This window comes from Streptomyces sp. NPDC029296, assembly GCF_055569255.1.
Genome location: NZ_JBVHXT010000027.1, coordinates 1 through 40,667, shown reverse-complemented (window position 1 = coordinate 40,667; position 40,667 = coordinate 1). Strand labels below are relative to the sequence as shown.

At 74.5% G+C, this 40,667-nt stretch carries 39 protein-coding genes; 18 read left to right on the top strand and 21 right to left on the bottom strand.

The window, feature by feature from the left end; all coding sequences use genetic code 11:
- Nucleotides 1–110: 110 nt before the first annotated feature.
- Complete coding sequence (locus tag ACZ4W9_RS23455) at nucleotides 111–2,285, bottom strand: MMPL family transporter (protein ID WP_467938874.1); 2,175 nt, start codon at nucleotides 2,283–2,285, stop codon at nucleotides 111–113.
- Nucleotides 2,286–2,578: 293 nt separating this feature from the next.
- Here ACZ4W9_RS23455 and ACZ4W9_RS23450 point away from each other — a divergent pair, with 293 nt between their 5' ends.
- Nucleotides 2,579–3,400 (top strand): DUF1684 domain-containing protein, encoded by an 822-nt coding sequence (locus ACZ4W9_RS23450; RefSeq protein ID WP_467938872.1) that lies wholly within the window; start codon nucleotides 2,579–2,581, stop codon nucleotides 3,398–3,400.
- A gap of 74 nt (nucleotides 3,401–3,474) precedes the next feature.
- Nucleotides 3,475–4,290, top strand: coding sequence for an alpha/beta fold hydrolase (locus ACZ4W9_RS23445; protein ID WP_467938870.1), 816 nt, complete (start codon nucleotides 3,475–3,477; stop codon nucleotides 4,288–4,290).
- A 39-nt stretch (nucleotides 4,291–4,329) separates the two neighbouring features.
- Here ACZ4W9_RS23445 and ACZ4W9_RS23440 read toward each other — a convergent pair whose 3' ends face one another.
- Nucleotides 4,330–5,238, bottom strand: coding sequence for an aminoglycoside phosphotransferase family protein (locus ACZ4W9_RS23440; RefSeq protein ID WP_467938868.1), 909 nt, complete (start codon nucleotides 5,236–5,238; stop codon nucleotides 4,330–4,332).
- Nucleotides 5,239–5,367: 129 nt separating this feature from the next.
- Here ACZ4W9_RS23440 and ACZ4W9_RS23435 point away from each other — a divergent pair, with 129 nt between their 5' ends.
- Complete coding sequence (locus tag ACZ4W9_RS23435) at nucleotides 5,368–6,618, top strand: MFS transporter (RefSeq protein ID WP_467938866.1); 1,251 nt, start codon at nucleotides 5,368–5,370, stop codon at nucleotides 6,616–6,618.
- A 97-nt stretch (nucleotides 6,619–6,715) separates the two neighbouring features.
- Complete coding sequence (locus tag ACZ4W9_RS23430) at nucleotides 6,716–7,519, top strand: DUF1206 domain-containing protein (protein WP_467938864.1); 804 nt, start codon at nucleotides 6,716–6,718, stop codon at nucleotides 7,517–7,519.
- A gap of 133 nt (nucleotides 7,520–7,652) precedes the next feature.
- Here the strand turns inward: ACZ4W9_RS23430 and ACZ4W9_RS23425 are convergent, their stop codons facing one another.
- On the bottom strand, nucleotides 7,653–8,663 hold the full coding sequence (locus ACZ4W9_RS23425) for an urea transporter (RefSeq protein WP_467938862.1): 1,011 nt from the start codon (nucleotides 8,661–8,663) through the stop codon (nucleotides 7,653–7,655).
- A 142-nt stretch (nucleotides 8,664–8,805) separates the two neighbouring features.
- On the opposite strand from ACZ4W9_RS23425, the gene ACZ4W9_RS23420 reads away from it, so the two are divergent.
- Entirely contained in the window at nucleotides 8,806–9,219 is a 414-nt protein-coding gene (locus ACZ4W9_RS23420; protein ID WP_467938860.1) for an STAS domain-containing protein, read from the top strand.
- A gap of 49 nt (nucleotides 9,220–9,268) precedes the next feature.
- On the opposite strand, the gene ACZ4W9_RS23415 is transcribed toward ACZ4W9_RS23420, so the two are convergent.
- Nucleotides 9,269–9,346, bottom strand: coding sequence for a 50S ribosomal protein bL37 (locus ACZ4W9_RS23415; RefSeq protein ID WP_467939010.1), 78 nt, complete (start codon nucleotides 9,344–9,346; stop codon nucleotides 9,269–9,271).
- 170 nt (nucleotides 9,347–9,516) lie between these two features.
- On the opposite strand from ACZ4W9_RS23415, the gene ACZ4W9_RS23410 reads away from it, so the two are divergent.
- Nucleotides 9,517–9,993, top strand: coding sequence for a GreA/GreB family elongation factor (locus ACZ4W9_RS23410; RefSeq protein ID WP_467938858.1), 477 nt, complete (start codon nucleotides 9,517–9,519; stop codon nucleotides 9,991–9,993).
- A gap of 31 nt (nucleotides 9,994–10,024) precedes the next feature.
- Here ACZ4W9_RS23410 and ACZ4W9_RS23405 read toward each other — a convergent pair whose 3' ends face one another.
- From ACZ4W9_RS23405 to ACZ4W9_RS23390, 4 genes are all read right to left on the bottom strand, one after another.
- Entirely contained in the window at nucleotides 10,025–12,535 is a 2,511-nt protein-coding gene (locus ACZ4W9_RS23405) for an ATP-dependent Clp protease ATP-binding subunit (RefSeq protein WP_467938856.1), read from the bottom strand.
- A gap of 632 nt (nucleotides 12,536–13,167) precedes the next feature.
- Nucleotides 13,168–13,566: an NUDIX hydrolase gene (locus ACZ4W9_RS23400; protein WP_467938854.1), complete on the bottom strand. Its 399-nt coding sequence runs from the start codon at nucleotides 13,564–13,566 to the stop codon at nucleotides 13,168–13,170.
- Nucleotides 13,567–13,674: 108 nt separating this feature from the next.
- Nucleotides 13,675–14,556, bottom strand: a complete 882-nt coding sequence (locus ACZ4W9_RS23395) for a diacylglycerol kinase family protein (RefSeq protein ID WP_467938852.1) — start codon at nucleotides 14,554–14,556, stop codon at nucleotides 13,675–13,677.
- 38 nt (nucleotides 14,557–14,594) lie between these two features.
- Entirely contained in the window at nucleotides 14,595–16,187 is a 1,593-nt protein-coding gene (locus ACZ4W9_RS23390) for an FAD-binding oxidoreductase (protein ID WP_467938850.1), read from the bottom strand.
- A 259-nt stretch (nucleotides 16,188–16,446) separates the two neighbouring features.
- Between ACZ4W9_RS23390 and ACZ4W9_RS23385 the strand changes: the two genes are divergently transcribed.
- Both ACZ4W9_RS23385 and ACZ4W9_RS23380 read left to right on the top strand, forming a co-directional pair.
- Nucleotides 16,447–17,046, top strand: a complete 600-nt coding sequence (locus ACZ4W9_RS23385) for a TetR/AcrR family transcriptional regulator (protein WP_467938848.1) — start codon at nucleotides 16,447–16,449, stop codon at nucleotides 17,044–17,046.
- A complete protein-coding gene (locus ACZ4W9_RS23380) occupies nucleotides 17,043–18,617 on the top strand; it encodes a glycerol-3-phosphate dehydrogenase/oxidase (RefSeq protein ID WP_467938847.1) in 1,575 nt (524 codons plus the stop codon). The genes ACZ4W9_RS23385 and ACZ4W9_RS23380 overlap by 4 nt, the downstream gene beginning before the upstream one ends.
- 33 nt (nucleotides 18,618–18,650) lie before the next feature.
- On the opposite strand, the gene ACZ4W9_RS23375 is transcribed toward ACZ4W9_RS23380, so the two are convergent.
- Complete coding sequence (locus tag ACZ4W9_RS23375; RefSeq protein ID WP_467938845.1) at nucleotides 18,651–20,102, bottom strand: WGR domain-containing protein; 1,452 nt, start codon at nucleotides 20,100–20,102, stop codon at nucleotides 18,651–18,653.
- A 127-nt stretch (nucleotides 20,103–20,229) separates the two neighbouring features.
- Nucleotides 20,230–20,874 (bottom strand): TetR family transcriptional regulator, encoded by a 645-nt coding sequence (locus tag ACZ4W9_RS23370; RefSeq protein ID WP_467938843.1) that lies wholly within the window; start codon nucleotides 20,872–20,874, stop codon nucleotides 20,230–20,232.
- Nucleotides 20,875–21,034: 160 nt separating this feature from the next.
- On the opposite strand from ACZ4W9_RS23370, the gene ACZ4W9_RS23365 reads away from it, so the two are divergent.
- From ACZ4W9_RS23365 to ACZ4W9_RS23355, 3 genes are all read left to right on the top strand, one after another.
- The gene (locus ACZ4W9_RS23365) at nucleotides 21,035–21,820 is read left to right on the top strand and encodes an SDR family NAD(P)-dependent oxidoreductase (protein WP_467938841.1); all 786 of its coding nucleotides are present in this window, start codon (nucleotides 21,035–21,037) and stop codon (nucleotides 21,818–21,820) included.
- Between the two features lie 574 nt (nucleotides 21,821–22,394).
- On the top strand, nucleotides 22,395–23,192 hold the full coding sequence (locus ACZ4W9_RS23360) for an SAM-dependent methyltransferase (protein WP_467938839.1): 798 nt from the start codon (nucleotides 22,395–22,397) through the stop codon (nucleotides 23,190–23,192).
- Between the two features lie 124 nt (nucleotides 23,193–23,316).
- Nucleotides 23,317–24,795 (top strand): glutamate-cysteine ligase family protein, encoded by a 1,479-nt coding sequence (locus tag ACZ4W9_RS23355; RefSeq protein ID WP_467938837.1) that lies wholly within the window; start codon nucleotides 23,317–23,319, stop codon nucleotides 24,793–24,795.
- A 42-nt stretch (nucleotides 24,796–24,837) separates the two neighbouring features.
- Here the strand turns inward: ACZ4W9_RS23355 and ACZ4W9_RS23350 are convergent, their stop codons facing one another.
- The gene (locus ACZ4W9_RS23350; protein WP_467938835.1) at nucleotides 24,838–25,224 is read right to left on the bottom strand and encodes a winged helix-turn-helix transcriptional regulator; all 387 of its coding nucleotides are present in this window, start codon (nucleotides 25,222–25,224) and stop codon (nucleotides 24,838–24,840) included.
- A 128-nt stretch (nucleotides 25,225–25,352) separates the two neighbouring features.
- Here ACZ4W9_RS23350 and ACZ4W9_RS23345 point away from each other — a divergent pair, with 128 nt between their 5' ends.
- From ACZ4W9_RS23345 to ACZ4W9_RS23335, 3 genes are all read left to right on the top strand, one after another.
- On the top strand, nucleotides 25,353–26,003 hold the full coding sequence (locus ACZ4W9_RS23345; protein WP_467938833.1) for an FMN-dependent NADH-azoreductase: 651 nt from the start codon (nucleotides 25,353–25,355) through the stop codon (nucleotides 26,001–26,003).
- 162 nt (nucleotides 26,004–26,165) lie between these two features.
- Nucleotides 26,166–26,846, top strand: a complete 681-nt coding sequence (locus tag ACZ4W9_RS23340) for a maleylpyruvate isomerase N-terminal domain-containing protein (protein WP_467938831.1) — start codon at nucleotides 26,166–26,168, stop codon at nucleotides 26,844–26,846.
- Nucleotides 26,847–27,043: 197 nt separating this feature from the next.
- Nucleotides 27,044–27,925, top strand: coding sequence for a DMT family transporter (locus ACZ4W9_RS23335; RefSeq protein ID WP_467938829.1), 882 nt, complete (start codon nucleotides 27,044–27,046; stop codon nucleotides 27,923–27,925).
- Nucleotides 27,926–27,929: 4 nt separating this feature from the next.
- On the opposite strand, the gene ACZ4W9_RS23330 is transcribed toward ACZ4W9_RS23335, so the two are convergent.
- The 5 genes from ACZ4W9_RS23330 to ACZ4W9_RS23310 all read right to left on the bottom strand — a co-directional run bounded on the left by ACZ4W9_RS23330 (nucleotide 27,930) and on the right by ACZ4W9_RS23310 (nucleotide 31,501).
- Entirely contained in the window at nucleotides 27,930–28,373 is a 444-nt protein-coding gene (locus ACZ4W9_RS23330; RefSeq protein ID WP_467938827.1) for a MarR family winged helix-turn-helix transcriptional regulator, read from the bottom strand.
- Complete coding sequence (locus tag ACZ4W9_RS23325) at nucleotides 28,370–29,437, bottom strand: alpha/beta fold hydrolase (protein ID WP_467938825.1); 1,068 nt, start codon at nucleotides 29,435–29,437, stop codon at nucleotides 28,370–28,372. Before ACZ4W9_RS23325 ends, ACZ4W9_RS23330 begins: the two co-directional genes overlap by 4 nt.
- A 155-nt stretch (nucleotides 29,438–29,592) precedes the next feature.
- Complete coding sequence (locus ACZ4W9_RS23320) at nucleotides 29,593–30,153, bottom strand: quercetin 2,3-dioxygenase (RefSeq protein WP_467938823.1); 561 nt, start codon at nucleotides 30,151–30,153, stop codon at nucleotides 29,593–29,595.
- A gap of 95 nt (nucleotides 30,154–30,248) precedes the next feature.
- The gene (locus tag ACZ4W9_RS23315) at nucleotides 30,249–31,295 is read right to left on the bottom strand and encodes a cytochrome P450 (protein ID WP_467938821.1); all 1,047 of its coding nucleotides are present in this window, start codon (nucleotides 31,293–31,295) and stop codon (nucleotides 30,249–30,251) included.
- A gap of 125 nt (nucleotides 31,296–31,420) precedes the next feature.
- Entirely contained in the window at nucleotides 31,421–31,501 is an 81-nt protein-coding gene (locus ACZ4W9_RS23310) for a tryptorubin family RiPP precursor (protein WP_234470579.1), read from the bottom strand.
- Nucleotides 31,502–31,939: 438 nt separating this feature from the next.
- Here ACZ4W9_RS23310 and ACZ4W9_RS23305 point away from each other — a divergent pair, with 438 nt between their 5' ends.
- A complete protein-coding gene (locus ACZ4W9_RS23305; protein WP_467938819.1) occupies nucleotides 31,940–32,506 on the top strand; it encodes a universal stress protein in 567 nt (188 codons plus the stop codon).
- Nucleotides 32,507–32,527: 21 nt separating this feature from the next.
- Here the strand turns inward: ACZ4W9_RS23305 and ACZ4W9_RS23300 are convergent, their stop codons facing one another.
- From ACZ4W9_RS23300 to ACZ4W9_RS23290, 3 genes are read right to left on the bottom strand one after another with little or no spacing between them, the layout of a single operon-like run.
- Nucleotides 32,528–32,923, bottom strand: coding sequence for a RidA family protein (locus tag ACZ4W9_RS23300; protein ID WP_467938817.1), 396 nt, complete (start codon nucleotides 32,921–32,923; stop codon nucleotides 32,528–32,530).
- Between the two features lie 10 nt (nucleotides 32,924–32,933).
- The gene (locus ACZ4W9_RS23295) at nucleotides 32,934–34,550 is read right to left on the bottom strand and encodes an alpha/beta hydrolase (protein ID WP_467938815.1); all 1,617 of its coding nucleotides are present in this window, start codon (nucleotides 34,548–34,550) and stop codon (nucleotides 32,934–32,936) included.
- Nucleotides 34,547–35,752, bottom strand: coding sequence for a serine hydrolase domain-containing protein (locus tag ACZ4W9_RS23290; RefSeq protein ID WP_467938813.1), 1,206 nt, complete (start codon nucleotides 35,750–35,752; stop codon nucleotides 34,547–34,549). Before ACZ4W9_RS23290 ends, ACZ4W9_RS23295 begins: the two co-directional genes overlap by 4 nt.
- Before the next feature lie 377 nt (nucleotides 35,753–36,129).
- On the opposite strand from ACZ4W9_RS23290, the gene uppS reads away from it, so the two are divergent.
- Both uppS and ACZ4W9_RS23280 read left to right on the top strand, forming a co-directional pair.
- A complete protein-coding gene (uppS, locus tag ACZ4W9_RS23285; protein ID WP_467939008.1) occupies nucleotides 36,130–36,819 on the top strand; it encodes a polyprenyl diphosphate synthase in 690 nt (229 codons plus the stop codon).
- The gene (locus tag ACZ4W9_RS23280) at nucleotides 36,816–38,276 is read left to right on the top strand and encodes an oxygenase MpaB family protein (protein ID WP_467938811.1); all 1,461 of its coding nucleotides are present in this window, start codon (nucleotides 36,816–36,818) and stop codon (nucleotides 38,274–38,276) included. The genes uppS and ACZ4W9_RS23280 overlap by 4 nt, the downstream gene beginning before the upstream one ends.
- Nucleotides 38,277–38,336: 60 nt before the next feature.
- Here the strand turns inward: ACZ4W9_RS23280 and ACZ4W9_RS23275 are convergent, their stop codons facing one another.
- On the bottom strand, nucleotides 38,337–39,209 hold the full coding sequence (locus ACZ4W9_RS23275) for an SGNH/GDSL hydrolase family protein (RefSeq protein ID WP_467938809.1): 873 nt from the start codon (nucleotides 39,207–39,209) through the stop codon (nucleotides 38,337–38,339).
- A gap of 292 nt (nucleotides 39,210–39,501) precedes the next feature.
- Here ACZ4W9_RS23275 and ACZ4W9_RS23270 point away from each other — a divergent pair, with 292 nt between their 5' ends.
- On the top strand, nucleotides 39,502–39,657 hold the full coding sequence (locus tag ACZ4W9_RS23270) for a DUF6131 family protein (protein ID WP_467939006.1): 156 nt from the start codon (nucleotides 39,502–39,504) through the stop codon (nucleotides 39,655–39,657).
- On the opposite strand, the gene ACZ4W9_RS23265 is transcribed toward ACZ4W9_RS23270, so the two are convergent.
- Nucleotides 39,608–40,465 (bottom strand): hypothetical protein, encoded by an 858-nt coding sequence (locus ACZ4W9_RS23265; RefSeq protein ID WP_467938807.1) that lies wholly within the window; start codon nucleotides 40,463–40,465, stop codon nucleotides 39,608–39,610. The genes ACZ4W9_RS23270 and ACZ4W9_RS23265 overlap by 50 nt on opposite strands.
- Nucleotides 40,466–40,667 lie beyond the last annotated feature (202 nt).

The window sequence follows — 40,667 nt, the reverse complement described above, 5'->3', positions numbered from 1 at the left end:
TCAGAAGGGGGGGTGAACACCGCAGGGAACACCCCCCCCCCCCCCCAACAAACCCCCCCCCCCCCCCCCCCCCCCCCCCCCCCAGGACTCGTCGGTGGATCCGGCTGCCGCTAGCCGCGGCGCCCGGCCGGATCGTGGGCGATGGGGTCCCGGTCCTCGTCGCGCCGGACCGCACCGGAACCGGTGCCCGGCGTCCTGGCCCGGTCACCGTGGCCCGGCCACCAGGCGGCGTGGCCGATCAGGGCCGTCAGGCTCGGGGTGAAGAACATCGCCATGACGAACGCGGCCACCACGATGCCGAAGGAGACCGCGAAGCCCATCTCCGACAGCAGCGAGTTGCCCGCCAGCATCATCGTGGCGAAGGTCGCCGCCAGGATGAAGCCCGCCGCGGCCACGGTCGGCCCGGCGTGCCGGAGCGCCATGCCGGCCGCCTCGCGCGGCTCGCGGCCCTCGCGGGCCTCCTCACGCAGCCGGGCGATCATGAGGATGTTGTAGTCGGTGCCGATCGCGACCACGAAGAGGTACATGATCACCGGCAGCATGAACATCAGACCCGAGTGGCCCTGCCAGTCCTGGAAGATCCACACGGTGGCGCCGAGGGTGGCACCGAAGCCGAGGCCGACCGAGGCGATCAGGTACCACGGGGCGACCACGCTGCGCAGCAGCAGCCCCAGAATGATCATGATGAGGAGGGCGGCTACCGGGAAGACCGTGCGGTAGTCGTGGTTGACCGCCGCGTCGATGTCCTTGTAGATCGAGGACATGCCGCCGACGTACGCCTCGGTGCCGTCGGGCGCCGCCGAGTGCGCGACGTCGCGGACCCGGCCCACGGCGTCGATCGCCTTGTCCGTCGACGCCTCGTACTTCAGCGTGACGGTGAAGTCGGCGGTGGTGCCCTCCTTGTTGAGCTGGGTCATGCGAGCGCTGGCGACGCCGTCCACCTCGCCCAGCTTCCGGGCGTACTCCTTGAAGCGGGACCCGTCCAGCTGCTTGCCGTCGGTGCTGGACAGGTAGACGTCGGTGGGCGCCGCCGCGCCCGCCGAGTACGCCTGCTGCATCCGGTCCTGGACGACCATGGACTCCTTGGTCTCGGGCATGGAGCCCGACGCCAGGTCGAAGGTGGCCTTGAAGCCGAAGGTGCCGGCCGACAGGACGAGCAGGATGAGCCCGGAGACGACGGCGGTCAGCGCCGGGCGGCGCTGGACGCCCCGGCCGAGGGCGGCGAAGCGGGCGTTCTGCGGCTCCTTCTGCCAGGACTTCGACGGCCAGAAGACCTTCGGCCCGATCAGCGAGACCACGGCCGGGATCAGGGTCAGGCCCGCGATCAGGGTGGCGCCGACCGCGATGGCGAGCGCCGGGCCCATCTGCTTGAGGAAGCCCAGCGTGGACAGCACCAGGGCGAGGAAGGCGATGATGACCGCTCCGGCCGCCGAGGCGATGGCCTCGCCGACCCGGTCCACCGCGTTGATCATGGCCTGTTTGGGTTCGTCCCCGGCGCGCAGGCTCTCGCGGTAACGGAAGATCAGGAAGAGGAAGTAGTCGGTGCCGACGCCGAAGAGGACGACGATGAGGATCGACGAGATCGAGCTGTTGGCCTGGAGACCGAACAGCTTGGTGGCGTAGGCGATCAGGCCGTTGGCGACGGCGGACACCAGGCCGATCAGCACCAGGGGCAGTACCGCGAGGATCGGCGCCCGGAAGATGATCAGCAGGGTCACCAGGATGATGACGAAGGTGCCGATACCGATGAGTGCCTCGCCTCGCTTGGACGAGTCCTGCTGGTCGAGCGCCTGTGCCGCGGAGCCGCCGAGCTTGACGTCGAGGTGCGTGCCCTTGGCCAGTTTCCTGGCCTCCTCACGCAACTCCTTCGCCGCGTCCGCCTGTTTGGGCTGACCGGCGTTCTTGCTGTCCATCTGTACCAGGGTCAGGGTGTACTTGCCGTCCTTCGACGGCTGGCCGGGGACGACCTTCTGGACCTGGTCGATGTGCTTCTCGCCCAGCTCGGTGGTGATCCGGGCGACGTCCTTCTGGTCGGCGGCGGTGAGCTTGCCGCCGTCGGTGCGCTGGTAGAGCGCGATCGCGGACGGCGTGAAGGCGCTGGGGAACGCCTTCTGCTGGAGGTCCGCCGCTTTGATGGACTCGTAACTCTTGGGTAGGAAACTGCTCTCGTCACTGTTCGAGGGCAGGCTCGGGGCGGTGGCCACTATCGCCACCGCGGCGATCAGCCACGCCACGATCGTCCAAATGGGATGACGGACGACGGCGTTGCCTATTCGTCGGAACATGCGGAGGGTCCTCCTGGGAAGGAAGATCACCGCAGCCCGGGGAGCGGTCCCTGGCATCGGCGACCCCGACCGGCACGCGTGGAACGGGCCGGTCGCATGGTTGTCTTGACGTCACATCCTAGTGACCACGCCCCCACGCTCCCGCACCGGACGCTCCGGGCCCGGCGGGGCGGTCGGATCCCCGGGTTTGTGTCGCCGACGTTTCCATATCGGCGGCCGGGATGATCGGCCGGGGCGCGGTCGTTGACGCGGGCGCCGGACTCGACCGGCGGCACCGGACTGAGGGAGTGGGCATGACCGTCCAGGACATCGACCGGCCGGCCTTCGTCAGGGAGTGGGAGGAATGGCACCGGGTCAAGGAGGAGACGCTGGCGGGACCGCACGGCTTCCTCGCCATCACCGGCCTGCACTGGCTGGGCCCCGAACCGGCCCGCTTCGCCGACGCTCCCGGGGCCTGGTCGGCCACCGGGGACGGTGTGGTGGTCGAACTCGGCGAGGGCGAGGAGCTGGTGGTGGACGGCGCGGTGGTGCGCGGCCGGCACTCCTTCGGGCTCGTCCCCGAGCGGGAGAGCCGGTACGCCGACTGGGGCGAGGCCCGGCTCGAGGTCGCCCGGCGCGGCGGCCACGACATCCTGCGGCCCCGCCACCCGGACAACGCGCTGCGCACGTCCTTCCGTCACACACCCGCCTACGCCCCGGATCCGCGCTGGGTCGTCCCCGGCCGTTTCCTGCCCTACGACCAGCCCCGGCCGGTCACCGTGGGCGCCGCCGTGGAGGGGCTGGAGCACGTCTACGGCTCCCCCGGCCAGGTCGAGTTCGAGCTGGCCGGCGCGCGGCACCGGCTCACCGCGTTCGACGGCCGCGGTCCCGGCGGGCTCATGGTGCTGTTCACGGACGCCACCTCGGGCGTGACGACGTACGCGGCGAACCGCTCGCTGTACATCGACGCGCCCGGCCCCGACGGCACGGTCACGCTCGACTTCAACCGCGCCGGGAACCTGCCGTGCGCCTACACCGACCTGGCCACCTGCCCGTTGCCGCCCGCCGGGAACCGGCTGTCGGTGGCGGTGGAGGCCGGCGAGCGGATCCCGCTGGAGCGCGGCGGACGCCCGTGAGCCGGGTGCACGCCCGTGGACGGGCCGTGCGCCGCGCCCGGGAGTGACGAACGACGGTACACGGGAGGCCGGTTGTGGAGTGGTCGCGGCGGGTGGTCGTCCGGGACGGAGTCCGGCTGGTCTGCCGTGACGGGGGCGGGGGCCCGGGTCCGGCGGTCGTGCTGCTGCACGGCCTGGCGGGCCACGTCGGTGAATGGGACGCCCTGGCAAAGAGGCTGTCGGGGCGTCACCGGGTGGTCGCGATCGACCAGCGCGGGCACGGCGCGAGCGAGCGGCGCCCCGGCGACGTCTCGCGCGCGGCCTTCGTCGCGGACGTGGTGGCGGTCGCCGAGCGGCTGGGGCTGGACCGGCCCGTGCTGGTCGGGCAGTCGCTCGGCGGTCACACGGCGCTGCTGACCGCCGCCGCCCACCCCGCGCTGGTCCGCGGGCTCGTCCTCGTGGAGGCCGCGCCCCGCGATCCCGATCCCCGGGCTCCTCGGGCGATCGGCGCGTGGCTGGACTCGTGGCCGGTGCCCTTCCCCTCCCGGGCGGCGGCGGCCTCCTTTTTCGGCGGCGGCCCGGCGGGCGAGGGCTGGGCGGCCGGCCTGGAGCGCCACGAGGACGGCTGGCGCCCCCGCTTCGACCGTGACGTGATGCTCGCCGTGCTGACGGAGACCGCCCGGTGTTCCTCCCTGCCCGCGTGGCGGCGGGTCGGCTGCCCCGCCCTGGCCGTCTTCGCCCGGTCGGGTCTGGTCCCGGCACCGGTCGTCGACGCGATGCTGGCACAGCGCCCGGCGACCCTGGCCGTGAGCGTCCCCGGCACCGGCCACGACCTCCACATGGAACGCCCGGAGGTCCTGCACGGCCTGCTGGAGGCATTCCTCGCGGATCTCGGCGCCCCGTCCCCTTAGGCGGTGAGCCCGTACGTCGTTTTGCCGGACCGGGGAGGCTCAGCGCGCGGCGGCGTCGGCGAGGATCGCTCGCAGTCGTGCCCGGCATTCGGCCACGAAGGCGGGGAAGGTGTGCCAGTAGAAGGAGATCCCGCTCGCGCCCACCGCGATCGCCCACGCCCGGGCGCGGGTCCAAGTCGCGTCGTCGAGGTTCATGGCGTCCCAGTAGGCCCGTCGTGCCTGGGGCGGCAGGTCCCAGAGCGTGGCGTGCTCCGCGTCGGGCCGGCCGACCGAGAGCGCCCCGAAGTCGATCACCGCGTGGAGCCTGCCCTCCCGGGCCAGGAGGTTGGTCGGTTTGAGGTCGCCGTGGAGCCACACATGAGGTGCGGAGGACTCGGGCAGTGCGAGCGCGGCTCGCCACAGCTCTGCCAGGGCGTCGATGTCGAGTTCGGATCCCACGGTGGCCCGGCAGTCGTCGAGACATCTGCCGACCCACTGGTCGCACGGCTCCAGACCGCCTCCGCGGTACCAGCTGAGGTCGCCCGTGCGGGTCGCTCCCATGAGGTCGACGCGGTGGAGCTCCCTCACGAACGCCGCCAGGTCGGCTCCGAAGGCGGCCCAGTCCCGCACGCTGTCCGGGCCGGCCTCGTCACCGTCGATCCAGCGGTGGACCGACCAGACCTGCGGGAAGGCGCCGGTGGGCGTCCCGGCGTGGACGGGTTCGGGGATCGGACGGGGAAGGAGGGGCGCCAGGCGGGGAAGCCATCGCTGTTCCTTCCGCAGGGCCCGTCCGTTGCCGGCGGTTCGCGGGAGGCGCACCAGCAGGTCGTCGCCCAGCCGGTACATGGTGTTGTCCGTGCCCGCGCCCGCCGGCGACAAGGGCAGGGCGGCCCACTCCGGGCGCTGTTCCGCCAGCAGCGATCGCACCAGTGCCTCGTCGACCGGGATCTCGTTCTCGTGAAGCGTCACGGCGGGAGTCTCATCGGTCGAGGAATGGGAAGCCAGCGATTATCCGGTGGCCCGGCACGGCGTCGGGGCCGTCCCGGCGGCGGATGAATTCGGTTGCGGCGGGGCCGGTGGGCCGGGTGGGGTGGCGCCATGGACGGTGCCACGCGACTCGCGCGACGGGCCGGGACGGCGGGGGCACGCGGGGTCACGGCCCGGACGGCGCTGTGGCGCAGGGCGGCCGTGCTCGCGGCCCTGATGCTGGCCGCCTTCACCCTCAACACCGTGGAGAGCCTGCCGGTCGGCCTGCTGGAGCCGGTCGCCCGGAGCCTGCGGGTGTCCCTGCCGGCGGCCGGCCTGCTCGTCACCGGTTACGGCCTGACGGTGGCCGTGGCTTCCGTGCCGCTCGCCCGTGTCCTGCGGGCGGTGCCCCGGCGCCATGTGCTCGCCGGGCTGCTGGCCGCGCTGGTCGTCTCCGGCATCGTCTCGGCGCTGGCCCCCTCCTATGGGGTCCTCCTCGCGGCGCGGCTGCCGGCCGCCCTCGCCCAGGCACTGTTCTGGGCCGTGGCGGGACCGGTCGCGGCGGGTCTGTTCGCGCCCGGGGTGCGCGGTCGGGTGGTCGGGGCGCTGTCCGTGGCCGGTTCTCTCGCCCTGGTGCTCGGCGTGCCGGCCGCGACCTGGCTGGGCCGGCACAGCGGCTGGCGGCTGCCGTTCGCCCTGCCGGCCGCGCTGGGCCTGGTCTGTCTCATGACGGTCGCCGCCCTGTTGCCGGAATCGCGCCCGGAGGAGGAGCCCGCCGCCTACGCGGCCGGTCCCGACGCCCGCCGGTTCGCCACCGTGCTCGCGGCGGGGGCCCTCTCCGCCACCGGCGCGTTCGCGGGATACACCTATCTCGTGGTGTTCCTGGAGCGCGTGAGCGGGTTCACGCCGGGCGCGGTCGGCACGCTGCTCTCGGTCTTCGGTGCCGCGTGCCTGGCCGGGGTGAGCGTGACCGCCGTCCTGCTGGACCGCTTCCCGCACGCGGCGTTGACCGCCGCCGTGGCCGTACAGGCCGTGGGCATGCTCGGCCTGTACGCGGCCGGTGACCGGCCCGGGGCGGCGGTGGTGTTCCTGGTGCTGACGGGCGGGGCGCTCGGGCCGGTGTTCATGGCCGCCCAGAACGTGATGCTGCATTGCGCCCCGGGCCGTACGGACCTGGCGCTCGCGGCGAATTCCGGCTGCTACAACGCCGGGATCGCGGCGGGCGCCGCGCTCGGGGCGCTGGTCCTGCCGCACGCCGGGCCGCGGGGCGTCCTCCTCACCGGCGGGCTGCTGACCGCCGGGGCCTGCGTGGTGTCGCTCGGCGGTCACCCGCGGCGCCGGCGACGGCGCCCCGCCGGCCGTACCCGCGCCGCACCGCGGTGAACGGCCCGGCCCGGGCAGGTGTCGGCCCGGGCCGCGGGGGCATCGGCGGTGTATGGACGTACTGCGCTCTTCGGCCCGGGCAGCGGACAGCAGACCCATGGCCATGGCGGCCCGGGCCGGTTTCGCGGCGCGTGGCCTCATCTACGTACTGGTGGCGGTGCTCGCCCTGCGGATCGCCCTGGGCGGTGGCGGCGGCGAGCGCCAGGCCGACCGGGGCGGCGCGCTCGGCGAGCTGGCCGCGCGGCCGTTCGGGTCGGCATTGCTGTGGATCGTGGGCGTCGCGCTCGCCGGAATGGCCCTGTGGCGGCTCTCGGAGGCCGTGTTCGGCGCGTCGGGCCCCGACGGGTCCAAGCTCTCCCGGCGGGCGGCGGCCCTGTTCCGATTCCTCTTCTACTGTTTCGTCTCCTACTCGGTGCTCGCCTACGCGGCCGGCAGCCGGGGCAGCGGCAGCGGCTCGTCCGACCGGCACACCGACGACGTCACCGCCCGGGTGCTTCAGTGGCCCGCCGGCCAGTGGCTCCTCGGCCTCGCCGGGGCGGGCGTGGTGGTGGCCGGGCTGTGGATCGCGGTGCGGGCCGTGCGGCGCAAGTTCCTCAAGCACCTGCGGGCCGAGGCCCTGTCCGGGCGGGCCCGGCCGGTGGTCGAGACCCTGGGGGTGACCGGCGGTACGGCCCGTGGCGTCGTCTTCGCGGCGGCCGGGGTGTTCGCCCTCGTCGCGGCCGTACGGCATCAGCCGGGCCAGGCGAAGGGCATGGACGACACCCTGCGCGCGTTCCGGGACCTGCCGGCCGGACCGTGGCTGCTCGCCCTGGTCGCGCTCGGCCTGGCCGCCTTCGGCCTCTTCTCCTGGTGCAACGCCCGCTGGCGCAAGGTCCGGCCCGGCGGCGGACCGGTCGGCTGAGCGCGTCGGTCTTCGACGACTGACTCGCGGCAGCCGTGGAGGGCGCCCCTCTTCCAGGGGCTCTCGTGGGCGTCGACGGCGGCGGTCCCGGCGTCGGCGGCCGGTCACCGAACCTCTCCGGACGACGAGCCTCCTAGGCAGTGCGCGCCGTGGTGCCGGACCGGTGCGGGCGCGGCTCCTCCGGGGCGGGGCGCCGGGCGGTGAGCCGGGGGAAGGAACGGGCCGCGGCCAGGAAGCCGAGCGTCGTCAGCACGAACGGCCAGGTGAGGGCCCGGCCCCCGGAGGGGGCGAGCAGCTGGGCGACGGCCGGGGTCACGGCGGTCGCCGTCGCGGCGCCGAGCAGCGCGTACAGCAGGGTGGCCGGCGTCACGGCGAGGAACACCCCGCACAGGGCCATGGCGACGAGTACCGCGTTGTAGCCCATGGTGCCGTCGGCGAGGGCGGTATCCGGTGCGCCGAGCGCCCAGGCGGTCAGGATGCCCGTGGCACTGCCGGCGCAGGCCAGCAGGGCCACGGCCCGGCCGGCCAGGAACAGCCCCGCGAGGAGCAGCGCTCCCGCGTACCACTCGTCCAGGAAGAAGACCTGGGAGATGTTGCGGAAGAAGGCCCGCCACAGGTCGTCCGGGCCGGGTGCGGCCGGTCCGGTGGCCGGGCGAGGCGGCGCGGCGAGGCCGGTGTCATGCGGCCGGATCCGCCGGCAGGCGGGCGCGGCGACCGTGACCGCGCTCGCCAGCAGGCAGTACGGCAGGGTCAGCGGCGGCAGCCGCCACACCCGCAGCAGCCGGACCACGGCGGCGGTGGCGACCGCGGTGACCGCGCAGGCCGCGGCGGCGAGCAGCGCGGTGGACAGCCGGCCCGCGCCGAGGAACACCGCGCACCACAGGGCGACGAGGCAGGAGTTGAAGCCCTCCAGCCCCTGCTCCACCCGGTCGCGGGCGACGTGCAGCAGCCCTGCCGTGCCGGTGCCCAGGGCGGCGCCGCCGAGGGCGTAGGCGCCGTAGCGCCAGTCGGCCGTGGCCAGGGCGAGGCAGAAGACGGCCCCGGTCCGCGCGTCGGCCTGGAACATCACCTGCGCCGGGCCGCGCAGCAGCCGCCGCCCGGGGCCCCCGGCCCGCCGCCACCACCGGTCCCCGTACGCCCGCACGTTCCGCCCCCTCACCGATGCCCCCCGACATTCCGCAGTACGGTACACATCTTCCGTCATGCGGTACACGGCTGTCGAGATGCGCCAGAGCGCCGATCGGTCGGCATCTTCCGTGCGATCCGGGGCAGCCGATGGGTGAGGAATGCGCTGGGCAAGGATCAGGGCGAGCGGAGACGAGGAACACGTGGTGGACACGGCGGCGATGAACGAACAGGCGGGGCCGGAGCGGCTGTCCGTCATCCGGTCCACCATCGACGGCGTCACCGTCGTCACGGTGATCGGCGAGATCGACCATCACACCTCGGGGGTGCTGAGAGACGCCCTCACCTCCGCGGATCCCGTGCCCGGGGAGCGCACGGTCGCCGATCTGAGCGGGGTGCCGTTCATGGACTCCAGCGGCATCAACGTCCTCATCGCCGGCCACCAGGCCCATCAACCGCCGGGCTGGCTACGGCTGGCGGGCGTGCGCAATCCCGTCCTGCGCACCCTGGAGATCGTCGGCCTCACCCCGCTGATCGCCTGCTACCCGAGCATCCGGGACGCCCTGGAGGCCTGAGGGCCCGCCGCGGGCGCCCGCAGCCCCCCGGCGGACCGGAGCACGGGCGTCAGGACTGCGGGCGCTTCCCGTGGTTGGCCGGGTGACTGCGGCGCGACTTCTTCTTCCGGCGTCGCTTCGAAGACATCGGTACCTCCCTGTGTGCCTTTCCGTGGACCGGAATGAGCCCATATACAAGGACATAAGCACACTATCCCGGTGCCATCCGTCGTACACCCTGAGCGCAACTGTTCCCCCTATGATGCGAAATGCCGGACCCTTCCCTCCGGTTACCCGCCCCGCGAAGGAGCAGACACCGTGACCGGTGAACCGGAGCCGATCAGCACCCAGGCCCGCCGCGCGCTGGAACAGGAACTGGCCGACCTGCGGGACGAGCGCCGGCTGGTGGCCGGAACGCTCCGGGAGTCCTCCGCGCCGGCCGGCGACCAGGCGGACCAGGCCGACGAGTTGCGGCGCGCCGACCAGCTGGGGCGCCTGGACCGGCGGATCGAGGACATCACCGAGCGGCTGCGCGAGGCGGAGGCCGCCGGCCCCGCGCCGACCGACGTGGTCGGTGTGGGCAGCACGGTCACCGTCCGCTTCCCCGACGGTGAGACGGAGACGGTCCGGATCGCCGAACTCGCCGAGGCGCTGGACCAGACGCTGGTCACCGCCGACAGCCCGCTCGGCCGCGCCCTGCTCGGCCGCCGGCCCGGCGACACCGTGCGCTACGACACTCCGGACGGGCCGGCGACGGCGGTCCTGGTGTCCATCGGTGAGCCTCCGGCCGCGTGATCCGCGAGAGGCCGTGTCCGTGCCTGCCCCGTCACGGGGCCGGTGCGGGTGCGGCGTCGGTGTTCCGGCGCACCGAGCAGTGCAGCGAGTCGTCCCGCACGTCCGCGACGATGGTGTCCCCGGGGTCGGCCTCGCCGCCGAGCAGGAGGGTGGCGATGCGGTTGTCGAGTTCGGCCTGGATGGTGCGGCGCAGCGGGCGGGCGCCGAACTCCGGCTGGTGGCCGTGGGCGATGAGCAGCTTCTTGGCGTTCCCGGTGACCTCCAGGTCCATGCCCTGGGCGCGCACCTTGTGCCTGCTCTGGTCGAGCAGATGGTCCAGGATCCGCCCCAGGTCGTCCTCGGTCAGGCCGTGGAAGACGATGATGTCGTCGATCCGGTTGAGGAACTCCGGCAGGAACCGGCCGCGCAGGTCCTCCATCAACGCGCCCTTGAGGTCGGACACATCGCCCTTGTGGTCGAGGATGCGGTGCGCGCCGATGTTGGACGTCATGATGACGACGCAGTGCCGGAAGTCGACGGTGCGGCCCTGGGCGTCGGTCAGCCGGCCGTCGTCCAGGATCTGCAGCAGGGTGTTGAAGATGTCGGGGTGGGCCTTCTCCACCTCGTCGAAGAGCACCACGCTGTAGGGCTGGCGGCGGACCTTCTCGGTGAGCTGGCCCGCCTCCTCGTAGCCGACGTATCCGGGCGGCGCGCCGACCAGCCGGGCCACGGTGTGCTTCTCCTGGAACTCGCTCATGTCGAAGCGGATCATGCGGTCCTCGCTGCCGAACAGCAGGGCGGCGAGGGTCTTGGCGAGTTCGGTCTTGCCGACACCGGTCGGGCCGAGGAAGAGGAACGATCCCACGGGACGGTTGGGGTCGCCCATGCCGGCGCGGCTGCGGCGTACGGCCTGGGAGACGGCGGTGACCGCCTCGTCCTGGCCGACGATGCGCGCGTGCATCTCCTCCTCGAGACGCAGCAGTTTCTCCTTCTCGCCGGCGGTGAGCTGGGAGACCGGGATGCCGGTGCGGCGGGAGACGACGTCGGCGATGTCGGAGGCCGTGACGGAGACGACGCCCTCGCGGCGCTCCTCGATACCGGCGAGTTCGCCCTCCACCTCGGCGATCTGCCGCTTCAGCTCCGACGCCTTCTCGAAGTCCTCGGCGGACACGGCCTGGTCGAGTTCCCGCCGCAGCCTGGCGATGCGGTCCTCGCGGCTGACGATCTCGGTGGAGCGTCCGCTGCCGCGCAACCGCACCCGGGCACCGGCCTGGTCCATCACGTCGATGGCCTTGTCGGGCAGGAAGCGGTCGCTGACGTACCGGTCGGACAGTTCGGCCGCGGCGGCCAACGCGCCGTCGCCGAAACGGACCTGGTGGTGTGCCTCGTAGGAGTCGCGCAGCCCTTCCAGGATCTGCACCGTCTCCTCGACGGTGGGTTCCGGGACCAGCACCGGCTGGAAGCGGCGTTCCAGGGCGGCGTCCTTCTCGATGTACCTGCGGTACTCGTCGATGGTCGTGGCGCCCACGACGTGCAGTTCCCCGCGCGCGAGGGCGGGCTTGAGCATGTTGCCCGCGTCCATGGCACCCTCGCCGGTGGCACCGGCGCCGACGACCGTGTGCAGTTCGTCGATGAACAGGATGATGTCGCCGCCGGCCGCCTGGACGTCCTCGATGACCTTCTTCAGCCGTTCCTCGAACTGGCCCCGGTACTGGGCGCCCGCCACCATTCCCGACAGGTCCAGGGCGACGACCCGCTTCCCCTTCAGCGTGCCGGGGACCTCGTCGGCCACGATGCGCTGGGCGAGTCCCTCCACGATCGCGGTCTTGCCGACTCCGGGTTCGCCGATCAGCACGGGGTTGTTCTTGGAGCGCCGCGAGAGGATCTCCACGGTCTGCTCGATCTCGTCGGCCCGCCCGACGACCGGGTCGAGCTTGCCGGCCCTGGCCTCCTCGGTCAGGTCGCGGCCGAACTCGTCCAGGGTGGTGGCGGGCCGGCCGCGCTCGGCCTGGGCGGCCTCGGGGCGCGGTGCCGTCTGTTCGGTGAGGCCGGCCAGGCGCCCCGCGTCCAGGCCCTCGGCCCGCAGCATCCGGGCGGCGCCGGTGTCGTCGTCGCCGATCAGGGCGCCGAGGATGTGCTCGGGGCCGATGTAGGAGACACCGGCGGCCTGCGACCGGGCGTAGGCGGCGCGCAGCGTGCGCTTGGCCGCCGGGGTCAGTCCCGGTTGAGCGGAGGGCGCGCCGGACTCGCGGGGCAGCACCTTGGCCAGCTCGGCGGCGAGCGCGTCGGGCTCCACGCCCGCCTGGGAGAGCAGCCGGCGCGACGGGTCGACCCGGGTGGCCGCCCACAGCAGGTGCTCGGTGTCCAGGTCGGGGGTGCCGTCGGCGGCGGCCCGCTGCGCGGCCAGATTGAGCAGCGCCTGCGACGACTCGGTCAGCAGCCGTCCGACGGGGACGCGCTGCACCGCTGGGGGCGAGGACGCCGGCGACATACCGAAGAATCGATTCAGCAGCTCGCTGAAGGGGTCCGACGAACCGAACGGTGCACCGAACGACATCGACATGACGGCTCCTGGCGCGCGTGGGGGATCGGCCATCCGCGGCGGGATACCCGCGAGCGGCGTCCGCGAGGGGTGTCCGCGCTGTCGGCAACGCGAGGGACCCACGAGGGGTCCCTACCTCACTGAAACCCCCGCCGGACGGCACCGCAAGCGGAGGGAGGGGGCGGGACCGGGCGGACGGGCGCGACGGCCGGGGCGCCACGTGACCGGCCGTGCCGGCGGGGGCACCGCGCCGTTGCCGACGGACCGGGGTGGTCGCGGGCAACGCGCACACCAAGGTCATCGTGCGGGCCGGGCGGCCGTGACCACCGGCGGTCACGGGAGGCTGCAGCGCCCTGAGTGGTCGGACCGTCTCAGGGCTCACTCCGACCGCCCAGGCCGCTCCGCCCGCCGCGACCGTCGGCAGCCCGGCCGTCCGGCTGTCCCGGTGGGTCGCGGCCGTTTCGGGCCGTCCGGCCGTCATGCCCGGCGGCCGGCCTTCGGGGAACGTCCCGGCGGTGTGAAGCACCGCGGTGGGCTGTCCGTCCAGGCTGCTCTGCCCCGCGGAGCCGCTCGGGGCCCTGGCCCGTGACCACCGCCGGCGGCGTTCGCGACCGTGCCGGCCACCGGACGGCGACGGTCCGGCGGGGCGGGGGTCAGGAGGGCCGGGGAGGGTGGTTCAGACGGGGGGCGTGGCCCTCGAGGTAGCGGCGTACGGAGGGTGGCAGACGGGCGTCGGTGGACTCCCCTGTCGGTGCCCAGCGCAGGTGGTCCGGGGTGAGGCGGCCGCCGTCGGACGGTGACTCGGTCAGCAGGCGGCACAGGACGGCCGTCCCGCCGTCGGCGTCGGCGTCGGCTGGTTCCAGCGGCTCGGTGCCGTCGACCAGGTAACCGGTGATCTCGTAGACGACCCGCGCGGCGGTGGCCTGGGGTGTCTCGGCCGGTTGCGGGGCACCCGAGGGCAGCCCCCAGCCCTCCGCCTCCGGGACCAGCAGCACCCGCCCGTCGTACACGACGACCGCCCACACCACGCCCTCGGCCCGCTCCTCGGTCATGCGGCCATCTCCCCTCCCCAGGCATCCTTCGCCTACCCGGTGTCCGGGCGGGTGATGCGCCCCAAGTCGAAAACGAGTATGGCCAGTTGCCGGGCCACGGGGCCGGCGTCAGTAGAGGACCGGCAGGTCGGCGGGGCGGACGCGCAGGGTGACCGGCAGGGTGGCCTCCACCTCGCCGTCGGCGCCGTAGGGCACGGGCCGGCCGGCCTCGACGCGCAGCTCCCGGCCGCGCAGCACGCGCACTTCGGGGCGGCGGACGTGGGCGCCGGTCCGCAGCTCGTTCATGAGGGTGAAGAACAGCCGGCGCGGGGCCTCGCGGATCAGCACGATGTCGAGCAGGCCGTCGTCCACCCGCGCGCCGGGGGCGATGAGCCGGCCGGAGCCGTAATAGGGGGAGTTGGCGGCCACGACGGTGTAGCCGCGGTGGAGGTGCTCCGCTCCGTCGACGGTGACCCGGTAGTCGGCCGGCCGCCAGGAGGTGACCGCGCGCAGCCCGCCCGCGTAGTAGGAGGCCGCGCCGCGCAGCAGCCGGGAGTTGTTGGCGTGCCGGTTGGCCTCCGCGTCCACGCCGGCGTACACGCTGCCCAGGACGACCGTGCGCGGGTGGACGGCCGACTCCACCTCGATGGTGTCGACGGGCCGGGGCTCGGCGTGCAGCAGGATGTCCGCCAGCGCCCCGGGGTCGGCCGGCAGGTCCAGCGCGCGGGCGAAGTCGTTGCCGCGTCCGGCGGGGACAAGGCCGAGGACCGTGCCGGTGCCGCTGAGCGCGCCGCTCATGCCGCCGGCGATGCCGTCGCCGCCCACGGCCAGCACGATCCGGCCGCGCTCGCCGGCCGTGCGGGCGATGTCCCGGGCGTGGGCGAGGCTGTGGCTGTACTCCGTCTCCAGCCCGGCCCCGGCTTCGCGCAGCAGCCGGGCCAGGCGGAGCAGGGCCGCCGCCCGGGTGGAGCCGCCCGCGGTGGGGTTGACGACGGCGGTGAACTGGCGCATCGGTGGGCCTCCGAGGCAGGCGGTCGGATCGGACGGGGTCAGTCGGTGGGCAGCAGGACGCCGGGGTTGAGCAGGCCGTCCGGGTCCAGGCGGCGCTTGACGGCGCGCAGGGCCGAGACGCCGAGCGGGCCGGCCTCGCGGACGTACCAGTCGCGGTGGTCGGTGCCGATCCCGTGGTGGTGGGAGATGGTGCCGCCGGCCGCGAGGACGGCTTCGCCCGCCGCGTGCTTGGCGGGCGCCCAGTGGGCCACCGGGTCCTCGCCCTGGGCGCTGACGACGGTGAAGTACAGCGAGGCGCCGTTCTCGTACACGTGGGAGATGTGGCACATCACCAGGGGCGGGGTGCCGGCCCGGGTGAGGGTGTCGGTCAGGGCGGTGCGGACGGCCGTGTACAGCTCGGGGACGCGGGACCAGAACGCGGCGGTCTCCAGCGTCTCGGCGAAGGCGCCGACATCGAGGAGGGCGTCGCGGAGATAGGGCGCGGAGTAGCGGCCGCGCGCCCAGCGTTCGCCGGGTTCGGCGCCGATCGGGGTGCCGCCGCAGGCCGTCAGGACCTCCGCCGCCCGCGCCCGGCGGTACGCGGTGTCCTCAGCCGTGCCCTCGTAGCCGGTGATCGCCAGGCATCCGGCGCCGCCCTGCTCCGGGCCGGCGCCGATGGCGTCGGGCTGGGCGAGTCCGATGAGCGTCTCGGTCTCGTCGGACAGGCGCAGCACGGTCGGCCAGGGCCCGTCCTGGGCGAGCCGGCGCAGCGCGGCGGTGCCCTCCTCGAAGGAGCCGAAGCGCCAGCCCTCGTACACCCGGCCCTCGGGCAGCGGGCGGATCCGTACGGTGACGGAGGTGATGACGCCGAAGGCGCCCTCGGAGCCGAGGATCAGCTGACGCAGGTCGGGCCCGGCGGCGGAGCGCGGGGCGCGGCCGGTGTCGAGGGTGCCCTCGGGGGTGGCGAGGGTGAGGGCGAGCACCATCTCGTCGAAGCGGCCGTAGCCGGCGGACGCCTGGCCGCTGGAGCGGGCGGCGGCGAACCCGCCGATGGTGGCCCACTCGAAGGACTGCGGGAAGTGGCCGAGGGTGTAGCCCCGGTCGTTGAGCCGCCGTTCGGCCTCGGGGGCGCGCAGGCCGGGCTGGAGGACGGCGGTGCGCGAGACCGGGTCGAGGTCGAGCAGGCCGTCCATGCGGCGCAGGTCGAGGGCGACGAACGCACTGCGCTGCGGGGCGAGTCCGCCGACGACGGAGGTGCCGCCGCCGAAGGGGACGATGGCCAGGCCGTGCGCGGCGCAGGCACGGAGCACGGCGAGGACCTCGTCGTGGCTCGCGGGCAGGACGACGGCCTGGGGCACGTCGGCGAGGTCGCCGGCGCGGATGCGCAGCAGGTCGGGGGTGGACTTGCCGCGGGTGTGCCGGATGCGGCTCTCGGGGTCCGTGCGGACGTGCTCCTCGCCTTTGACTGCCTCGGCGAGCGCCCGCAGGGCGGCGGGGCGGGCCGTGACGGCGGGCGGGCGGATGTCCGCCAGGCCGAGGGCGTGGGGCGTGCGCGGCTTGACACCGAGCAGGTCGCGCAGCAGCCCGGTAACCGTGTCGGGCAGCGGTGCCGCCTTGGCCGGGTCGCCCCAGCCGTTCCACAGCATGTCCATTGAACGGTCGTCCTCACAGGGTCGGCGGGCTGGTCTTCGTGCGGCTCGGCACGGTGGCCGGCGAGCCGGTCGTACGGAGCGCGGCGGTGGCTGACCGGCGGGCCGGTCGTACGGGATCGGAGGGGTGGTCGGCTGGCTGGCCGTACCGCTCGGCGCGGTGGCCCGGGGGGGCTGGTCGGTCGTCGGTCCGCAGGGGCCGGATGGTGTCCGCGGAGCCGGAGCCCTTCCGTCCCGCCCTCGGGGCGTTACACTGTGACACATGACGCCTATTCGTCACAACGGTGCGGACAGCGATTCCGTCCTCGACGCGGCACGCGACTGTGTGCTGGCCGTCGGCGTGCGGCGCACCACGCTCGCCGACGTCGCCCGCCGCGCCGGTGTCTCCCGGATGACGCTCTACCGGCGCTGGCCGGACCTGCGGACCCTGGTGGGCGATCTGATGACCCGTGAGTGGATCGACGTGGCCACCCGGGCGATGCCGGCGCCCGTGCCCGGTGTCGGCACCCGCACCCGGATCGTGGACGGGCTGGTGGCCGGGGTCGAGGCATTCCGGGCGCATCCCCTGTTCCGCAAGATCGTCGACGTCGATCCGGAGCTGCTGCTGCCCTATGTGCTCGACCGGCGCGGCGCGAGCCAGGAGGCGCTGCTCGCGCTGCTGGGCGACGCGTTGCGCGAGGGCCGGGCGGACGGCTCCGTGCGGCCCGGCCACGTCGAACGGCAGGCACGCGCCCTGCTGTTGACCGTGCAGTCCTTCACCCTGTCCCTGCGCACGATGACCGACGAGGACGATCCGGAGCTGGACTCCACCGCGTTCCTCGGTGAACTGCGCGCCCTTCTGGAGAGGACCCTGACGCCATGAGCCATACCGAGGCCGCGCCCGGCTCGTCCCTGAGCGCCCACCGGCGGGTCCGGGAACTGGCCGAGGCCGCGGACGGCCGGGTGGCCGACGTCCTGGTGGTCGGGCTCGGCGCGACGGGCGCCGGGGCGGCGCTGGACGCGGCGGCCCGCGGGCTGGACGTCGTCGCGGTGGACGCCCAGGACCTCGCCTTCGGCACCTCCCGCTGGAGTTCGAAGCTGATCCACGGCGGGCTGCGCTATCTGGCGTCGGCGCAGTTCGACGTGGCCCACGAGAGCGCGGTGGAGCGGGGGGTGCTGATGACCCGTACGGCGCCGCACCTGGTGGCCGCCCAGCCGTTCGTGCTGCCGCTGACCCCGCTGGTGTCCCGGGCCCAGGCCGCGCTGGCGTGGGCCGGGTTCCGGGCCGGGGACACGCTGCGGCTGGCCGCCCGCACACCCCGGCGGGTGCTGCCCGCGCCGCGCCGGCTGCCGGCGGTTGAGGCCCGCCGTCTGGCGCCCTCGGTGCGCGCGGCCGGGCTGCGCGGCGGGCTGCTGTCCTGGGACGGCCGGGTGACCGACGACGCCCGGCTGGTGACCGCCCTCGCCCGGACCGCCGCCGCGCACGGCGCCCGGGTGCTGACCCGGGTGCGGGCGCTGGAGCTGACCGGGACGGGCGCCCGGATCCGGGACGAACTCACCGGCGAGGAGGGCGAGATCAGGGCGCACGCCGTGATCAACGCGGCCGGGGTGTGGGCGGGTGCCCTCGCCGAGGGGATCCGGATCCGTCCCTCGCGCGGCACCCATCTGGTGCTGCGCTCGGAGCGGCTCGGCGCGCTGCCGGCCGGACTGCACATCCCGGTCCCCGGGGAGACCAACCGCTTCGTGCTGGTGCTGCCCCAGGGGGACGGCCGGGTCTACGTCGGCCTGACCGACGAGCCGGTGGACGGGGGGATCCCGGACGTGCCCGAGGTGCCCGAGAGCGACATCGGCTTCCTGCTGGACGTGCTCGGCTCCGTCCTGGACGCCCCGGTGGCCCGGCGGGAGGTGGTCGGCGCCTTCGCCGGGCTGCGCCCGCTGCTGGACACCTCCGCCGGGGACGGTGACCCGGCCCGCACCGCCGACGTCTCCCGCCGGCACGCGGTGCTCACCTCGCCCGACGGTGTCACCACCGTGGTCGGCGGCAAGCTCACCACCTACCGGCGGATGGCACAGGACGCCGTGGACGCCGCCGTCGCGGCCAGGGGCCTGCGCGCCGCCCCCTCCCCCACCGCAGCCCTGCCCCTGACCGGTGCCGCCGCCCCCGGACGGCTGCGGGCGCTGCCCGCGCCGCGCCGCCTGGTCCACCGCTACGGCACCGAGGCCGTGGCCGTCCACGCCCTCGCCGCGGAGGACCCCGCCCTGGCCGGGCCCGTGCTCCCCGGCCATCCCGTCACCCGCGCCGAGCTGCTGTGGGCGCTCCGTCACGAGGGCGCCCTGGACGCCTCCGACCTGCTGGACCGCCGCACCCGGATCGGTCTGGTCCCCGAGGACCGCGCCGGGGCGCTGCCCGTCGTACGGGAGATGCTGGAGCGGGCGGCGGCCCCGCGCCCCTGACCGAGGCCGCCGGCCCGCCCCGCCGCCGACGGCTCACAGGAGGCGGTGGATGTCGCCGCGGACTCGGTAGAAACCGCCCGCCGACGGGTGCAGGGCGTCCACGACGTAGCGGGCGCCGGGCCGGCGTATCGCGCGCGGGAACTGGACGTTCCAGGACGGGTCGTAACCGTCGGAGACCACGTGGACCCGGACCCGGCCGCCCTCCTGCACGCATTCGACCACGATCGCCCCGGCGGGCGCCCGGTCGACCGTGGAGACCGCGGACACGGCCGTGGCCAGAGCGTAGGTCGGCGTGGCGGCGGCGAGTTTGACGTCCCGCACCACCGGCACCGTGCCCTGCTGGGCCGCCGCGACGGCCGCCTCGCTCGCGTCGACGCACACCAGGGAGCCGTCGGTGGTGACCAGGTACAGCCGTTCGTCGTGGTACTGCATCGACAGCGCGGAGCCGCCGCCCGTGCCGAGCTTCCACAGCCGTGTTCCGTCCTGGTCGAAGCAGTAGACGGAGGAGGCCGCGTCGCCGGCGAAGACGAACCGGCCGCCGGGTGAGGTGGCGCACGAGTACACCGCGCCGTCGCAGGCGTACGTCGCCTCGATCGCGCCGGTGGCCTTCGACAGCCGCTGGACCACGCGGTGCGCGGTGCCCGCGTAGACCGCGTCCCGCTCCTGCCAGCCGAAGAGCACACCGCCCTTGGTCGGGGTGTGCCACAGCTCCCGGCCGCCGTCGGGCGCGTACGCGGTGACGCCCCGGTGGTGGCCGTGGTAGACGGCCCGGTCGTCGGCGCGGACCATCCAGGCGTGCTCGCCCTGGCTGCGGCGGGACCACTGGTGTTCGTCCTCGTGGTCGATGACGGTGAGACCGCCGGAGCGGTCCGAGACATCGAGGACGCCCTCGTGGATGTCCAGCCAGAAGATGTCGACGTCGGCGGCGATGTCGTAGGCGGCGAAGGGCGGTTTGGAGGACAGGTCGTACACCGTGCCGTCGTCGCAGCCGGCGTAGATCCAGAAGTCGTCGGCGACCAGGCACTTCACTCCGTCCGGCAGGCTGAAGCGGGCCAGCACGGCGCCCTCGTGGTCCAGGGTGTAGACGTCACCGGCCTGGTTGCCCACCCAGCAGCGGTCGTCGTCGACATGGATGCCGAACGCGGCGGAGCCGGTGCGGAACCGCCACAGCACCGGTGCCACGGCCCGCGCCGTGGACGGCGCCGAGCTGATCTGACGGCGGGTCAGCGGGCGCGGGGCGCGCTGTCCCCGGACGGCCGGCGCGTATCCCTTGCGGGCCTTCTCGGCGAGCTTCCTCGCGGCGGCGGCCCGCGCCTTCTCCTCGGTCGAGAACGTGGTCGTCTGCGTCTGCCCGGCGGCGCCGATCCTGCCGTAGCGCACCGTCACCACCCGGCCGTCGACGCTCACCTCGTAGAACTTGTGCGCTCCGCCGTCCTCCTGCGACAGCTCCAGATACGTCGTCGACACCGCGGACCCCGTGGACATGGCACACCCCTCCCCAGAAGGACCCGCGGCCGTTCCGGCGGGTCCCCGACTGCTGTTCACCGTAGGGGCACCCACTGACAACGGCCCCCGGACGGGACGGGGCGCGGACGGCCGGCCGCCGGGCGTCCTACCGGTCACCGACCGGCGGCAACCCCTCTGTCCCGCCGAGGAGTTGGCGCAGGCACCGGAGCGCGAGCGCGGCCGGTGAGCCCTCTCCGGTGACGCCCGCCTCCGTGCCGGCCCAGGTCTCCAGCGCGATGCGGATCGCGTCCGTGGCCGCCGCCGCCACCAGGCGCACCCCCAGGGCGTCCGGGCATCCGTCCGCCAGCCGGGCGACGACCGGGACGAGCCGTTCCTCCGACTCCTGGTTCACCCGGTACCACACCGCGCGCAGCGCGGGATCGTCCGCTGCGGCCCGCAGCAGTCCCCGGGTCCGCTCCAGCGCCGCGGCGGCCTCCTCGTCCGGTGCCGCCAGCGACCGCTTCACCGCCGTCTCCAGCGCCCGGAACAGGCCGGTCCCCGGTTCGGCCGCCTCCAGCAGCGCCCGCCACCGGTCGGCTCCGGCCGCGAGCAGGGGGCTCACCGCGTCCTGCTTGGAGCGGAAGTAGCGGTAGAAGGTGCGCAGCGCGACACCCGCGTGCCGGGCGATCTCCTCGGCGGTGGTCGCGTGCGGTCCCTGCGCGGCGAACAGCTCCGCCGCCGCGTGCGCGATGTCGAGCTGGGTCGCGGCCTTGCGCCGTTCGGTGAGGGAGGGGGGCGGCTTCGTGCTCATCCCAGAAGACTACGGCCCGGCCGACCCGGAAGGCATGAATTGACGAAATGGCAAAACGTGCCACCAAGGCGTAACGTGAAGGACATCGGGGCGCCGGACGGCAAGAGAACCGGCGTCGCACAGGGCCCGCCGCACCCCGGCGGGCCGGGCAGGAGAACACATGAACCGCTACGAAGGCCGCCGCGTGCTGATCACCGGGGGCGGCTCCGGCATCGGCCAGGCCACCGTGCTGCGCGTCCTCGCCGAGGGCGGCAGCGTGGTCGCCGCGGACGTGAGCGAGCGGGGACTGCGGGACACCGCGCAGAAGGCCGCCGACTGCGCGGACCGGCTCACCACCCTCGTCGTCGACGTCGCCGACGAGGCCTCCGTACGCTCCGGGGTCGCCGCCGCGACGGACACGCTCGGCGGGCTGGACGTGCTGGTCAACGCCGCCGGGATCCTGCGTTCCTCGCACTCGCACCAGACGAGCCTCAAGGAGTTCACCGGCGTCCTCCAGGTGAACCTCGTCGGCACGTTCCTCGTGATCCGCGAGGCGCTCCCGGCCCTGCTGGCGGGCCGGGACGCGGCGGTCGTCAACTTCAGCTCGACCTCGGCCGCCTTCGCGCACCCCTATATGGCGGCGTACGCGGCGAGCAAGGGCGGCATCCAGTCGATGACGCACGCGCTGGCCGCCGAGTACGCGGGCCGGGGCGTCCGCTTCACCGCCGTCCAGCCCGGTTCCATCTCCAGCGGGATGACCGACGGCAGCGGCGCCAGCGGGCGGAGCAGCGGGCCGGGGCTGCCCGCCGACGCCGACATGAGCCTGTTCGCGAAGCTCTCCCCCGCCCTCGGCCAGGGGTTCGCCGGGCCGGAGACGGTGGCGTCCGTCGTCGCGATGCTCGGCTCGCGGGACGGCGCGTTCATCACCGGGACCGAGATCCGCGTCGACGGCGGCACGCATTTCTGAGCAACGGCACCGGCCGGGCGCCGGGCCGGGACGGGCGCGGCGACCCAGGCGGGAGGACACACTCCCGGCGGGGACGCGGGTCCTCGGCCAGGGGAGGTCACGGTAACGCGGGCGCCCTTGCCGCCCACCCCTTTCTTCTCTCGCCCCGCGTACGGCGAAGGACGAGGGGCAAAGGGCGAAGGGGTATGGCGGCCCGGCGGCCGACGGAGCGGGGAACGGCCCGAGCGCATGGATTCACCGTTCCCCGCCCCTGCCGGGCGGCCCGCCGTCGCCTGGGCGGCCGAGGCGGCGTGCCGGTCCGTGGGGACGGCCGGCGGACGTGTCCGCGCCGTCGGCCCCGCTCCGACTCTCCGTCCCCGGCGGCACGCCTGCCACCTGGCGGAGCCGGCCGGGTGAGACCCCCGGGCGGCCCGCGCCGGCACCTCCGGCCGGTGGCCGGAAGGCGGCTCCCCCGGGCCGCCCGGCCCGCCCGACGGCCTGCGGGAACTCCCGTGACGACCCCGGAAGTTGGTATGGGAGGCTGGGCCCGGCCGCCGCGGACCGAGGCCGGGCCGGCCGGTGAGAGGAGCACAGCGTGACAGAGAACGGCTACGAGGCCGTCACCATCGACACCAGCAGACCGCACCCCGCGCGGATCTACGACTATCTGCTGGGCGGCAAGGACAACTACGAGGTGGACCAGCAGGCGGGCGACGCGCTCGTCGCCGCGGCCCCCGAGGCCCGCATCGGCGTCCGGGCGAACCGCGCCTTCCTGGAGCGCGCCGTCCGGTACGTGGTGGGCAGCGGGGTCCGGCAGATCCTGGACATCGGCACCGGGCTGCCCACCTCGCCGAACGTGCACGAGGTCGCCCAGTCGGCGGCGCCCGACGTGCGCGTGGCCTACGTCGACAACGACCCGATCGTCGCCGCGCACGGCAACGCCCTGCTCAGCCGGTCCGGCACGACCCGCATCGTCCTCGGGGACCTGCGCGATCCGCGCGCCGTCCTGGACCACCCCGACGTCCGCCAGCTGATCGACTTCGATCAGCCGGTCGCGCTGCTCCTCGTGGCGATCCTGCACTTCCTCGCCGACACGGACCGGCCCGCCGAGATCGTGGCCACGCTGCGCGACGCGCTGCCCGCCGGCAGCTTCCTGGTGCTCTCCCACGCCACGGGCGACTTCGCCGACCGCTCCGCCGCCCAGGACGTGTACACCAACGCGACCGCGTCCCTGCACCTGCGCCGCCGGGCCGAGGTGGAGCGGTTCTTCGACGGTTTCGAGCTGGTCGAACCGGGCCTCGCCCAGGTGCCGTTCTGGCGCCCGGACGCGCCGCCGCCGCCCCGCTCCGAGGAGATCGGCTTCTACGGCGCGGTGGCCCGCAAGACCACCTGACCGGCCGGTCGGCCGCGTCCCCGGGGGCGGTGCCGCAAGGCGCGCCCCCGGCCCGCGTGGTGTGCCGGATCCCCCGGTGCGACGCTGGAGGGGAAGGTGACCGACGAGGGGACCTGGAGGGCCGATGGGACGGGACGTCCCGGCGCTCGTCTTCACCCGCGAGGACCGCCGCCGGTACCGGATCAAGATGCAGAGGTGCCTGGACGCGTTGGCGCGGATGCTGCGCGAGGCGCGTTTCGAGTCGGAGCGGCCCCAGGTCGGCCTGGAGGTGGAGCTGAACCTGGTGGACGACCAGGCCGAGCCGGCGATGCGCAACACCGATGTGCTGGCGGCGATCTCCGACCCGGCCTGGTCCACCGAGCTGGGCCGGTTCAACCTGGAGATCAATGTTCCGCCCCGGCGGCTGACCGCGGGCGGTCCGGACGCCTGGGAGGCGGAGATCCGGGCCGCGCTGAACCACGCCGACGAGCGAGCCCGGTCGGTCGGGGCCCGGCTGATCACGGTCGGGATCCTGCCCACCCTGCGGCAGGAGGAGATCGGCGAGGGCGCGCTGTCGGAGAACCCCCGCTACCGGCTGCTGAACGACCAGATCTTCGCGGCCCGGGGCGAGGACCTGCGCATCGAGATCGACGGGGCGGACCGGCTGCGGACCTATGCCGACACCATCACCCCGGAGGCGGCGTGCACCAGTACGCAGTTCCATCTCCAGGTGTCGCCGGAGGAGTTCGCCGGGTACTGGAACGCGGCGCAGGCGATCGCCGGAATACAGGTCGCGCTCGCGGCCAACTCGCCGTTCCTGTTCGGCAAGGAGCTGTGGCACGAGACCCGGATCCCGCTGTTCGAGCAGGCCACCGACACCCGCCCGGAGGAGATCAGGGTGCAGGGGGTGCGGCCCCGGGTGTGGTTCGGCGAGCGGTGGATCAACAGCGTCTTCGACCTGTTCGAGGAGAACCTGCGCTACTTCCCGGCGCTGCTCCCGCTGTGCGACGAGCAGGATCCGGTGGAGACGCTGGACCGCGGCGACATTCCGGCACTGCCCGAACTCACCCTGCACAACGGCACGATCTACCGCTGGAACCGGCCGGTGTACGCCGTCTCCCGCGACCGGCCGCACATCCGGGTGGAGAACCGGGTGCTGCCCGCCGGCCCGACCGTCGCCGACACCCTCGCCAACGGCGCCTTCTACTACGGCCTGACCCGCGCCCTGGTGGAGGAGGACCGGCCGGTGTGGTCACGGATGTCCTTCGCCGCCGCCGAGGACAATCTGCACACCGCCGCCCGGCTCGGCATCGACGCGCCGCTGTACTGGCCGGGGATGGGCGAGGCGCCGGCACCGGAGCTGGTACTGCGTCGGCTGCTGCCGCTCGCGCACTGCGGCCTGGAGCTCTCCGGCATGGACGCGGCCTGGCGGGAGCCGCTGCTCGGGGTGATCGAGCAGCGGTGTGTGACGGCGCGCAACGGGGCGGTGTGGCAGAAGGAGATGTTCCATCACGTGGCCGACACCGCGCACGCCGGCCGGCACGAGGCACTGCGCCGGATGACCCAGGTGTACATCGACTACATGCATCTCAACGCCCCGGTGCACACCTGGCCGGTCGACTGAGCCGGTACGGTCCCGGCCGGCGCGGCACGCCGGCCGAAGGTGCTAGCCCGGTGCCCGGGTCGACGGGCCCAGGGCGACCCCGGTGCACTGCGGGACGTCGGGCAGGTGGGATTTGGCCCACTGGGCCAGCTGGCGGAGCGCGGGCTCCAAGGCGGCGCCGGCCTCGGTCAGCCGGTAGGAGACGCGCAGCGGGGGGCCCTCGTCGACCTCGCGCAGGACGAGGCCGGCGGCGCCGAGTTCGGCGAGCCGGTCGGAGAGCATGCGTTCGCTGATGCCGGGGATGGCCCGTCTCAGGTCGGCGAAGTAGGCGGGCTGCCCCACCAGGACGGCCACGATCGGCCCGCTCCAGCGCTTGCCGAGGAGCTGGAAGACACGGGTGATGCCGTCGTCCACCCGCTTGCAGGCCGCGCTGTCGTGGTTCTCGTCCATGACCTCAGCCTACTACTCCCGCGTAGGGGACTAAATAAAAGTAAGTCCATGTGATAAAAGTAGTCCAGTACGAAACATCAGCCCGCGCTTCCGGCGTCCGGCTGCTTCAGCCCTTTCTGGAGAGACCCATGGCCACCCTGCTGCACATCGATTCGTCCGTGTTCCCGGCCGAGGCGTCGGCCTCGCGCGTCGTGACGGAGGCCTTCCGCAAGCACTGGCAGGAGGAGCACCCGGAGGGCACGGTCGTCTACCGCGACCTGGCGGCGCGGCCGGTCGCGCACATCACCGCCGAGACCCACCTCGCCGGCTTCACCGACCCGGCCACGCACACCCCGGAGCAGGCCGCCGCGTTCGCCGAGCGCGTCAAGCTGATCGAGGAGCTGGAGCAGGCCGACGCGGTGCTGATCGGCGCCCCGATGTACAACTACACGATCCCCTCCACCCTCAAGGCCTGGCTGGACAACGTGATCCTGATGGGCCGCACCGCGGGCCCCGTCCAGTCCGCCAAGGGCACTCCGGTGACCGTCGTCGCCAGCCGGGGCGGCTCCTACGCGCCGGGCACCCCCCGCGAGGGCTTCGAGTACGTGCAGAACTACCTCGAAGCCGCGCTGGGCACGGGCCTCGGCCTGGACGTGGACTTCATCGTGCCCGAGCTGACCATGGCGTCCGTGAACCCGGAGATGGCCGAACTGGTCCCGCTGTACGAGGCCTCCCGTGACCGCGCCCTGGAGGACGCCGCCGTCAAGGCGCGCGAGCTGGCCAAGCGCCACGCCGCCTGAGCACGCCCCCGCTCCCGGTGACCCCGGACCGCCCGGCGGCGGTCCGGGGTCACGCGCGCGTCCCGGCCCCCGGCCGCCGTACGGGCCACGCCCCCGCCCGGGGCCGTCGGGGCGGGCCGCCTAGGATGCCCCGGACCGGCAGCCGACGGGGGAAGGGGAAGCATGTCGACGGAGTTCACCTCGCGTCCGGCGCGGACGCTGCGCGCCGCCTACGAGGCCGCCTCGGCGGTCGTCGCCGGGCTGGGCGACGAGGAGTCGTGGCAGCCGACCGGGTGCACCGGCTGGGCGGTCCGCGACCTCGTCTTCCACTGCGTGGGGGACGCCCAGCGCGCCCTGGTGGCCCTGCACACGCCCACGGACGAGCCCGCCGACCGGGACTGGACGACGTACTGGCGGGACTGGGCGCCGGGCACCGCCGGGGCGGCGAACGGCCGGCGCTGGGCGCGGGTCAACGGCAGCATGTTCCTGGACTTCGGTCAGCTGAAGGGGCTGTATCTGGAGACGCTGGCGGCGGTCGTGCACGCGGCCGGCGAGACCGACCCCGGGCGGCGGGTGCGCACGCAGGGGCATGTGCTGACGGCCGGCGACCTGCTCACCACGCTCGCGGTGGAGGCGACCGTCCACCACCTAGACCTGATCGCGGCACTCCCGCTCGCCCCGAAGCCCTCGCCGGAGGGTCTGGCCGCCGTGCGCGCCACCCTCGACGGGCTGCTCGGCCGGCCCGCACCGCGGGAGTGGAGCGACGCCCACTACGCGCGGGTGGGCACCGGCCGGGCCGCCCTCACCGACGCCGAGCACGCCGCCCTGGGCCCGGCGGCCTGCCGCCTCCCCCTGTTCGGATGAGCCGGCCCGGCGGGGCCGCGGCGACCGCCACCGCGCCGGACGCGGTGGCGGACCGTCGGCACCACGGCCTCCACGGCCTCCACGGCCGGGTGAGCCCCCCGGCGCGGGCCTCCGTACGGCGCGGGCGCGCCTCCTTCCGTAGGCTGAAGGCGTCCGATTCCTCCCGCCGGGAGGTCTGCCGCAGGCAGGAGACGGCCGTGATCGAACTCGCCGCGGTGTTCGCCGTCGCGGGAGCGGCGAGCAACGCCGTGGGCACCGCGTGCCAGCGCAAGGCGGCCTCCGCCAGCAGCCGCGGCGGGTTCCGGCTGCTCGCGGAGCTGGTGCGCCGGCCCGTCTGGGTGATCGGCATGGCCGGTGTGGCGTGCGCCGCGCTGTTCCAGAGCCTGGCCCTGGTCAACGGCCCGCTCGCCTTGGTGCAGCCGCTGTTCATCCTCGAACTGCCCTTCGCGCTGCTCATCGCCGCTCCGCTGATGCACCGGCGGCTGCCGCGCTCGGGCTGGTGGGGGGTCGGCGGCTGCCTGGCGGGCCTCGCCGTCCTGCTGCTGGCGGCGGCCCCGCACGGCGCCACCGACCAGGCGCCGATGGGCCGGTGGCTGCCGGCCCTGCTGCTGTGCGCCGGCGCGATGGCCCTGGCGGTGGGACTGGCCGGCCGGGGGCGCTCCCCGGCCCGGCGTGCCGCGCTGCTGGCGGGCGCCTCCGCGACGGGCAACGCGCTGACCGCCGCCCTGCTGAAGTCGGCGAGCGGCACCTTCGCCGACCACGGCCTCGCGGCGTTCCTGCGGTCCTGGCAGACGTACGGCTTCGCGCTCGCCGGGATCGCCGCCGTGCTGCTGCTGGAGAACGCGTTGCAGGCCGGCCCGCTGGCCGCGGCGCAGCCCGCGCTGACCATCGGTGACGCGGTGGTGAGCCTGGCCCTCGGCGTCACCCTCTTCGGCGAGCGGATCCGCACCGGGTGGTGGCTCGTGCCCGAGCTGTGCGGGGCGCTGCTGATCGTCGCGGGGGTGTTGGTGCTCAGCCGGGCCGTGCAGCGCATCGAGGTGGTCCCGGCCCCCGCCGGGGAGCGGAGCGTGGCCTCCTGACCGGTCAGGGAGCCGCGACGAGCGGGGGCACGCCCCAGTCGGAGCGCAGCGCGCCGTCCAGGGCGCGGGCCGCGTCCGCTCCGATGCGCTCCAGCAGGACCGACTCGATCACCCCGATCGTGGCCTGCGCGCGCTCGTGCACGCGTCGGCCCTCGGCGGTCATCCGGATCAGCCGCCGCCGGGCGGACCCCGGGTCGGGTTCCTGCCCCAGCAGCCCCATGCCGATCAGTCCGTGCACTGCCTGATGGGCGGTCTGCCGGGTGACGCCCATCCGCCGGGCGAGTTCGGAGACGGTGGTGCCCTCGGCGTCGAGCATCGCGAAGACGGACGCCTGCGCCGTGGTCACCGGCTGCTCGCCCGCCGCCTCCATGCTGGCGAACAAGGCGTCCTCGAACCAGCGGCGGGCCTCGGACAGGAGCTGGGGCAGATTGGCGGCGCGGTGACTCATGGCTCCTCGGAAGGTCGGATACCCAGCGGATTATCCTCCTGTTGTCCGGCCCCCTGCTCCCCTTGCCCGGCCTCCTCTCCCCCTTGTGCGGCCTCCTGTTCCCCGGCTCCCCGACCGCAGTGCCGGGCGATGAACCGGGCCGTCCGCGCGAGGCACCGCTCGGCCTCCTCCTCCGTGATCCCCACCCACAGGTGGTTCGCGCCGGGCACCCGCACGTGTTCGACCGGCACCCCTGCGGCCCGCAGGGCGGTCGCGAGCCGGTCGCTCTGCGCACACGGCACGAACTCGTCCTCGGTACCGTGCAGCAGCAGGAACGGCGGTGCCGCCGGGGTCACCCGCAGCGCGGGGCTGGCGTCCCGGGCCGCGTCGGGGACGGCGGCAGGGGCGGCCCCGAGCAGCAGCGCCTCCCGGGAGGTGGGGTCCTCCGCGTCGAAGCGGCCCGGCGGGTGGTCCTCGGCGAGGCGGGTGAGGTCGGTGGGCGCGTACCAGGTGACGCAGCCGCGCACGGTCGCCGCCCGTCCGCCGGGGCCGGCCGTCCCGGCGGTGAGCGCGGTCAGCGCGGCCAGGTGACCGCCGGCGGACTCGCCCCACAGGACCACCCGGTCCGGGTCCAGGCCCAGCTCGCCGGCCCGGTCGCGCAGCCAGACCAGCAGCGCGCGCAGGTCGTCCAGCTGGGCCGGGTGCCGGGCCTCGCCGCTGAGCCGGTAGTCGGGACAGACCACCGCCACCCCGGAGCCGGCCAGCCGCGCGAACGGGTCCGGCCGCGGGTGCCGGAAGAGCGGGCCCAGGTCGTCGCGCAGGCCGGTGCGCCAGCCGCCCCCGTGCACGAAGACGACCACCGGCAGCGGGCCGTCCGCCGGCTCGGGCAGCCACAGGTCGGCCTCCAGCGGCCGGCCGCCGTCGGGCACGGCGTAGACGGCGCCGCGCAGCAGCCGGACGCCGGGCGCGGGCCGGGCGGACGGCGGCAGGGGCAGGCGGGCGGGGTCGGGGGGTGCCAGCAGTTCCAGGGGGAACCGCGGAACGTCATGAGGTGTGGGGGCTGGGTGTGCGGCTTCTTCCGGCACGGGGTGCTCCTCGGGTGGCAGGGGGTTCCCTCGGCGGGCGAGGCGGGGGAACGGGGTCCGGGCGCCGGCGGTGGTGAGCGGGCGCCCGTCGGTGCCCGGTGCCGGGGCGCGCGGTGTCACCGGACGCGGCGCCCGCCCCGCACGGGACACGGCCGTCAGCTCCCGGTGCGCCACTGGTGGTCGGGGCGGAACCGGACGTCGTACTGCTGGGGCACGGTCGCGAACTTCTCCCGTTCCGGCACGAACGGCCGGCCCGGCAGGCCCAGTTCCTCGGCCGGGGTGCCGAGGGACTCGAAGAATCGCTCGAAGGTGCCGCCCGGTCCGGCGGCCACGCCCACGACCTGCGAGTGGTGGCGCTCCATGCGGTAGGCGTGGACGCAGTTCTTCGGCACGAATCCGAAGTCACCCGGCGTGAGCAGCTTCTCGTACTGCTCGCCCTCGAGGTCCTCCACGAAGAGCCGTACGGCCCCGTGGGTGATGTAGAAGACCTCGTAGGTGTCCGCGTGCGAGTGGGCGGGGATCAGCTCGCCCTTCGGGCCCTCGCAGGTGAAGAAGTTGAAGGTGTTCTCGGTCTGCTCGCCGCCCGCGTAGACCGTGATCAGGTCGCCGAACAGGTGGGCCCGGTCGCCCAGGCCCTTCTCGATGAAGTAGGGCTTGCCCGGCTCCGGCGGGATGAAGGAGCGGGCCCGGTAGCGGGTGGCGTATTCGATGGTCATGCGGAGCCTCCGGTTCCATGCGCTATTCATGTCAGGTTACCTGACATACAGAGCGCGGCCAACGGGCCGAGGCGGGATTTTCCGCGCGGTGACCGTCAGCGCGGCCGGGTCAGCCGTACCTCCTCCACGCCCAGCAGTCCGAGCAGCGGCACCCGGCCGACCCGCTGGCCGGGGTCGACCACGAGTCCGGAGCCGCGCACCAGGTCCAGCAGCAGTTCCGCCAGCGGCATGACCATGTGGCGGCCCCAGCAGCGTTCCGACACATGGCCGAAGGGCAGATAGCCGGGGGCGGTGTCGGGGTCGAGGTGGTCCCAGCGCTCCGGGCGGAAGGTGTCGGCGTCGTCCCAGAGGGCGGGGTCGCGGTGGGAGAGCAGCGGCAGCAGCAGGACGTCGTCCCGCTCCCCGATCCGGTCGTCGATGGCCGGGTATTCGGGCGAGGCGTTGCGCAGGATGTTCCACGAGGGCGGCAGCAGCCGCAGCGATTCCAGGATGATGTTCCGGTTGGAGGTGCCCTCGTCGAACGGGGCGCCCAGCCAGAGGGCGTTGGCCACGAGGGTGGAGACGGTGAAGCAGACGGGGGCCGCGGCCCTGCGGTACATGCCCATGGCGTACCGCCGTTCCTGGTAGCCGCGGGCCTCGGCCGTGCGGTTCGCGAGGCCGGTGAGCCGGGGGTCCGGCCGGGGCCGGCCGGGCAGGGCGGCGCCGACGGCGATCACCGACCAGGTGAGCTTGGGGGTCAGTTCGAGGGTGCGGCTCATCAGCGTGCGCAGCCGGCGGGGGTCCTGGCCGAGGATGAGGTCACGCAGGAAGTTGTGCCCGGTCAGCGGCCAGGGGCCGGCGAGGTCCACGCCGTCGGGCAGCGGCCGGGCGAGGGCCTCGCGCACGTCGTTGCCGATGGTGCGGGTGACGGCGGAGGCCTCGGAGCGGGATATGGAACGCCCGTGCAGCGGCTTGAAGGTGGGCCGCTCGGTCTCGGTCGCCCGGCGCGCGGCCAGGATGCGGTCGGCGACCTCGGGGCCCGCGACGCCGACGGTGTCCGGTTCCAGCCGGAAGACGTCCCGGCCCAGGTGGTCGCCGATGAGGGCGGCGAGCCGCGGGGCGAACACCGTGGTGCGCGCCCGCGCGGTGGATGACGGCGGCATGGCTCCTCCGATACGGGACGGGGGCGTGGTCAGGGAAGTCCGGTGCGCGGCGGGACGCCGTCGCCCGGCCGGACCGCCGTGCGGTCCGGCCGGGCGACGATGTCACCGCGCGGGCGCGGGGCGGATCAGTACCACAGGTACCAGGCGTTGGCCTTGAGGCTCTTGCCGGCGGCGACCCGGTTGCGGATGGCGAAAAGAAGCTTCATCACTGCACCTCCCCTCGGGGACGGACGGGTGACACGCGACGGCTCCGGCCGGGCCGGTGAAGATCACGTGTCGGCGACCACCGGAACCTTCCCAAGATCGTTCACCGGTTAATCACCAGGGCGGTCAAAAACCCTGCCAGGCAGCCGTTTTCGGACTTTCGCCGATCATCGGCGCTCCGGTTCGCCCGCCGTGCCGACGCCCGCGAGCCATGCGGTCACCGTCGCCCGGGCACTGGTGGGCGGGCGCACGCATGCCCGGATGCCGGACAACGGGTCGCCGGGATCGGACACGAACGCACCGCGCGGCCGGGCGATCCGGCGGCCGGAGGTTGGCCGGATACCGTCCTGCGTCCGGCCCTGCCCTCCGGAATCCACCCAAGGCCACTTGTCCCGAATTGGCTTTGCAGAGCGGGTATTGGCCTTCCTAGCCTGGGTGGTATGGCACCACTGGGAAGCCCGTACGACGAGCGGGCGGGAAACGTCGTCGTCGGGGTGAGCGACTCGCTCGCCGGACTGGCCGCGCTGCGGCGCGGTGTCCGGGAGGCCCGGGCGACCGGGCGGACGCTGGTGGCCGTCCACGCCTGGGAGCCACCGGAGGGCGAGGCGCTCTACGCACGCCGGCCGGAGACGTCATGGGCCCGGCTGTGGGCCGGCGAGGCGCGGCGCCGCCTGGAGCGGGCCTTCGATCTGGCGGTGGGCGGGCCCCCGGCGGACCTGCGGATCGTACGGCGGGTGATCAGGGGCCCCGCCGGGCCGGTGCTCTGCTCGGTCGCCGCGTCCGCCGACGACCTGCTGGTCATCGGCATGGCCCGGCGGCGGGGGCCGCTCGCCCGGCTGCGCCCCCGGCCGGTGCACCGGTTCGTGCCGGCCCGGGCCGTGTGCGAGGTGCTGATCGCGGCCGGCCCCCGCCTCCTGCCCCACGAGGCACGGATCCTGCGGCGCGGCGAGAAGGCGGCCGGGCCGGGCGGACGCGCACCGCTGACCGGCCGGCCCGTGGTGCCGTAGCAGGCGGGCCGGCCGTCGTGTTCACCTTCCGGCCGGGCGGCGGGCGTCGACCTCGATCTCTATCCTCATGCGAGGGTCGGCGAGACCGCACTCCAGCATGGTGGCGGCTGGCCGGACGTCGCCGAAGCAGCGGCGCAGCACCGGCCAGCAGGGCTCGAAGTCCGCGCGGTCCGGGAGCAGACAGCGCACCCGGACCACGTCCGCGAAGCCGCACCCCGCCTCGGCCGGCGCGGCGCCGATGTTGCGCAGGCACTGCTCGGCCTGCTCCACGACGTCGTCGGAGATCGTCATGGTGGTGTAGTCGAACCCGGTGGTCCCGGAGACATGGACCCGGTCCCCGTCGACCACGGCGCGGGCGTAACCGATCCGCTCCTCGAAGGTGGTGGATCCGCTGAGAAGCGCACGTCGTTGCGTCATGTACGGAACGTCAGGCGCCCGCCCCGGCCGGACCGAACGCGCCGTCTCGCCGGGTGGGCCGGGGGCAGCCGACGTCCTCGGCCGGCAGGCGGCCGGTCGCGAGGTAGGCGTTGACCGTGGCGTCCACGCACGGGCTCCCGTACACGCCGTAGACCGCGTGCTGGTCGGCGTCGCGCAGGGTGACCAGGCGGGAGCTGGGCCAGTCGCGGCGCACCGCCCGGGCCCCCTGGTAGACGGTGCGGGGGTCGCCGGTGGCGTTGACGAGCAGGGCGGGCAGGTCGGCGCGGATGGTGGTGGGGCGCTCGCGCGGCGGATCCCAGAACGCGCAGGGGTTGATGTTGTTGGTGACCGCGGCGAACAGGCGGTCCCCGGTCCCGGCGCGGCGCAGGTCGCGCCAGTACGTCTCCGGGTCGCGGGGCGCGGGCACGTCCCCGCACAGGATGGACGTCTGCGCGCTGCCGTAGGCGGAGTCGTGCCCGGTCAGCGTGAACTCCAGGACCGAGGCCAACCACGGGGACGGGGTGACGGTCCGGCCCTCGGCGGCGTGCCGCAGGTCCCGCACGCCCTCGGCGAAGTCGCCGTAGGCCCTGGGGTCGTCCTGCGAGAGGCCGTTGAAGACGACGACGGGCAGGACGTGGTCGTCCACCCGGTAGCCGCCGACGCGCAGCGGGGTGCGGGCGGCGGCCGACCGGGCCGTCTCCACGGCCGCCAGCACGGCGGCGCGGGTGCGTCCCAGTCCGTAGGCCGCGTGGTGGGCGGCGGTCCAGTCGGCCCAGCCGCGCAGGGCGTGCCGGTTGGCCTCCTCGGAGTCGCGCAGCAGCCGGGGGCTGTAGCGCGCGGGGTCGATCACGCCGTCCAGGACGACCCGGTCGACGCGCCGCGGGAACATCGTCGCGTAGACCTGGCCGAGGTAACTGCCGTAGGAGTAGCCCAGGTAGGAGATCCGGCGCTCACCCAGCGCGGCCCGGATCACGTCCATGTCGCGCGCGGTGTTGCGGGTGCCGGAGTGCGGCAGCAGGTCGCCGGCGTGGGTGCGGCAGCGGCGGGCCAGGTCCGCGGCGAAGCCGGCTTCGCGATCGAAACCGGCGCGGCCGGTGCCGGCGCCGCGGATCATGCTGCTGGTGGGCCAGCGGCAGTCCAGCGGGGTGCTGCGGCCGACGAAGCGGGGGTCGACGCCCACCACGTCGTAGCGCGCGGCCACCTCCCGCAGGGCGCGGCGCACGAAGGGCGGGTCGCCGAGGGTCGGGCCGCCGGGACCGCCGCCGTTGAGCAGCAGAGCACCGGCGCGGTGCGCGGTGTCGGTGCCCCGGATGCGGGAGATGGCGACGGTGAGGGTACGGCCGTCCGGGCGGGAGTAGTCCAACGGGACGGTGACGTCGGCGCATTGGGCGCCGGCCTGGTCGAGTTCCCTGCCGGTGGCGTCGTCGGGGCCGAGCAGACAGCTCTTCCAGCGCAGGTGCTGGTGGTGGTAGCGGGCGAGTGGGTCGGCCGCGGGGCGGGCGGCTGAGGCCGGGGCGGCGGTCAGGGACAGCACGCCCGCCAGGGCGAGGGCGACGGCCGCCGCGGCCCGGGGGAGGGGGCGGCGCGGGCGGCGGTGCCCGTCGTCCGGGGAGGGGGTGCCGGTCATGCCGAGGTCCTTTCGGCGGGGGCGTTCTCGCAGAGGGCCCGGTCGACGACGTCGAGGAAGTCCAGTTCGGCCCGGAGCGTGGCGGGCACCTCGTTCAGGGCGACGGCGACGGTGCGCCCGCCGGGACCGGTGGCGACCAGCGCCCGGTGGCCGCCGGGCACGGTGCCGGCGTGGCCCCACCAGGTGCCGCCGCAGGACAGCGGGGAGGAGATCAGGCCGAGGCCGTAGCGGGCGCCGGGCCAGAGCCGGTCGGGGTCGGCGGCCACCGTCCGCCGCATCTCGGCGAGTTGGGACGGGGGCAGCAGCCGGCCGGTGAACAGCGCGCCGGCGAACCGGGTCAGGTCGGCCGGGGTGGACACCAGGGCGCCGCCGGCCCCGCCGAAGGTCGTGTTCCAGTCCGTGCCGTCCACGCGGCGGCCGTCGGCCGCGGTGAAGTAGCTGTGCGAGTGCGGGCCGCGGATGCGGGGGTCGTCGCCGGGCCAGTACGTGTCGCGCAGGCCCAGCGGCGCGATGATCCGGCGGGTGATCTCCGCCTCCGGGCTGTGGCCGGTGACCTCCCGGATGATCAGCCCGGCGACGAGGTAGTTGGTGGTCGCGTAGTGCCAGGTGCCCTCGGGTGCCGGCAGCCGCAGGGCGCGGGCGACGAGCCGGCGCGGCTCGAAGTGGCGGTAGCGCACCCGCTCGGGGTGCCGCCACTCGGGCGCGTCCAGGTAGTCGGGCAGCCCGCTGGTGTGCCGCAGCAGCTGCCGTACGGTGATCCGGCGGCCGTCGTGACCCCCCGCGCGGATCAGGCCGGGCAGATAGCGCTCGACCGGCGCGTCCAGGGAGAGCCGCCCCTCGGCGGCCAGGCGCAGGACGACGGTCGCGGTGAAGGTCTTGGTGACGCTGCCGGCCCGGAGCCGGTCGGTGGCGTTCATGGGGCGGTGGGTGCGCAGATCGGCCACGCCGTCGGTCACCGTCCAGCGGGCGCAGGGGGCGGCCTGGCCGGGGTCGGTGACCAGGACGGCGGCGCCGGCGATGCGGTCGTGCGTCACCAGGTGGTGCACGGACCGGCTCACCGCCGGGTGCGGGCCGCAGGCGCGGGGCGCGCCCGGGGCCGGGTGTGCGACGGCGGCGGGGGCGGCGCTCAGCAGGCAGGCCACGGCCATGGCCACGAGTCCGGCGCGCCGGCGCGGCGCGGTGCGGGGTAAGGAAAATGCCATGTCCCGCACGCTAGGCAACGCCCGCCGTGTCCTCATTCCGGCAGGCAGGCGGATCGGCCGGGGGGCGGGCCCCAGTGCGGGACCGGAGGAAAACCCCCCGTCCCGCCCGGGTTTGCCCGGCGCACCGGCGTACGCGCCGGGTTCCGCACACCAGTGCCAAGGGTGAACCGCGGCCGCCCGACCCGCCGTCCGGGCGGGCGGCTGTCAGTCTGCTGGGGACGATCCGGCCCGCGACCCGAGGGGGCCGGGCAGCGGCACGGGCCCGCTCGTGGCCGCCGGGAGCAGGCAGGACGGTGGAGGAAGTCGTGGAGGATTCCGCCTCCGGTGCGGTCCGGGACGAGGGCCGCCGGGGGGTGCCGCGGCACGTGGCGTGCGTCATGGACGGCAACGGCCGCTGGGCGGCACGGCGGTCGCTGCCGCGCACCTCGGGGCACCGCGCGGCCGAGACGACGGTGATCGACGTCATCGAGGCGGCCCGCACGGCCGGGGTGGGATGGCTGAGCCTGTACGCGTTCTCCACGGAGAACTGGCAACGGCCCGGTCCCGAGGTCGACTTCCTGATGCGGCTGGTCCGCCGGGTGGTGCGCAAGCACGCCCCGTTGCTGCACGCGCGCGGCATCCGCTGCCGGTTCCTCGGTGTGTCTGATCCGCGAATCCCCGCGCCGCTGGCCCGGGACTTCGCCGATCTGACGACCCTGACCGGCGGGAACCGGGGCATGACGCTGACCGTGGCGTTCGATCACGGCGGGCGCCGGGACATCGTGGCGGCGGCGCGGTCGCTGATCCGCAGCGGGGTGCCGGCCGAGGCCGTGGACGAGCGGAGCTTCGCCGCCCATCTGCCCTTCCCCGACACCCCCGATGTGGACCTCGTCATCCGGACCTCCGGGGAGCAACGCATCTCCAACTTCATGCTCTGGCAGGTCGCCTACGCGGAATGGATCTTCTCGCCGGTCCTGTGGCCCGACTTCCGCGCACCGCACTTCCTGGAGTGCCTGCACACCTATCAGCAGCGCGATCGCCGCTTCGGCGGCGTACGGCCGAACGCGAACGGAGAACGACGAACGTGACCGAGACGGGCGCCGACGAGCCCCAGCCCACCACCGGTGCCGACCAGCTCTTCGGCCTGGGCAGCCGGTTCCGCGGTTTCTTCGACGATCCGCGCTGGGCGCTGGCCATCATCCGGGCGACCGTGCTGGAGGCGGCGCACCCGCAGATCGGCGCCGCCCTCGCCGACAACTCGACGTTCGTGACGCACCCGTGGCGGCGGCTGCGCAACACGATCACGAGCCTGCAGCGCATGTCCGGCGACGACGAGGAGGTACGGCGCAAGGAGGCGGCGCGGCTCAACCGGCTGCACGCCCGGCTGAGCGGCACCGACGCGCACGGCCGGACCTACGACGCGATGGATCCGGCGGTGCGCGCCTGGGTGGTGGCGACCCTCTTCGAGAGCAGCGTCACCATGTGCCGGTTCAGCGGGCAGCCGCTGGAGCAGGAAGCCATCGAGGAGCTGTACGGCGAGTTCCGGGGCTATCTGGCCACCCTGGACGGCGATGCCCGGCACCTTCCGCCCACAGTCCACGAGTTCTGGCCGTACTACGAACGGGTGGTGGAGGAGGAGCTGGAGCACACGGAGGCGATGCGCATCATCCTCTACCGGCTCTTCGACCACCTGCCCGCGCCGCCCCTGCTGCACGGTCTGCCCACGGTGTGGGCGGCCGGCCGGGCGCTCGTGGGGCCGCTCATCGGCGTGGTCACGGTGGCGTCCCTGCCGGAGCCGTTCCGCCGGCGGGCGGGCCTGCCCGAACTGCCCGGCGCCCGGACCCTGATGCAGAGCGCCTATCTGGGCGTCGGCCTCGCCCGGTTCCTTCCGGAGGGCTGGCTGCGTACCGAGACGGTGCTGGACCTGCTCGCCCTCTCCCCCGACAGCGACGACCCCCGGGCCCGGACGCTGCGGGCACTGCGCGACCGGATGCGGCGGGCCGGGGCCCTGGTCCGGCTGATCACTCCGCTGCCGCCGGAGCCGGAGCCGGGCGCGGACACCGGTGTGCGGCGCGGCGCGGAGGAGTTCTTCGCCACGGTGCTGGACCAGACCGGGGACGGCTATCTGGACTGGCCCGACCTCGCCGCGATGGCCCGGGAGATCGCCGGCCGCCTCGACCTGGACGAACCGGCGGAGACCCGGCTCTACGACGCGTTCGCCGACTGGTGGCGGGAACTCCAGGCGGCTCTCGACGCCGACGGCGACGGCCGGGTCAGCCGCCGGGAGTACGCCGAGGCCGTGCCGTCGCTCGCCGGTCCCGCACTGATCAGGGTCGCCGAGGTCCTCTTCGACGTCACCGACGCCGACGGCGACCAGCGGGTCGACGCGGACGAGTACCGGGCGCTGTTCCGCCGGGGCTTTCGCCGCGACCTGGCCGACGCCGACGGCAGCTACCCGCGCGGGGCGTTCGTCCGGGACTTCCTGTCCTTCATGTCGGGCCGCGCCCGCTCGACGCCGTACGATCCGCTGCTCGCCGAGGCCTGACCCGGGGCCCGGCCGCCGGACCGGGGCCGCCGGTGAGAGACGGGGCGTGGCGGTGTCCGGTCAGCCGAGGCCGAGGACGCTCAGGGTGCGGTCGGCCATGCGCCGCTCGCCGAGGGCGTTGGGGTGGACGGGGACGATGTTCTGCCCGAACAGCAGCGGCTCGATCCAGCGGGTGCCGGCCGGCCGGCAGGCGTCGTGCCCCGCGGAGGCCTCGGCGAAGTCCACGTAGGTGGCTCCGGACTCCTCGGCGGCGCGCTGGACCACGGAGTTGAGGTGGGCCTGGAGGGAGTGCAGGTAGGGCACGTCACCGGCGGCGATGGGCAGCTTGACGAAGCAGGACGGGTCGGCGGTGGCGGGCGTGATCCACGGGTAGCCGAGCACGGCCACCCGGGCGTGGGGGGCCTTGGCGCGGACGGCGCCGAGCGCGGCCTTCAGCGCCGGGTAGGTCTTGGCGTCGATCTCGTCGTCGAAGGACGTGCCGTACTTGTCCTTGCACGGGCTGCCCTTGCCGCCGCTGAAGACGCCCGCGGCACCGCAGGAGGTCACGGCGTTGATGAAGGTGCCGTTGTCGTTGCCGCCGATGGTCAGCGTCACCAGGTCGGTGTCCGCGGTGACGGCGTCGGCCTGGGGGGCGACGCCGGGATACTGGGACTCGGTGAAGTGCTTGGTCTGGGCGGCGCCGCAGGTGACGTCCGTCAGCCGGGCGCCGGTCCGGGCGGCGATGGCGTGGGGGTAGTTCGCGGTGGAGCGCAGACAGAGCGGGCTGCCGAGGTCGACGGGCAGCACACCGGACGCGGCGCTGTAGCTGTCGCCGAGGGCGGCGTAGTCCAGGGACGTGCCGGCCTGGGCGGGGGCCGCGGCGAGACCGAGGGCCAGGGCGCCGAGGGCCGCGGACGCCGCGGTGAGGACACGGCGCAGTGATGACATGGGCATGACATTCTCCCTTCCGGGAAGGACACGGGACGCACGGGCATACCGGTGCCACGGGCGCGCCGGGAGGGATTACCGAGGAGTTCTACCGATAGGTAATGTGAGGCCCCCGCAACCAGAAAGCAACGTTGCGGACCGAACTTTTGAAACACGGAAGGACTTGGCCCGCTCACGGCCGCCGTCGGCCGGGCAAAGGCCGTCCCGTTATGCGAAGTTTTTACGCCGCAGGATGCGATGTGTGCCGCGTTCGGGGCACACGGACGGCAGGAGCACCACTACCAGCTGGAGGCACGCCATGATCGCCCTCGGCATCATCCTGCTCATCATCGGCTTCGTCACGGGCATCTCGATCCTGTGGACTATCGGCATCATCCTGCTGGTGGTGGGAGCCATCCTGTGGATCATGGGATCCATGGGCCACGCGGTCGGCGGCCGTCGCCACTTCTGGTAGCCGCGGTCCGGCCCGGTCCCTCCTTCCGGCGCACCCGCTCTCGGCGGGTGCGCCGGAGTGCGTCGGGAGTCAGGCGCGGGTGCCGCTGGGGAGGAGAACTGCTCGCCCCTGTGGCCGTCGTCACCGCGTCCGCGGAGGCCGTCACCTCGGAGACATCGAGAGCGTCGGGTCCGGTCCCCGGGCTGAGACCGGTGACGTCCGAGCCGTCGAGGCCGGCGCGGCGCAGGGTGGCGGCGCCGTTCCGGCCGACGGCGCCGAGCAGCCAGTAGACGTGGCCGGCGGTGGGGGCCGTCGGGCCGAGGCCGGCTTCCGGCCCGGTCCGCCGGAGCACGGTCCGCTCGCCGGTGACCACGTCGGTCAGCCGGGTGGTGGACTCGTACAGCGCGCGGACGCGCTGCCGGTCCTGGGAGACGATCCCGCCGTGACCCACGGCCGGGAAGGTGGCCCGGTGGTGGGTGCCGCCGCCGATCGTGACGACGTTCGCCGGGTCCCGCAGGCTCAGGCAGGCCACGCCGGCCCGGCCGCCGTGGTTGTAGCAGGCGAAGGTCACGGTGTCGCCGTCGACGCCGAGGGCCGTGCCGGCGCCGCGGCCCTGCCACAGGGTGCGCACCGGCCCGCCCGCGAGCGGCCGGGCCAGGACTTCCACGCCGGAGGGTCCTTGGGCCTGCCACACCACCGTCTTGCCCTCGGTGCGGCCGGCCCCCACCGAGTACGGCTCCGAGCCCGACGCGTCGGAGGTGGCGGCGGCCCGCCGGCCGCCGCCCGCGCCGAGGCGGGAGTCGGCGGTGGTGACGCGGCAGAGCAGCACGTCGGAGTCGACGCCGAGGGCCTTCTCCCGGTGCGGGACGATGCCGTGCGCGGTGAAGGCCTTCCGGACGGCCGTGAGGCCGCGTCCGCCGCCGCCCGGGGGCGGGGGGGGGGGGGGGCAAAACCGCCGGAGCCACGGAGGGGGGGGCAGGATGCAAACAAAACCCATACAGCTAGCGAGCCCTCACCAAAGAGAGCGGCGA

What these genes read in the sequence shown, in the direction of transcription:
- ACZ4W9_RS23415 (WP_467939010.1), bottom strand. Translation starts at nt 9,346, where the DNA reads ATGTCTTCGAAGCGACGCCGGAAGAAGAAGTCGCGCCGCAGTCACCCG.
- ACZ4W9_RS23320 (WP_467938823.1), bottom strand. Translation starts at nt 30,153, where the DNA reads ATGACCATCGAATACGCCACCCGCTACCGGGCCCGCTCCTTCATCCCG.
- ACZ4W9_RS23290 (WP_467938813.1), bottom strand. Translation starts at nt 35,752, where the DNA reads ATGGCATTTTCCTTACCCCGCACCGCGCCGCGCCGGCGCGCCGGACTC.
- ACZ4W9_RS23305 (WP_467938819.1), top strand. Translation starts at nt 31,940, where the DNA reads ATGGCACCACTGGGAAGCCCGTACGACGAGCGGGCGGGAAACGTCGTC.
- ACZ4W9_RS23435 (WP_467938866.1), top strand. Translation starts at nt 5,368, where the DNA reads ATGGACGGTGCCACGCGACTCGCGCGACGGGCCGGGACGGCGGGGGCA.
- ACZ4W9_RS23395 (WP_467938852.1), bottom strand. Translation starts at nt 14,556, where the DNA reads ATGCGCCAGTTCACCGCCGTCGTCAACCCCACCGCGGGCGGCTCCACC.
- ACZ4W9_RS23340 (WP_467938831.1), top strand. Translation starts at nt 26,166, where the DNA reads ATGTCGACGGAGTTCACCTCGCGTCCGGCGCGGACGCTGCGCGCCGCC.
- ACZ4W9_RS23370 (WP_467938843.1), bottom strand. Translation starts at nt 20,874, where the DNA reads ATGAGCACGAAGCCGCCCCCCTCCCTCACCGAACGGCGCAAGGCCGCG.
- ACZ4W9_RS23310 (WP_234470579.1), bottom strand. Translation starts at nt 31,501, where the DNA reads ATGAAGCTTCTTTTCGCCATCCGCAACCGGGTCGCCGCCGGCAAGAGC.
- ACZ4W9_RS23275 (WP_467938809.1), bottom strand. Translation starts at nt 39,209, where the DNA reads ATGCCCATGTCATCACTGCGCCGTGTCCTCACCGCGGCGTCCGCGGCC.
- ACZ4W9_RS23300 (WP_467938817.1), bottom strand. Translation starts at nt 32,923, where the DNA reads ATGACGCAACGACGTGCGCTTCTCAGCGGATCCACCACCTTCGAGGAG.
- ACZ4W9_RS23375 (WP_467938845.1), bottom strand. Translation starts at nt 20,102, where the DNA reads ATGTCCACGGGGTCCGCGGTGTCGACGACGTATCTGGAGCTGTCGCAG.
- ACZ4W9_RS23455 (WP_467938874.1), bottom strand. Translation starts at nt 2,285, where the DNA reads ATGTTCCGACGAATAGGCAACGCCGTCGTCCGTCATCCCATTTGGACG.
- ACZ4W9_RS23295 (WP_467938815.1), bottom strand. Translation starts at nt 34,550, where the DNA reads ATGACCGGCACCCCCTCCCCGGACGACGGGCACCGCCGCCCGCGCCGC.
- ACZ4W9_RS23430 (WP_467938864.1), top strand. Translation starts at nt 6,716, where the DNA reads ATGGCCATGGCGGCCCGGGCCGGTTTCGCGGCGCGTGGCCTCATCTAC.
- ACZ4W9_RS23345 (WP_467938833.1), top strand. Translation starts at nt 25,353, where the DNA reads ATGGCCACCCTGCTGCACATCGATTCGTCCGTGTTCCCGGCCGAGGCG.
- ACZ4W9_RS23365 (WP_467938841.1), top strand. Translation starts at nt 21,035, where the DNA reads ATGAACCGCTACGAAGGCCGCCGCGTGCTGATCACCGGGGGCGGCTCC.
- ACZ4W9_RS23270 (WP_467939006.1), top strand. Translation starts at nt 39,502, where the DNA reads ATGATCGCCCTCGGCATCATCCTGCTCATCATCGGCTTCGTCACGGGC.
- uppS (WP_467939008.1), top strand. Translation starts at nt 36,130, where the DNA reads ATGGACGGCAACGGCCGCTGGGCGGCACGGCGGTCGCTGCCGCGCACC.
- ACZ4W9_RS23390 (WP_467938850.1), bottom strand. Translation starts at nt 16,187, where the DNA reads ATGGACATGCTGTGGAACGGCTGGGGCGACCCGGCCAAGGCGGCACCG.
- ACZ4W9_RS23330 (WP_467938827.1), bottom strand. Translation starts at nt 28,373, where the DNA reads ATGAGTCACCGCGCCGCCAATCTGCCCCAGCTCCTGTCCGAGGCCCGC.
- ACZ4W9_RS23385 (WP_467938848.1), top strand. Translation starts at nt 16,447, where the DNA reads ATGACGCCTATTCGTCACAACGGTGCGGACAGCGATTCCGTCCTCGAC.
- ACZ4W9_RS23315 (WP_467938821.1), bottom strand. Translation starts at nt 31,295, where the DNA reads ATGCCGCCGTCATCCACCGCGCGGGCGCGCACCACGGTGTTCGCCCCG.
- ACZ4W9_RS23350 (WP_467938835.1), bottom strand. Translation starts at nt 25,224, where the DNA reads ATGGACGAGAACCACGACAGCGCGGCCTGCAAGCGGGTGGACGACGGC.
- ACZ4W9_RS23400 (WP_467938854.1), bottom strand. Translation starts at nt 13,566, where the DNA reads ATGACCGAGGAGCGGGCCGAGGGCGTGGTGTGGGCGGTCGTCGTGTAC.
- ACZ4W9_RS23355 (WP_467938837.1), top strand. Translation starts at nt 23,317, where the DNA reads ATGGGACGGGACGTCCCGGCGCTCGTCTTCACCCGCGAGGACCGCCGC.
- ACZ4W9_RS23450 (WP_467938872.1), top strand. Translation starts at nt 2,579, where the DNA reads ATGACCGTCCAGGACATCGACCGGCCGGCCTTCGTCAGGGAGTGGGAG.
- ACZ4W9_RS23405 (WP_467938856.1), bottom strand. Translation starts at nt 12,535, where the DNA reads ATGTCGATGTCGTTCGGTGCACCGTTCGGTTCGTCGGACCCCTTCAGC.
- ACZ4W9_RS23380 (WP_467938847.1), top strand. Translation starts at nt 17,043, where the DNA reads ATGAGCCATACCGAGGCCGCGCCCGGCTCGTCCCTGAGCGCCCACCGG.
- ACZ4W9_RS23420 (WP_467938860.1), top strand. Translation starts at nt 8,806, where the DNA reads ATGCGCTGGGCAAGGATCAGGGCGAGCGGAGACGAGGAACACGTGGTG.